Below are 46,155 nucleotides of genomic sequence, written 5' to 3'. Positions count from 1 at the left end.
CCTCGCGCAGCGGCGGCAGCGCGGCCTCGGTCTCGGTCCGCCGCAGGACGGCGGCATCGGCGGCGGCACCCGCCTGACCGGCGGCCTTCACCGCCTCGCTCAGGGCCTGCGCCGCGGCAAGGCGCGCAGCCTCGGCATCCGACCAGCGGCGATACAGCAGCAGCCCTTCGGCCAGCCGCAGCGCGGCGCCGATCTCGCGGTACTTCGCCGCCGCACGCGCCTGCCGGGCCAGGGTCGCGGCCTGGGACGACAGTTGGTCCAGCGTGTCGTCGACGCGCGTCAGGTTGCCTTCGGCCCCGTTCAGCTTCAGCTCCGCCTCGTGGCGGCGCGCGTAAAGCCCCGAGATCCCCGCCGCCTCCTCCAGGATGCGGCGACGCGACTTGGGCTTGGCGCTGATCAGCTCGCTGATCTGGCCCTGACGCACCAGTGCCGGGCTGTGCGCCCCGGTCGAGGCATCCGCGAACAGCATCTGCACATCGCGCGCCCGCACGTCCTTGCCGGCGATCTTGTAGGCGCTGCCCGCGTCGCGGGTGATGCGACGGGTGATGTCGAACTGGTCGTCCTCGTTGAAGCCCGCAGGCGCCAGACGATCGCGGTTGTCGACGCTCAGCGAAACTTCGGCATGGGCACGGGCATTGCGACGCGTGGTGCCCGCAAAGATCACGTCCTCCATCCCCTCGCCGCGCATCGCGGTAGGGCGGTTTTCGCCCATGACCCAACGCAGGGCCTCCAGCAGGTTGGACTTGCCGCAGCCGTTCGGCCCGACCACGCCCGTCAGCCCCTCGCGGATGACCAGATCGGTCGGGTCCACGAAGCTCTTGAAGCCGTTCAGTCGCAGGCGGTCAAAGCGCAAGGGGTCGGGTCCAGATTCGAAAAGGCTGGCGGATTGTCCATCCGCAGGGGGGACAAGTCAACCGGACCGCAAGATGTCGCCCCGCCGGGATACTTATCCACAAGATGCGCGGCGTCGCCACTGGCGCGACCGGGGGCCGCACGCTACTCTGGCGGCATGATCCGCAGCCTTGCCATCATCCTGACGTTCCAGCTGATCGGAGAGATCACCTCGCGCGGCTTGGGCCTGCCCCTGCCCGGCCCGGTGGTCGGACTGATCGCGATGGTCGCGGCCTTCATCCTGCGCCCCGACCTGGCGCAGGCGATCCGCCCCACGGCGACGGGACTCTTGTCGCATCTGTCGCTGTTCTTCGTGCCTGCGGGCGTTGGCATCGTGGCCCACTGGGATCTGCTGCGCGAACAGGGGCTGGGGCTGGCCGCCGCCCTGACGGGATCGACGGTGCTGGCCATCGCCGCAGGGGCTTGGGCCTTCACCGCGGTGGCCCGCCTGGCCGGATCCGAGGAACGCGCCGCCCTGAGGGACCAGGGGCGTGAGTGATCCGGTCCTGATCTGGTCCTATCTGGCGCAGGGGCCGCTGTTGTGGCTGACCGCCACGCTGGTCGCTTACCTGGCGGGCGATGCGGTGTCGCGCAGGCTGGGCCGCGCCAGCTGGGCCAACCCCGTGCTGATCGCGGTGATCCTGCTGGCGGTGCTGCTGGGGATGACGGGGACCGACTACGCCACCTATTTCGACGGCGCGCAGTTCGTGCATTTCATGCTGGGACCGGCCACCGTGGCGCTGGCGCTGCCGCTTTATGACAACCTGCCCCGCGTGCGGCGCGCGGCGTGGCCGATGCTGGCAGGGTTGCTGGCCGGATCGGGCGTCGCAGTCGTCTCGGCCCTGCTGATCGCCCGCGCCTTCGGGATCGAGGGATCGGTCCTGGCCTCGCTTGCACCGAAATCCACCACCGCGCCGGTGGCCATCGGCATCGCCGAACAGCTGGGCGGTCAGCCTACGCTGACCGCGGCGCTGGTTCTGCTGACGGGCATCTTCGGCGCGATCATGGTCACGCCTCTGCTGAACGCGATGAAGATCCGCGACTGGCGCGCGCGCGGATTTGCGGTGGGCGTCGCCGCGCATGGCATCGGCACGGCTCGGGCGTTCCAGGTGAACGCCACGGCAGGCGCGTTTTCGGGCATCGGCATGGGCCTGAATGCGGTGCTGACGGCGATCATCGCCCCGCTGGCCCTGCGTTTGTTCGGCGGCTAGGCGCTTTCGGGTATTTGGACAAAGAAGAAGTCAGTCTCCTTTGTCCAAATACCCCCTTTGCCAGCACATGCGGGCGGTCAGGCCGATTTGGGACGAAAGGCCTGGATTCGTGCAGGATCGGTCTCGATGCGCGCCGCACCCATCAGGTCCAGGCAGTAGGGGACAGCGGCAAAGACCGCATCCAGGCAGGTGGCGATGGCCGAAGGCTTGCCGGGGATGGTGATGATCAGGCTGCGCCCGCGGATCGCCGCGGTCTGGCGCGACAGGATGGCGGTCGGCACCTCGCGCAGCGAGGCGCGGCGCATCTCCTCTCCGAAGCCGGGCAGTTCCTTGTCCATAACGTCGGCCACGGCCTCGGGTGTCAGGTCGCGCGGTGCGGGGCCGGTGCCGCCGGTGACCAGGATCAGGTCCGCGCCGCCGTCGGCCAGGTCGCGCAGGGTGCTGGCCACGCTGTCGCGGCCATCGGGGATGATGTGGCGGTCGATGGTCATGGGCGAGGKGACGACACCCCGCAGCCAGGCCTCGGCGCCGGGGCCGCCCTTGTCCTCGTACTCGCCTCGCGACGCGCGGTCGCTGACGGTCACGATGGCGATGCGTGCGGCCCCGGCGGTCATTTCGCCACGCGGGCGTTGCGGTTCGCGATCAGCTTCAGGCGCAGCGCGTTCAGGCGGATGAAGCCCGCCGCGTCCTTCTGGTCATAGGCGCCGGCGTCGTCCTCGAAGGTCACATGCGCCTCGCTGTACAGCGAGTGATCCGACCAGCGGCCCACGCAGGTCGCCAGACCCTTGTAGAGCTTCAGCCGCACCGTGCCGGTCACATGCTCCTGGCTCTTGTCAATCAGGGCCTGCAGCATCTCGCGCTCGGGGGAGAACCAGAAGCCGTTGTAGATCAGCTCCGCATAGCGCGGCATGATCGAATCCTTTAGGTGGCCCGCGCCACTGTCGAGCGTGATCTGCTCGATCCCGCGATGGGCTTCCAGTAGGACCGTGCCGCCCGGCGTCTCGTAGATGCCGCGCGACTTCATGCCGACGAAGCGGTTCTCGACGAAATCCAGACGGCCGATGCCGTGACGGCCGCCCAGCTCGTTCAGCTTGGTCAGGATCGTGGCGGGCGACATGGCCTCGCCGTTGATCGCCACCGCGTCGCCCTTCTCGAAGGTGATCTCGATGAATTCCGGCTGATCCGGCGCGTCCTCGGGGTTCACCGTGCGCTGATAGACGTAGTCGGGCGCGGCCTCGGCCGGGTTCTCCAGCGCCTTGCCCTCGCTGGACGTATGCAGCAGGTTCGCGTCCACGCTGAAGGGCGCCTCGCCGCGCTTGTCCTTGGCGATGGGGATCTGGTTCTTCTCGGCGAACTCGATCAGCTTGGTGCGGCTGGTCAGGTCCCATTCCCGCCAAGGCGCGATCACCTTGATCGACGGGTCCAGCGCATAGGCGCTGAGCTCGAACCGGACCTGGTCGTTGCCCTTGCCGGTCGCGCCATGCGCCACCGCATCCGCGCCCGATTCCTGCGCGATCCGCACCAGATGCTGCGAGATCAGCGGCCGCGCGATCGACGTGCCCAGCAGATACAGCCCCTCATAGAGCGCATTGGCCCGGAACATCGGGAAGACGAAATCGCGCACGAATTCCTCGCGCACGTCGACGATGTGGATGTTCTCGGGCGCGATGCCCAGCATCTCGGCCTTCTGGCGCGCGGGTTGCAGCTCCTCGCCCTGGCCCAGATCGGCGGTGAAGGTCACCACCTCGCAGCCATATTCGGTCTGCAGCCATTTCAGGATGATCGAGGTATCAAGCCCCCCCGAATAGGCGAGGACGACTTTTTTCGGCGCGTCGGACATGCGGTTAACCCTTCGTCGAAGTTTCAGCGGGAATACGGCGATTTGCGCGTTGTCACAAGGGTTCGGGGGCGATTAGGGTCTGGGCGATTTCAAACGAGTGATTTGATGCTAGCCTTTCGCCTTCTCCGCCATTCCATTCTGCAGCTGACCGGCAATCTGGGCGCGGCGCTGACGCTGTCGTTTCTGCCGCTGTTGCTGGCCGTCCTCGGCATCGGCATCGGGATGGCCGCGCGCCAGGCCCTAGCGGTCGGCGATCCGCCCGGGATCATTGTCGCAGTGGTGGCAGTGGCGATCGTCGCGACCTTCGTGCTGGCCTTCGTCAGCCTGGCTGCATCCTGGCATCGTCACGTCCTCCTGGGGGAACGCCCGCAGGTCTTTCGCAGCATCGGAGGTTCCGAGGCGCGCTATTTCTGGGCGGCGGTCAGGATGAGCCTTGTCATCATGCTGATCGTCTTCATGCCCATGATCCTCATCGTGGCGCTGACCTCGGCTTTGAACGGCAGCATCTACGTCACCATGCTGGCCAGCCTGATCATCGGGATCGCGGTGGCCATCATCGGCCTGCGCCTTGGAACAGGGCTGGCCGGGGCGGCCATCGGCGCCGCAAAGCCGCTGACGACCGGCTGGAAGGGGACGGAATCCTGTCTGGGCACCCTGCTCCTTCTGGCCGTGTTCAGCCAGATCCTGCAGACCATTCTGAACCTTGCGTCGCAGATCCCCGGTCTGGTGGGGCTGGTGGCCACGCTTCTGGCTGCCTGGCTGGGCACCCTGCTGTCGCTGTCGATCATCACCACGCTCTAGGGGCATTTCGTCGAGGGTCGCGCGCTGCGCTGACCCTTGCCAACAGGCCCGTTTCGCGGCATGGGCGGGGCATGGAAAACTTTGTCGCCGCCGTCCGTCTGGCCGAGGCCGCGCTTCGCGACCTGTTCGAGCCTACACCCCTGCAACGCAACGACCATCTGTCGGCGAAATACGGCGCCGACATCTGGCTCAAGCGCGAGGACCTGACCCCCGTACGCAGCTACAAGCTGCGCGGGGCGTTCAACGCAATGCGCAAGCAGGTCACGCCCGGCGCGCCCGGGCATTTCGTCTGCGCCAGTGCGGGGAACCATGCCCAGGGCGTGGCCTATGCCTGCCGCCATTTCGGCGCGCGTGGCACGATCTTCATGCCGATCACCACGCCGGGACAGAAGATCGACAAGACCCGCATGTTCGGCGGAGACGCGATCGAGATCGTGCTGAAGGGCGACTATTTCGACCAGACCCTGGCCGCGGCCCAGGCCTTCTGCGCCGAACAGGGCGCGCAGTTCCTGTCGCCCTTCGACGCCCCCGACGTGATCGAGGGGCAGGCGACCGTCGGTATGGAGATGCTGGCGCAGCTTGGCCGCGCGCCCGACCTGGTCGTGCTGCCCGTGGGCGGGGGCGGCCTGTCTGCCGGCGTCACCAAGCTGCTGGCGACCCAGGCGCCGGACACCCGCTTTGCCTTTGCCGAACCCCTGGGCGGCGCCAGCCTCAAGGCCGCATTGCAGGAGGGGGCGCCCGTGGCCCTGCCGGCGGTGGACAGCTTCGTCGACGGTGCCGCGGTCGCGCGCATCGGGGCCCTGCCCTTCGAGGCGCTGCAGCGCTTTACCCCCGCCGACGTCTATCTGGCCCCCGAGGACCGCATCTGCCGCACCATGCTGGAGATGCTGAACACCGAAGGCGTGGTGCTGGAACCCGCGGGCGCGCTGGCGTTGGACGTGCTGGGCGATCTGGGCGACTTGTCCGGCAAGACCGTCGTCGCGGTCTGTTCGGGCGGCAATTTCGACTTCGAGCGCCTGCCCGAGGTCAAGGAGCGGGCCCAGCGGTTCCAGGGCGTGAAGAAGTATTTCGTGCTGCGCATGCCGCAGCGCCCCGGCGCGCTGCGCGATTTCCTGGACCTGCTGGGACCGAACGACGACATCGCGCGGTTCGAATACCTCAAGAAATCCGCCCGCAACTTCGGTTCGGTTCTGATCGGGATCGAGACGTCGGACCCGGCCAACTTGATCACGCTGATGACGCGACTGGACCGGTCGGGCTTTGCCTATCGCGACATCACGAACGACGGCATCCTGTCGGAACTGCTGGTCTGATCACGACGCGCGGGCGGCGACTTGACCGCCCTGGTCGCCGTCCATCACATGCGGCAGGTCGCGCAGGAACAGCTGCTTTGTATGGCCGAAGCTGGCGCGCAGCGCCGCGGGGGCCAGGGCCGTCTGGTCGCCGCGGGCCAGCTGCTGTTCGGCGCGCAGGCACTGGGCGCAGAACTCGGTGAAGCCGATGTTCAGCGCCAGGCCGCGCAGCAGGTGCAGGTCCTCGGCCAGGTGCAGGGTGCGGCTGTCCAACGCGAACAGATGCGCCTCGATCTCGACCAGGATCATGTCGATGATGGGCAAAAGCTCCTCGGGGCCAAGCTCGTCGCGCAGCTCGATCACGCGGTTCCAATCGATCATTCCCCAAACCCTTCGAATCGCTGACATGCCCCTGTCTAGCGCGGTCGCCTTGCGAAAAGTTTAACCGCGGGAAACGGGGCGGTTTACCCGAAATTTACGACCGGCACGCTATGCATGGTCCCATGACAGCCGCGAATCGCCCCTCTCCCCTCTCCGACACGGCACCGCCCAAGCAGAAGCGGCTGGTGCTGCTGGTCGATGACAGCGCCGCGCAACGCCGGCTGCTGGCGCGGCTGCTGAAACGCGGCGGCTATGACGTGGTCGAGGCCGCCAACGGGGCCGAGGCGCTGCAGCTGTGCGAAAGGCTGGCCCCGGACCTCGTGCTGTCGGACTGGGTGATGCCCGAGATGACCGGCCTGCAGTTCTGCGCCGCGTTCCGCCAGTTGTCGCGCCCGAACTATGGCTATTTCGTGCTGCTGACGTCGAATGCCGACGCCCATGCCATCACCGAGGGGTTGCAGGCCGGCGCCGACGATTTCCTGACCAAGCCCGTGGCGCCCCAGGAACTGCTGGCGCGCCTTGCCGCCGGCGAGCGCATCCTGCGCATCGAGGAGGAGCTGCGCGCCAGCAACACCCAGCTGCGCCAGGCCCTGTCGCAGCTGTCCGAGACCCAGGCCGCGATGGAACGCGACCTGCGCGAGGCGCGCAAGCTGCAGCAGGGGCTGGTGCGCGAACGCTCCGGGCGGTTCGGCCAGATCGAGATCAGCCTGCTGTTGCGCCCAGCGGGCCATATCGGCGGCGACCTGGTGGGGTTCTTTCCCATCGGCGACGACAGGCTTGGCCTCTATGCGCTGGACGTATCAGGGCATGGCGTGACCGCGGCACTGCTGACGGCGCAGCTGTCGGTGCACCTGTCGGGGTCGTCCGACCAGAACATCGCGCTGCGCGGCGCGCTTGGCGGGGCGGATGCGGGGGGGCCGGCGGCGCTGGCACATTTCTTCAACACGATGATGCTGGAGGAGATGAACACCGACACCTACTTCACCATGATCTATGCCGAGCTGAACCACATGACAGGGCACCTGCGCATGGTCCAGGCGGGGCACCCCCACCCCTCGCTGCAACGGGCCGACGGCACGGTGACGCATCTGGGCGCGGGCGGCATGCCGATCGGCGTCTTCGAAAGCCCGCTCTTCGACGAGATCGACATCACCCTTGGTCCCGGCGACCGTCTGCTGATCGCATCCGACGGCATCACCGAGGCCACGACCCCCAACGGCCGCCAACTGGGCAATGACGGGCTTGAGGCGGTGATGCGCACCAACGCTTTCCTGAACGGCCATTCCTTTCTGGAATCGATGGCCTGGTCGGTGTCGGAATATTGCCGCGGCGAACGGCAGGACGACATGTCCGCGGTGCTGGTCGAGTTTCGTGGCTCCGGCAAGGTCATCCGCCTGGACGACGGCTAGCGTCCCGCCAGCCACCCCGACAGCGCCGCACGCGACCCCGAATCAGCCAGCGCGTCCATCGCCTGCGCGGGCGTCATCCAATGCGCACTGTGTCCCGGTTCGGTCGGCGGCGACAGGCGGCTGATCGGCCGTGCCACCCAGATCTGACAGCGCTTTTCGGCGTGCATGTCGTAATCGGGCATGAAGCAGAACCGCCGATAGCTGCCCAGATAGCGCGGCGCGCCGATGGTCCAGCCGGTCTCCTCGGCCACCTCGCGGTGCAGGGCCGCCAAGGCGTGCTCTCCGGGGTCGATGCCGCCGCCGGGCAGCTGGAATTCAGGTTCGGGCGCCTGCTGATGCGTCAGCAGGATGCGCCCGTCGCGCCACAGGATCGCATAGGCGCCGGGCCTGCGGCGATAGCGGGGTCCGGTCAGCGGCGGTTGTCCGAAACGCGGGATCATGGGGCACCTGCCTGATTGCCCGCCCGTGATAGCCCGGCCGGGGCGCGGTGGAAAGCGGCGTGCCCGGGCCCCCTTGGGATCGGCGGAAAATGCCTTATATTGGGCGCAACCGGGCGCGCAATGTCGGCGCCGACACCACCTCAAGGATCAATCATGAGCAAGATCAACCAGATCGCCTGGGACGACACCGTACTGCCCTTTCAACTTGACCGCAGCTCCATCCGGGGCCGCGTGGTGCGTCTGGACGGGGTCTTGGACCATATCCTGTCGCGTCACGACTATCCGCCCGCCGTCAGCGCCATGGTCGCCGAGATCGCGCTGCTGACCGCGCTGATCGGCCCGACCGTCAAGCTGCGCTGGAAGCTGAGCCTGCAGGTGCGCGGCAACGGCGCGATCCGCACGCTGGCCGCCGACTACTTCGCCCCCGAGGGCGTGGGCAAGCCCGCCCGCATCCGGGCCTGGGCCAGCTTCGACCCCGATCGCCTGGATGCCCGCGCCCCCTTCGAGCAGATCGGAGAGGGCTATTTCGCCATCCTGATCGACCAGGGACCGGGCAGCACCCCCTATCAGGGCATCACGCCGCTGACGGGCGGGTCGCTGTCGGCCTGCGCGCAGACCTATTTCGCGCAATCCGAACAGCTGCCGACGCGGTTCCAGCTGGCATCGGGTCAGTCGCGCCTGTCCGGTCAGGACGCGCAGTGGCGCGCCGGCGGCATGATGCTGCAGACTTTGCCCGGCAATCCGGCGCAGCCGACCGAGGGCGGCAGCGGCGAGGGCGGGCTGATCGAGGCGGCCGACATCCTGCAGGGCGCGGAATCCGAGGATTGGAGCCGGGCCAACATCCTGCTGGACACGGTCGAGACGCTGGAGCTGATCGGCCCCACCGTCGGCCCGACCGACCTGCTGCTGCGCCTGTTCCACGAGGAGACGCCGCGGGTCTTCGACGCGCATCGGGTGGAGTTCGGCTGTTCCTGCGACGCCGACCGGGTGCGGGGCACGCTTTCGATCTATTCGGCCAAGGACATCGCACACATGACCACCCCGGAGGGGACCGTGACCGCCGATTGCCAGTTCTGCGGCGCGCATTACGTCTTCGACCCGCAAAGCCTGGGCTTCGAGGCGACGGTGGATGCCGACGGCAACCCCCTGCCCGACAGCGACAGCGACAAGGCGGCCGAGTGACGGAGTGGTCCGAATCCCGCCTGCGCGACGCCCTGCGTCGCGCGGCGGATCCCAGCTCTGACTATGACCTGAACCCCGAAGCCGCGCCGCCGGACGCGCCCCTGCGCCCGGCGGGGGTGCTGGCGGCGTTTCGCGCCGATGACGGGCGCCTGGTCCTGACCAAGCGCGCGTCGGGGCTGCGCCACCACCCCGGCCAGATCGCCCTGCCCGGCGGCAAGGTCGATCCGGGCGACGCCGATGCCGTCGCCGCCGCCCTGCGCGAGGCGCGCGAGGAGATCGGCCTGGACCCCGCCCAGGTGCGCGTGCTGGGCTGCCTGCCGCCGCACCGGACCGTCACAGGCTTTTCCGTGACCCCGGTCCTGGCCGTGATCGACGGCCCCTTCGCCCCCGTCCCCGAGGCCGGAGAGGTGCAGGAGGCGTTCGACCTGCCCTTTGCGCATGTCGCCGACCCCGCCCGGTATCGTGTCGAACGCCGGCGCTGGCGCGGCGGCTGGCGCAGCTATCACGCGGCGCCGTTCGGGCCCTATTACCTGTGGGGCGCGACCGCGCGCATCCTGCTGGGACTGGCGCGGCGCCTATGACCCGGTTGCCCGCGCATGTGCTGGAGGATGCCGCCCTGATCCGGGTGCTGGACGCGCTGCAGGCAGAGGGCGATCACGCCTATCTGGTGGGCGGCGCGGTGCGCAACGCGCTGTTGGACCAACCCATCGACGACATCGACATCGCGACCGACGCCCTGCCCGACAGGGTGACCCGGCTGGCGCAGGCTGCGGGCCTGCGCGCGGTGCCCACGGGCATCGACCACGGCACCGTGACGCTGATCGCCGGCGGGCGCGGGTTCGAGGTCACGACCTTTCGCCGGGACGTCGACACCGACGGTCGCCATGCCGTGGTCGCGTTCTCGACCGACCTGGCCCAGGACGCGGCGCGGCGCGATTTCACGATCAACGCGCTTTACGCGGGCCGCGACGGGGTGGTGATCGATCCGATGGGCGGCCTGCCCGATCTGGCCGCGCGTCGCCTGCGCTTTGTCGGAGACGCCCACGCGCGGATCACCGAGGATTACCTGCGCATCCTGCGCTTCTTCCGTTTCCTGGCCCGCTACGGGCAGGATGCCGACCCGGCCGCCGTCGCCGCCTGCGGCGCGCATCGCGACGGCCTGTCGCGCATCGCCCGCGAACGCATCGGGGCGGAACTGAAGAAACTGCTGGACGCGCCCGACCCCGGCCCGGCGGTCGCGCTGATGGACCGGACGGGGGTGCTGCATCAGTTGCTGCCCGGTGCCGATGCCGCGCGCCTGCAGGCGCTGCTGGACGCCGAACCCGCGCCCGGCGGCTGGCTGCGCCGTCTGGCGGCGCTTGGTCCGGTCCAGCCCGACCTGCGCCTGTCGCGCGCCGATCAGCGCGCGTTGGCGGCGCTTGACCGGGCACGCGGCTGGTCGCTGGACCGCGCCGCATGGCACCTGGGCGCGGATGCCGCGACCGACCATGCCGCCCTGATGGCCGCCGACGGCCACCCGCTGCCCCCCGACTGGCAGGCCCGCATCGCGCGGGCGACCCGGTCCCCCCTGCCCGTGGCCGCAGCCGACCTGGCCCCGCTGCAGGGGCCTGCCTTGGGACGGGCCCTGAAGGCCGCGGAGGAGGCGTGGATCGCGTCGGCCTTCACCCTGCCCGCCCCTGCCCTGATCGACGCGGCCCGCCTGGCCGGGAAGGACGACGAATGAGCCTGCACACCCGCTTCGGCCGCATGGTCGACGCCTTTCGCCCGGCCGAGGGCGCGCCGCCCGCCACGCTGATGGCCTTCTTCCGTTGGTGTCTGTCGGGCGCTTGGCCGGGGCTTGGGTTTGCCGCCATCGCCTCCGCCTTGGGCGGGGTGGCGGATGTCGTCTCGGCGCTGCTGCTGGGGATGGTCGTCGATGCGGTCACGACCAGCGCGCCCGACGTCTTCTGGGACCAGAACTGGGGCCTGGTCGCGCTGTTCACGGGGTTCTTCCTGGTGGTGCGCCCGGCGATCTATGGCCTGTCCACGGCCAGCTCGAACGTGATCATCGGGCCGAACATCCTGCCGCTGGTGCTGTCGCGCCTGCACCGATGGACGATGGGACATGCGGTCACCTTCTTTGACAACGACTTTGCCGGGCGGCTGGCGCAAAAGCAGATGCAGACCGCGCGCGCGGTGACCGATGTCGCATCCGAGATGGTGAACGTGGTGGCATTCGCCCTGGCATCCGTACTGGGATCGGCGGCATTCCTGCTGGCCGTCGATGGCTGGGGCGCGGTGGCGCTGCTGGTCTGGCTGGCGGCCTATTTCGCGCTGATCCGGTTCTTCCTGCCGCGCATCCGCGCGAAATCGGGCGCGCGCGCATCGGCGCGGGCCAATGTCACCGGACAGGTCGTCGACACCATCACCAACATCAAGACGGTCAAGCTGTTCGCCCATGCCCAGCATGAGGATCAGGCCGCATTGGGCGCGATGGCGGGGTTTCGCGAACGCGCGCTGGATTTCGGCGTCGTCTCGACCTGGTTCCGGCTGTCTCTGATGGTCGTGGCGGGGATCCTGCCGGTGATCCTGGTGGGCGGCGCGATCCTGCTGTGGCGCGACGGCACCGCGACCGTGGGCGATGTCGCCGCCAGCGGTGCGATCGCCATGCGCCTGTCGCAGATGACCGGGTGGGTCAGCATGGCCCTGATGGGCATGTGGGGCAGCATCGGAGAGGTCGAGGACGGGATGAAGACCCTGTCCCCGCCCCATGCCCTGACCGACCGCCCCGGCGCCCGGACGCTGTCGCGCGTGCAGGGCCGGATCGAGTTCGACCATGTCGAATTCGCCTATGGCCGCGACGCGGGCGGCATCCGCGACCTGACCCTGACCATCCCGGCCGGAGAGAAGATCGGCATCGTCGGCGCGTCCGGCGCGGGCAAGACCACGCTGGTCGGCCTGCTGCTGCGGCTCTACGACGTTGAACAGGGCACCATCCGCATCGACGGCCACGACCTGCGCGATGTGACCCAGGAAAGCCTGCGCCGCCAGGTGGCGATGGTCACCCAGGACACTGCCATGTTCAACCGATCCGCCCGCGACAACATCCTGTACGGTCGCCACGACGCGACGCAGGACGAGGTCGTGGCCGCCGCCAAGGCGGCCGAGGCGCATGACTTCATCCTGACGCTGGAGGATTACGCGGGCCGCACCGGGTATGACGCCTATCTGGGCGAACGGGGCGTCAAGCTGTCGGGCGGCCAGCGCCAGCGCATCGCCCTGGCCCGCGCCTTCCTCAAGGACGCGCCGATCCTGGTCCTGGACGAGGCGACCAGTGCGCTGGACAGCGAGGTCGAGGCCCAGGTCCAGGATGCCCTGACCCGCGCCATGCGCGGCAAGACCGTGCTGGCCATCGCGCACCGCCTGTCCACCATCGCCGAACTGGACCGCATTCTGGTGATCGAGGACGGGCGCATCGTCGAACAGGGCGGTCATGACGACCTGCTGGCCCGCGACGGCCGCTATGCCCGCTACTGGAACCGCCAGTCGGGCGGTTTCCTGGGCACCGAAGAGGCTGCCGAATGACCCAATGGACGATCGAGCGGCTTGGCCGCAAGGGCGACGGCGTGGCCCTGTCGGGCGACGCCCGCGCGCTGGCCCCCCTGGTCCTGCCCGGAGAGGTCGTCGAGGGCGAGGTCCTGGACGGCCGCATCGCCGCCCCGCGCATCGTCACCCCGTCCCCGGACCGCATCCGCCCCGTCTGCGGCCATTACCGCGCCTGCGGGGGCTGTTCGCTGATGCACGCGACCGACGCCTTCACCACCGCCTGGAAGACCCAGGTCGTGCAGACCGCGCTGGCGGCCCAGGGGATCGCGGCGCCCCTGCCGCAGGTCCACGTGTCGGCGCCGAACAGCCGCCGCAGGGCCGTGCTGTCGGGGCGGCGCACGAAGAAGGGTGCGACCGTGGGGTTTCATGGCCGCGCATCCGACGTGATCGTCGATCTGACCGAATGCCACGTGCTGCGCCCGCAGATCCTGTCCGCGCTGCCGCTGCTGCGCCGCATCGTCATCGCCGGGGCGTCGCGCGCGGCGGAACTGTCGCTGGTCGTCATCCATGGTCCGGCCGGGCTGGACGTCGCCGTGCGTGGCGGCAAGCCGATGGACCCTGCGCTGTTCCAGGCTCTGGCCGCCCTCGCGGACGAGGGCGATCTGGCGCGGCTGGACTGGGATGGCCAGGCCATCACCCGCCGCGTGCCCGCCCTGCCGATGGGGCGCGCGCATGTCGTCCCCCCGCCCGGTGCCTTCCTGCAGGCCACCGCCCAGGGCGAGGCCGCACTGCTGGCTGCGGTGCGCGACACCGTGGCGGGCGCGTCAAAGGTCGCCGATCTTTTCGCGGGCTGCGGGACCTTCACGCTGCCTTTGGCGGAACGGGCCTCCGTCCATGCGGTCGAGGGGCTGGCCGCACCCTTGTCCGCCCTTGATTCGGCGTGGCGGGCCACGTCCGGCCTGAACCATGTCACGACCGAGGTCCGCGATCTGGCCCGCAGGCCGCTGATGCCCGATGAACTGTCCCGGTTTGACGCGATCGTGATCGACCCGCCCCGCGCCGGGGCCGAGGCGCAGATGCGTCAGATCGCCGCTGCTCGCGTCCCGGTGGTGGCGGCCGTGTCCTGTGACCCGGTCAGTTTTGCCAAGGATGCGCGGATTCTGGCCGATGCCGGCTATGGCATCGATCGACTGTGGGTGGTCGACCAGTTCCGGTTTTCCCCGCATGTCGAACTGGTGGCGGCGTTAACGCACCGCTAGGCAGGCATGGTGTATCCGTGATATTCCGGGCCCATAAAAAATCAAAAACGCTTCAGAGGCAGTGATGATCAGAACCACCCGTCGGACGTTCACGATTTCGATGCTGGCCCTGCTGGCTGCCTGTGGAAAACCGCAGCAACCTAGCAAGTTTCAGCGCTATTCCGGGCCGCCGATCACCCAGGTGCAGGTGAACAAGGGTCAGCGTCGCATGCACCTGTTCAGCGGCAGCACGCCGGTCCGGTCCTATGACATCAGCCTGGGCAACCAGCCGGTGGGACACAAGCAGTTCTCGGGTGACGGCAAGACCCCCGAAGGCGTCTATTACATCGACCGCTTCAACCCGCGCAGCGCGTTCCACCTGTCGGTGGGCATCTCGTATCCGAACCCCAACGACCGCGCCTTCGCCGAGCAGTACGGCATGGATCCGGGCGGTGACATCTTCATCCACGGCCGCGGACCCCAGGGCAACAACCTGTTCCCCCGCCAGCGCGACTGGACGGCCGGCTGCATCGCCGTCACCGACGAGGAAATCCAGGAAATCTATGCGATGCTGATGCCCGGCACGCCGGTCGTCATCTATCCCTGACCCCCGTGACCGATGCGGCCCCGCATGGGGGCCGCCCGAGGCCTAGCGTCCGGTCAGCAGCGTCCACCAGACCTTGCCCGACGGCTCTTTGAACCAGGCAAAGCCCAGCTGCGTCGCGGTCGGGTCCATGATCACGTCGCGGGTGTCGCGCGTGGACATCCATGCGGCCAGCGTCTCGATCTCGTTCTCGTAGGTCTCCGAGATGTTCTCGCCGATGATCTCTCCGCCGAACCCCTGACGCTGCGCCCGGTCCAGGGGCGACGATCCGTCCGACCCCCAGTGCCAGGCCCGGTTCTGGGCCGACATGTCGCGCGAATGGACCAGCGACGCCGCCTCCAGCGCGGGGCTGGGCTGCAGCGGGGACAGGCCGATATTGCCGCGCAGCGTGTTGATCTGCTGCAGCACCCGCCCCGCGATGGCCGCGTTGTCGTCGACCACCGGGGCCGCCACCGCGGCCGGGTCCATGGGCATGGCCATCGGCGCAGGCGCCAGGTTGCGTGGGCCGCACGCACCCAGCACGATCAGGCCCAGAATCGCAAGCGCGTTGATTTTCTTCATGTTCCGGCCACTCTCCTCGCGCACATGGCCTAGTCCTATCCAATGCCTCGCACCGGATCAAACCCAACTTGGCGTGAACGCGCCGACGCTCAGCGCGGCTGCACCCAGCCGCCGATGTTCTCGCGCACCACCTCCAGCATGACGCGGATATGGGCGGGGTCGTCGTTCAGGCAGGGGATGTACTGGAATTCGTGCCCCCCGGCCTCCTCGAAGGCTTCCTTGATCTCGCCGTTGATCTCCTCCAGCGTCTCGATGCAGTCCGACGAGAACGCCGGAGAGATCACCGCGATGTCGGTATGGCCCTGCTTGGCCAGTTCGGCCACATGCTCGACCGTATAGGGCTTCAACCACTCCTCGCGGCCAAAGACCGACTGGAAGGTCGTGTCGATGATCCCCTCGGGCCAGCCCAGCTCCTCGCGCAGCAGGCGCGACGTCTTCTGGCACTGGCAGTGGTAGGGATCGCCCTGCATCAGGTACCGCTTGGGCATGCCGTGATAGCTGGCGACCAGCTTCTTGGGCACCTTGCCGTCCAGCGCGCGGCGCACGCTGTCGGCCAGCGCCTTGATGTAGTCGGGGCGGTTCACATAGGGCTCGACCGTGCGCACGGCGGGCTGCCACGTCTCCTTCATCAGGACGCGGAACAGCTGGTCGTTCGCCGTGGCCGAGGTCGGCCCCGCATATTGCGGATAAAGCGGCAGGAACACGATCCGCCGACAGCCCGCATCGACCATCCGTCGCACCACGTCCTCGGTCGATGGATTGCCATAGCGCATGCAGAAATCGACGATCACCTGATCGCCCCATTCGTCATGCGCCATCTGCGCCAGCGCGCGGGTCTGGGCCTTGGTGATGGTCAGCAGCGGGCTTTCGTTCGCCTCGTGGTTCCAGATCAGCTTGTAGTTCTTGCCGGAACTGAACGGCCGCTTGGTCAGGATCACCCCCTGCAGCAGCGGCTGCCAGATCAGGCGGTTCACGTCGACGACGCGGCGGTCGGACAGGAACTCGTTCAGATAGCGGCGCATCGACCAGTAGTCATAGCCGTCCGGCGTGCCCAGATTGGCGATCAGGATGCCGGTCTTGGCAGGCTTGACCGCGGGATGGTCGGCAGGCGCGTGGGTGGGTCTCATCATGACTTCCTGAGTTTTGTCAGCGCATCGGCCAGCGAGGTGGTGGCCGATCCGGGGCGCAGGGGCTTTGGCTGGCTGTCCGAGGGCGCCCAGCCCGTCAGAAAGACCAGATCGAAGGTGACGGCGACACGGGACGGATCGTCGCGGTCGGGACTGTGGGCGGCCAGCAGATCGGCGGCACGGGCCAGCACGGCGCGCGGGGTGGGCCGGCGCAGGCGCGCGGCCATGGCGTTGCCCTCGCCCATCGCACGCAGGTCGCGGCCCAGATGGAACAGGTCGCGATAGCTGGCGCGCTGTGGCAGCAGGTCGGCCACCGGCAACGCCAGTCCCGCACGGGCCAGCAGGCCGCCCAGGTCGCGGATCTCTCCCATCGGCAGGATCCGGGGCGACAGGCCGCCGGTGATCTCGGCTTCGGCCTGGGCCAGGGCGGCGCGGGGTTCGGACAGGGTCTGGCCGCCGAACAGGACGCCGATGAACAGCCCGTCCTCGCGCAGGGCGCGGCGGCACTGCACCATCTGCCCGACCGGATCGTCCGCCCAATGCAGCGACAGAGCGTGGATCACCAGGTCATGCGCGCCTGGTTCCAGGTCCAGCACCGGGTCATCCGCCACCACCCGCGCATCGGGAAAGCGCGGGCCCCAGATGTCGGGAAAACCGGTCACCAGGGCAGGGGCCGTAAAGGTTCTGTTAACCTCGGCCAGCCTATCGTGGATCTCGTCGGCGGCGATCTGGTGGAACAGGTCGACCATGCCGTCCCGTTGGGCGCGGCGGCGCTGGCGGGTCAGGGCGATGCGGTCGGTCAGGGCGGGTCTGGGGTCACTCATGGGACGGGAACATAAGGTGCTTTCGGGGGCGATGAAAGCCGCGCTGCGGCTGTTCTATCCGCCCCAATGCCTGTCCTGCGGCGCGGGGGTGGCCGACGGGGGCGCGGGCGCCGTGCATCTGTGCGCCGACTGCTGGCCCGAGGCTGCCTTCATCACCGGCGCCTGCTGCGATTGCTGCGGGGCGCCGCTGCCCGATGACGGGTCGGGCACTGACATGGTGCTGGTCTGCGACGACTGCCTAGGCGCGGTGCGGCCCTGGACGCGGGGGCGCGCGGCGATGGTCTATGGCGGCACCGCGCGCAGGCTGATCCTGGCGCTGAAGCATGGCGATCGGCTGGACCTAGCCCCGCCCATGGCCGCGTGGCTGGCGCGGGCGGCGGCACCATTGGCGATGCCCGGCATGATCGTGGCCCCGGTGCCCCTGCACCTGCGCCGCCTGGCGAAGCGCAAGTACAACCAATCCGCGCAGGTGTCGGGCCGGGTGGCGCGCGCCCTGGGGCTGGATCACCAGGCCGACCTGCTGGTGCGGGTGCGCCACACGCAGGCGCAGGACCATCGCGGCGTGGCCGACCGCTATGCCAACCAGCAGGACGCCCTGGCCGTGCATCCGCGTCGCGCGGCAGGCGTGGCGGGGCGGCCGGTGATGCTGGTCGACGACGTGATGGCGTCGGGGGCCACGATCCACGCGGCGGCGCTGGCGCTGCTGGCGGCGGGATCGGGACCGGTTTCGGTGGCGGTGCTGGCACGCGCGGTCAAGGATCACTAGATAGGGGGCAGCCACCAAAAAGGACCGCCATGAGCATCGAGATCTATACCACCCGCACCTGCCCCTTCTGCATCCGCGCCAAGCAGCTTCTGGACCAGAAGGGTGCGTCCTATACGGAAATCGACGTCGGCGCCGACCCGGCGCTTCGCGACAAGATGACGAAACGCGCGGGCAAGCGCAGCGTGCCGCAGATCTTCGTGGGCACCACGCATGTCGGCGGTTGCGACGACCTCTATGCGCTGGAGCGGTCGGGCAAGCTGGACCCGCTGCTCAAGGGCGCCGCCTGATGGGCGCGCTGACCGTCGGGCTGATCCAGCTGACGGTCGGCGATGACCCGGCCGCGAATCTTGGCCCTACGATCGCCCTGATCCGCAAGGCCGCGGGCCGGGGCGCGCGGCTGGTCCTGACGCCCGAGGCGACGAACCTGCTATCCCCCGACCGCACGCGTCAGGCCGCCCTGCTGCGCCCCGAGGATCAGGACGCGACCCTGGCCGCCCTGCGGGCCGAGGCGCGGGCGTTGGACATTTGGCTGCTGGTCGGATCGCTGGCCCTGGCCAGCGGCGACGCGGACGGGCGCTTCGCGAACCGCAGCCTGCTGATCGCCCCCGACGGGACGGTCGCGGCGCGCTATGACAAGCTGCACATGTTCGACGTGACCATCAGCGACACCGAATCCTATCGCGAAAGCGCCGCCTATCGCCCCGGCGACCGGGCGGTCACGGCCCCCGCGGCCGGGACGGTGCTGGGCATGACGGTCTGCTATGACCTGCGCTTTCCGCACCTGTACCGGTCGCTGGCGCAGGCGGGCGCGCGCATCCTGACCGTGCCGTCGGCCTTCAACCCGGTCACGGGGGCCGCCCATTGGGAGACGCTGCTGCGCGCCCGCGCGATCGAGACCGGGTGCTTTGTGCTGGCGCCCGCGCAATGCGGCACCCACCCCGCGCCCCACAGCCCGGACCGCCCCGCCCGGCGCAGCCACGGCCATTCGCTGGTCGTCGACCCCTGGGGCCGGGTGCTGGCCGATGGCGGGGACGATCCCGGCATCACCATTGTATCCCTTGACCTTTCGGCGGTGGATGAGGCACGGTCTCGCATTCCCTCGCTGTATCACGACAGGCCCTTTGCGGCCCCGGAAGGCCATGACGACACCTGCGTCCAACCCTGACAAAGCCGCCGAGGCCCGGTCCACCGACCGGTTGGCCGCAAGCCTGTTCGCCGAGGTGCTGATCGCCGACCAGCTGTCGCGCAACCTGATCGGCAAGGCGCTGCCCAAGGGGATGCAGATTTCGCACTTTTCGGTGCTGAACCTTCTGGCCCATGTGAACGAGGAACGCACCCCCGCCCAGCTGGCGGCGGCGTTCCACATCACGCGGGGCGCGATGACCAACACGCTGGCGCGGCTGGAATGGGCGGGCCATGTCCACATCCGCCCCGATTGGGACGATGCGCGGCGCAAGTTCGTGTCGATCAGCACGGCGGGCCGGGCGGCGCGCGATCAGGCCATCGCGGGCTTCATGCCGCTGATCGCCGGCGTGGTGCGCGACATCGGCGCGGACCGGGTGCGCGGCGCCCTGCCCGTCCTGCGCGAGCTGCGCCTGCGGCTGGAGGCCGACCCGCCCAAGCCCTGAGGCCTCAGGCCCGACGCGCCGTCATGATGTAGTTCACCGCCAGGTCGCGCTCCGACATCGACCAGCCGAAGGTGATCGGGTTGAACACCATCCCCTTGCGGTCCGCGACCATCAGCCCCGCCGCCTGCGCATGGGCGGCCAATTCGTCCGGGGTGATGAAGCGCGCCCAGTCATGCGTGCCGCGCGGCAGCCAGCGCATGATCCATTCCGCCCCGATGATCGCCGCGCCGAAGCTGCGCGCGGTGCGGTTCAGCGTCGACAGGATCAGCAGCCCGCCGGGGCGCAGCAGGTCGTGGCAGGTCGCGACGAAGGCTGCGGGGTCGGCGACATGTTCGACGATCTCCAGCGCCAGGACCGCGTCAAAGCGTTCGCCCGCCGCGACCAGCGCCTCGGCCGTGGCGGCGCGGTAATCGATCGCCAGCCCGTGCTGATCGGCATGGGTCTGGGCCACGGCGATGTTCACCTGGGTCGCATCCGCGCCCACCACATCCGCGCCCAAGCGCGCCATCGGTTCGCTGGCCAGCCCGCCGCCGCAGCCGATGTCCAGCACCCGCAGCCCCGCGAAGGGCCGCAGGCTGCGCCGGTCGCGCCCGTATTCGGCCGCGATCTGGTCGCGGATATAGTCCAGCCGCAGCGGATTCATCAGGTGCAGGGGCCGGAACTTGCCGTTGGGGTCCCACCATTCGGCGGCCATCGCCTCGAATTTCGCGATCTCGGCCTGGTCGATGCTGCTGGACGTGGTCATTGGGGGGCGGTCCTTCTGGCGGGCGGCGTTGTCTGTGCTTATAGTGGCAGGATGGACCGATTGGCAGGACAAATCTCCGCGTCACATGGCCGCCTTCACCCGGCGGTCGAACCCTTTGCCCGCCACGAGATCGACGTGGGCGAGGGCCACATCCTGTACGCCGAGGAATGCGGCAACCCGCAGGGCCGGCCCGTTCTGGTGCTGCATGGCGGGCCAGGCGGTGGGTGCAGCCCCTATATGCGGCGCTTTTTCGACCCGGCGCATTACCGCGTGGTGCTGTTCGATCAGCGCGGTTGCGGGCGGTCGCGGCCCACCGCGTCGGTGCGGGCCAACACCACCGCGCATCTGATCGACGACATCGCCCTGATCCGCGCGCGCCTTGGCATCGACCGCTGGCTGCTGTTCGGCGGCAGCTGGGGGGCGACGCTGGCCTTGGCCTATGCGCAGGCGCATCCGGACCATGTCACCGGGCTGGTGCTGCGCGGGGTGTTCCTGGGGATGCGGTCCGAACTGGACTGGTTCTATGGCGGGGGCGCCGCGCGGTTCTTTCCCGACCTGTGGGAGCGCTTCCAGGAGCCGATCCCCGAATCCGAACGCCAAGACATGATCGGCGCCTATCACCGGCGGCTGTTCGACGACGATCTGGGCCGTCAGGCGCGATTCGCGCAGCCCTGGCTGATGTGGGAAAACGCGCTGGCGGGGCTGCAGTCGCAGGCCGCGGGCCATGCCCCCGCCGATTACGCCCGCGCCTTTGCCCGGCTGGAGAATCACTATTTCAGCAACAGCTGCTTCCTGGACGAGGGGCAGCTGCTGCGCGACCGCGGGCGGATCGAACACCTGCCCGCGATCATCGTCCAGGGCCGCTATGACATGGTCTGCCCGCCCGTCAGCGCGCACCGGCTGGCCCAGGGGTGGGACCGGGCCGAACTGCGTCTGGTCCCGGCATCGGGCCACGCCCTCTCCGAACCCCGCATCACCGCAGAGCTGGCCGCCATCATGGACGGCATCCGCGACGAGGACCGCAGCCGGAGGGCGCCCCGTTGATCCTGTTCCCGGTCTTCCTGCTGGCCAGCGTCGCCGCCGCCGCGACCGGCGTCATCTTCAAGCCCGGTGCGTGGCATGACGGGCTGCGCAAGCCCGGCTTCACCCCGCCGAAATGGGCCTTTCCCGTGGCCTGGACGATCATCTACCTGCTGTCGGCCGCGGCCGCGACGCGGGTGGCGGGCCTGCCCGGCGCGGGGGCCGCGCTGGCCCTGTGGGCGGCGCAGATCGCACTGAACACGCTGTGGACGCCGGTCTTCTTCGGGGCGCGGCGGATGGCCCTGGGCATGGCGATCATCGCCACGTTGCTGGTGACGGTCGCGGCCATGACGGTGACCTTCTGGTCGCTGGACCGGATCGCGGGGGCGATGCTGCTGCCCTATCTGGCCTGGCTTGGCGTCGCGTCGGGACTGAACTGGCGCATCTGGCGCGACAACCCTGCCGTGCCGGGACCCGCCGCCTAAGATCGCTTGCATTCGGGCCCGTCTCCGGCTATAGGACCGATCAACAGCGGTGCAGGCGTCCAAACCCTGCCCACCGGAACTTCCGCATGGGGCCCGCTGACGGCCCCTTTTTCCTGTCCAAGAGGATCTGATGTCCGACGATCTGCCCGTCACGAACGACCTGATCGCCAAGACCGCGATCGACCGCCGCCTGGCCGAGATCATCACCCCGGTGATCGAGGATCTGGGATACGAGCTGGTGCGCGTCCGCCTGCAGGGCGGCAAGACCGCCACGCTGCAGATCATGGCCGACCGCCCCGAGGGCGGCATCAACGTGGACGACTGCGCCCAGATCTCGACCGCGGTCAGCGCCACGCTGGATGTCGAGGACCCGATCGAGGACAACTATCACCTCGAGGTGTCCAGCCCCGGCATCGACCGTCCCCTGACCCGCCTGAAGGACTTTGGGACATTCGAGGGCTATGAGGCGCGGCTGGACCTGAACCAGGCGATCGACGGGCGCAAGAAGTTCAAGGGTGTCCTGGCGGGCGTCGAGGGCACCGAGGTGCTGATCAACATCGAGGACAAGGGCCAGACCCACACGATCGGGCTGGACTTCGACCTGCTGTCGGATGCCAAGCTGGTCCTGACGGACGAGCTGATCAAGGAAATGCTGCGTCAGAAGAAGGAAGCCGGGGTCGAGATCGACAACCTGGACGAAACCGCCTTCGACGAGATCGAAACCGATGATGACGGCGCGACCGCCGTGCAACCCAAGGAGTGAGTGATGGCCATCACCTCTGCCAACCAGCTTGAACTGCTGCAGACGGCCGAAGCCGTCGCCCGCGAGAAGATGATCGAGCCCGAGCTGGTCATCGAAGCGATGGAAGACAGCCTGGCCCGCGCCGCCAAGTCCCGCTACGGCGCGGAGATGGACATCCGCGTCAAGATCGACCGCCGCACCGGCAACGCGACCTTCACGCGCGTGCGCACGGTCGTGGCCGACGATGCCGTCGAGAACTATCAGGCCGAACTGACGGTCGAGCAGGCCAAGCCCTATCTGGATAACCCCCAGATCGGCGACGAGATCATCGACCAGGTCCCCCCGGTCGAACTGGGCCGCATCGCCGCGCAATCCGCCAAGCAGGTGATCCTGCAGCGCGTCCGCGAGGCCGAGCGCGACCGCCAGTACGAGGAATTCAAGGACCGCGCCGGCAGCATCATCAACGGTGTCGTCAAGCGCGAGGAATACGGCAACATCATCGTCGACGTCGGCCGCGGAGAAGCGATCCTGCGCCGCAACGAGAAGATCGGCCGCGAAAGCTATCGTCCGAACGACCGCATCCGCGCCTATATCAAGGACGTGCGCCGCGAGACGCGCGGGCCGCAGATCTTCCTGTCGCGCACCGACCCGCAGTTCATGGCCGAACTGTTCAAGATGGAAGTCCCCGAGATCTATGACGGCGTGATCGAGATCAAGGCCGTCGCCCGCGACCCCGGTTCGCGCGCCAAGATCGCCGTGATCAGCCATGACGGCAGCATCGACCCGGTCGGCGCCTGCGTCGGCATGCGCGGCAGCCGCGTGCAGGCCGTCGTCGGCGAACTGCAGGGCGAGAAGATCGACATCATCCCTTGGAACGAGGACCAGGCGACCTTCCTGGTCAACGCGCTGCAGCCCGCCGAGGTCAGCAAGGTCGTCTTCGACGAGGAGGCCAACAAGATCGAGGTCGTCGTCCCCGACGAGCAGCTGTCGCTGGCCATCGGCCGTCGCGGCCAGAACGTGCGCCTGGCCAGCCAGCTGACCGGCCTGGATATCGACATCCTGACCGACGAGGAGGAATCCAAGCGTCGTCAGGCAGAGTTCAACACCCGCACCGCGCTGTTCATGGAGCAGCTGGACCTGGACGAGTTCTTCGCCCAACTGCTGGTGGCCGAAGGGTTCACCAACCTGGAGGAGGTCGCCTATGTCGACCAGGACGAGCTGCTGACGATCGACGGGGTCGACGAAGGCACCGCAGCCGAGCTGCAGGCCCGCGCCCGCGACGTGCTGGAGGCCAAGAACAAGGCCGCCCTGGACGCCGCGCGTGCCCTGGGCGCCGAGGACAGCCTCATTGAATTCGAGGGTCTGACACCCCAGATGGTAGAGGCGCTGGCCAAGGACGACGTCAAGACGCTGGAAGATTTCGCGACCTGCGCCGACTGGGAGCTGGCCGGTGGCTGGACCACCGTCAACGGTGCCCGCGTCAAGGACGAAGGCCTGCTGGAACCCTATGGCGTGACGCTGGAAGATGCGCAGACCATGGTCATGACCGCGCGCGTGATGCTGGGCTGGGTCGATCCGACCGAGCTGGACGACACGGATGCGGAAGACGACCTGCAGGACGATGACGACAACGAGGAGGCCGGGGCCTGATCGCCCCGGATCGGAGCACAGATTGAGCCGTGGTGGACATGACAAGGACCGGGACGACGACCCGGAACGCCGGTGCATCGCCACCGGCGAGGTGCAACCCAAGCGGGGCCTGATCCGTTTCGTGATCGGCCCTGACGGGCAGGTCGTGCCCGACCTGGCGGAAAAGCTGCCCGGTCGCGGCATCTGGGTCGCCGCCGACAAGGCGGCCCTGAACAAGGCGGTGACCAAGGGATTGTTCTCTCGTGCCGCCAAGGCTCCGGTTCAGGCGGCCCCAGACCTGGCCGATCTGGTCGAGGCGGGCATCGCCCGCCGGCTGGTCGAACTGGTGTCGCTGACGCGGAAATCGGGCCGCGCGGTGGCGGGGTTCGAAAAGGTCAAGGGCTGGCTGGCCGAAGGTCGCGCCAAGGTGCTGCTTCAGGCCAGCGACGGGTCGGACCGCGGCAAGGGCAAGCTGTGGACGCCCACCGGCGGACGCTGGTTCGGCTGCCTGACCGCATCAGAATTGGGTTTGTCCTTTGGGCGCAGTCATGTCATACACGGCGCGCTTGCGAAGGGTGGCCTGACGGACAAGGTGATCTTGGAAGCCGGCAGACTAACGGGTCTGCGCGGGCATGACGACGGCAATACGGCTGTCGGGAAGGAATGAAGACGCAGATGAGCGACAAAGACGGAAAAACCCCCTTGGGCCTTGGTGGCGGTAATCGCCCCGGCGCAGTCAAGCAAAGCTTCAGCCACGGTCGCACCAAAAGCGTCGTCGTCGAAACCAAGCGCAAGCGCGTCGTGGTGCCCAAGGCAGCCGCGCCGATGACGGATGCGCAGAAAGAAAAGAACCCGCTGACCGCCCGCGTGGCCGGCGACAGCTCCAAGCGCCCCGCAGGCATCTCCGATGCCGAGATGGAACGCCGCCTGAAGGCCCTTGCCGCCGCCAAGGCACGCGAGGCCGATGACGCCGCCAAGCGCCTGGCCGACGAGAAGGCCCGGGAGGAGGAGCGCGAGCGCCGCCGCGCCGAGATCGAGGCCAAGGCCCGCGAGGAGCGCGAGCGCGAGGAGGCCCTCAAGGCCAAAGCCCTGGCCGAGGCCCAAGCCGCGCAGGATGCCGCCGACGAGGCCCGCCGCAAGGCAGAGCCGCGCCAAGAGCGTCCCAAGCCTTCGGCCGGTGCGACCAAGCCCGCCGCCCCCGATCAGGCCGCGATCGAGGCTGCCGCCTCGCGCGCCGAGACCAAGGGCGTCACGACCGGCGTGGCCCGCAAGACCGACCGCGTCGAGCGCACGGACCGCGACAAGACCGCCAAGGCCAAGACCACCGACGACAACCGTCGCGGCGGCAAGCTGTCGCTGAACCAGGCGCTGAACGGCGAAGGCGGCCGCCAGCGCAGCATGGCCGCGATGAAGCGCAAGCAGGAACGCACGCGCCAGAAGGCGATGGGCCAGTCCGCCCGTCCCGAAAAGCAGTTCCGCGAAGTCCGCCTGCCCGAGACCATCGTGGTCCAGGAGCTGGCCAACCGCATGACCGAACGCGCCGCCGATGTGGTCAAGGCGCTGATGAAGATGGGCATGATGGTCACCGCCAACCAGCCCATCGACGCCGATACAGCCGAGCTGGTGATCGAGGAATTCGGCCACAAGGTCCTGCGCGTCAGCGACAGCGATGTGGAGCAGGTCATCGCCCCGACGGTCGATCGTGACGAGGACATGCAGCCTCGCCCGCCGATCATCACGATCATGGGCCATGTCGACCACGGCAAGACCTCGCTGCTGGACGCGATCCGCAAGGCCTCCGTCGTTTCGGGCGAAGCCGGCGGCATCACGCAGCATATCGGCGCCTATCAGGTGACGACCGACAGTGGCGCCGTCCTGTCCTTCCTGGACACGCCGGGCCACGCGGCCTTTACCTCGATGCGTGCCCGGGGCGCGAACGTCACGGATATCGTGGTGCTGGTGGTCGCGGCGGATGATGCCGTGATGCCCCAGACCGTCGAGGCCATCAACCACGCCAAGGCCGCCAACGTGCCGATGATCGTGGCGATCAACAAGATCGACAAGCACGAGGCCGACCCGCAGAAGGTCCGCACCGACCTGCTGCAGCACGAGGTGGTCGTCGAGGCCATGTCGGGCGACGTGCAGGATGTCGAGGTCTCGGCCAAGACCGGCCTGGGCCTGGACAACCTGCTGGAGGCCATCGCGCTTCAGGCCGAACTGCTGGAGCTGCGCGCCAACCCGAACCGTGCCGCACAGGGCGCGGTCATCGAGGCGCAGCTGGATGTCGGACGCGGCCCCGTGGCCACCGTCCTGGTCCAGCACGGCACCCTGCGCCGCGGCGACATCTTCGTCGTGGGCGAGCAGTGGGGCAAGGTCCGCGCCCTGATCAACGACAAGGGCGACCGCGTCGAGGAAGCCGGCCCGTCCGTCCCGGTCGAAGTCCTAGGCCTGAACGGCACCCCCGAAGCCGGAGACGTGCTGAACGTGGTCGAGACCGAGGCCCAGGCCCGCGAGATCGCCGAGTTCCGCGCCCAGCAGACCAAGGACAAGCGCGCCGCAGCCGGTGCCGCGACCACGCTGGAGCAGATGATGGCCAAGGCCAAGGCGGACGTGAACGTGTCCGAACTGGCGGTCGTCCTCAAGGCCGACGTGCAGGGTTCGGCCGAGGCCATCGTGCAGGCCCTGGAAAAGGTCGGCAACGACGAGGTCCGCGTCCGCGTGCTGCATTACGGCGTGGGTGCGATCACCGAATCCGACATCGGCCTGGCCGAGGCGTCGGGCGCTCCGGTCATCGGCTTCAACGTCCGGGCCAACGCTCCGGCACGCAACGCCGCGAACCAGAAGGGTGTCGAGATCCGCTACTACTCGATCATCTACAACCTGCTGGACGACATCAAGGCCGCCGCTTCGGGCATGCTGTCCAACGAGATTCGCGAGAACTTCATCGGTTACGCGACCATCAAGGAAGTGTTCCGAGTCACGGGTGTCGGCAACGTCGCCGGCTGTCTGGTGACCGAGGGCGTGGCCCGTCGTTCGGCCGGCGTGCGCCTGCTGCGCGACAACGTGGTGATCCACGAAGGCACGCTGAAGACGCTCAAGCGCTTCAAGGACGAGGTCAAGGAAGTGCAGTCCGGTCAGGAATGCGGCATGGCCTTCGAGAACTATGACGACATCCGCCCCGGCGATGTCATCGAGATCTTCGAACGCGAAGAGGTCGAACGCTCGCTGTAAGCGACTGTCTGCGACATGCGAAAGCCGGGCGATCCGATCGCCCGGCTTTTTGCGTTCCGGGTTCCGGCAGGATGGAACGGAAAAGGGAGTGACCCTTTCGGATCACCCCCTTGGTGTTCATGCGGTTCCCTTGGCGCCACGCTCCCCCATGCGCCGGAACGGTCAGTGGCCGACCGGCTTGCCCTCGAAGGTGCGGTCGCCGACGCGGACCAGGATGTTCCCATCCGCGGTCGAGCCCTCGAAAAGACCCTGGATCGAGATGTAGCTGCCGACGGAAATAGTGCGAATCATGTCAAGCCTCCTCTGTGCCCTAAACAAAGTTAGTCATGAAATGGTTAAAAAATCGTTCGCAACTTGATCATCTACGACTTTTTTCAGCAACAATGCAATCGGATCACTCAAATTTGCGACACTATAGCCACATCTGCAGGGCCGGGATGAGGGGAATGTCTGCCGCAGGCATGGGGTAATCGCGCAAATCGCGTGCCCGGACCCAAGCCAGCTGCTGCCCTTCGCGCGGCTGGACGATTCCCTGCCAGCGGCGGCAGGCGAACAGCGGCATCAGCAGGTGGAACGTGTCATAGGCGTGGCTGGCAAAGGTCAGCGGCGCCAGGCAGCTGTTCCAGGTCTGGATGCCCAGCTCCTCCTCCAGCTCGCGGATCAGGGCGGCCTCGGGGGTCTCTCCGGGTTCGACCTTACCGCCGGGGAATTCCCACAGGCCCGCCATGGACTTGCCCGGCGGGCGCTGTGCCAGAAGCACCCGCCCGTCGGGATCGATCAGTGCCACCGCAGACACCAGGACGGTCTTCACGACCGGTAATCCGCGTTGATGTCGATATAGCCGTGCGTCAGATCGCAGGTCCAGACCGTCCGCGCCGCGTCACCCAATCCCAGATCGACGGCGATCCGCAGGTCCTGGTTGCGCATGTAGGCGCTGGCGGCGGCTTCGTCATAGTCGGGATCGCGCCAGCCGTCGCGGGCCACGACCATGTCCCCGAACGCGATGCGCAGGCGGTCACGGTCGGCGCGCGCGCCCGACTTGCCCACCGCGGCCACGATGCGGCCCCAGTTGGCGTCCTGTCCGGCGATGGCGGTCTTGACCAGCGGCGAATTGGCGATGGCCATGGCCACGCAATGCGCGTCGGCCGCATCCGCGGCGCCCGTCACGGCGATCTCGACGAACTTGGTGGCGCCCTCGCCGTCGCGGACGACCTGATGGGCCAGATCGCGCATGACGCCGTGCAGCGCGGTTACGAAGTCGCGCCCCGCATCGCTGTCCAGATCGGTGATGGGTGCGCCCGCCCCCTGCCCTGTCGCGGCCAGGATCAGCGCGTCGGACGTGGACGTGTCACTGTCCACGGTGATCGCGTTGAAGGTCGCGTCCAGCCCGGAGGACAGCGCCTGCTGCAGCACGGCTGCAGGCACCGTGGCATCGGTGAACAGATAAACCAGCATCGTCGCCATGTCGGGCGCGATCATCCCAGAACCCTTGGCGATGCCCGCGATGCGGGTGCCGTCCGCCAGGGTAGCGGACGCGCCCTTGGGGAAGGTGTCGGTGGTCATGATCGCACGCGCCGCATCCGCGACCCCGCCCGCATCCAGATCACGTGCCAGATCGCCCACGATGGCCACGATCCGCTCGTGCGGCAGCGGCTCTCCGATCACGCCGGTCGACGAGGTGAAGACCCGCCCCTGCGGCAGGTCAAGGGCACCCGCCACGGCCGCGCAGACGGCGTCGACCGACTGCTGGCCGCGCGCGCCGGTGAAGGCATTGGCGTTGCCGGAATTGATCAGGATCGCCGCGCCGTCGGGCGCATCGCCCCCCTGCGCCAGCTTGGCCTGGTTGTCCAGGATGCAGGCGGCGCGCGTGGACGACCGGGTGAAGGCCCCGGCCACCGTGCTGCCCGGCGCGATGCGGATCAGCGTGACGTCGCTGCGGCCCTGGTACTTGATCCCGGCGGCGGCGCTGGCGAAATCGACGCCCGCGATCACCGGCAGGTCAGGAAACCGCGCAGGTGCCAGAGGAGAGACGGGCAGACCCGCCTTTCCCATCACTCGGCCTCCAGCAGGTCGGTGGCGTTCAGCTGGGCGGGGTCCAGACCTTCGGTCTTCTTGACGTCGGCGGCGGTCACCAGGCTCTGGATCTGGGCCTCGACCTTCTCGCGCAGGACCATCTGGCTGATCTGGTCACGGACCTCGGCCAGCGGGGGCGCCTCGCGCAGGCGGGTCTCGTTCAGCTTGATGACGTGCCAGCCGAATTCGGTCTCGACCGGGTCGCTGACCTGGCCCGGCTCCAGCGCGGCGACGGCCTCGGCAAAGGGCGGCACCATCTGGTCAGCGGCGAACCAGCCCAGATCACCCTTGTTGGGACCGGACGGCCCGGTCGAGTTCGCCTCGGCCACGGTGCCGAAATCGGCGCCGCCATCGACCTCGGCCTTCAGTTCGGCGGCCTTCTCCTGGCTGTCGACCAGGATATGGGCGGCGTTGTATTCCGTCACGCTGCCCGCATCGGCGAACAGGCGGTCATAGCTGGCCTGCAGCTCTTCCTCGGTGGGCTCGGCCTGGGCGATCTGGCTGACCGCGGCCGAGGCCAGGGTGTTGCGGCGCTGCAGCTCCAGCTGGGCGCGCACGCCGGCGGTGTCCTCGGCGGATTCGGCCACGGCGGTCTGGCGGATCAGCTGGTCCAGCATCACGTCCCACAGCGCCTGGTCGGGCATCTCGGCCATGGCAGGGTCTTGGATCGACTGCTTCATGACGATCATCTGGCCCAGGGTGATCTCCTGGCCGTTCACGGTGGCGACCACTTGGTCGGCATCGGCGTCCTGCGCCACGGCGGGGGCGGAAAGGGCGGCAAGCACGGCTGCGGCCAGCAAAGTCGATCGGGTCATGAGGATGGGTCCTTTCACGGCGCGCACCCCGCGGGGGCCGGGCCAACATTGACAGTCAGGTGGGCTGCGCCTACATCCAAACCAACTCCGTGGAAGGCGCCGCCGCCGCGTTCGTTCAACGCCCCTGATACGGCAATGCGACCGGCGCGGGCAAGTGGGCCGCAGGTGACGTCCCTTCCCGACAACGTGATGGCGAAGGTAACATGATCGGTAATCTGGCGAAGATGGTCTTTGGCACGCCCAATGACCGCAAGGTCAAGGGCACGCGCGCGCTGGTCGCCCGCATCAACGCCCTTGAGGACAGCTTCAAGGCATTGTCCGATCACGGGCTGATCGACAAGACCGCCGAATTCAAGGCCCGCGTGGCGGGCGGCGAATCGCTGGACGACATCCTGCCCGAGGCGTTCGCCAACTGCCGCGAGGGTGCGCGCCGCGCGCTTGGCCTGCGGGCCTTCGACGTGCAGCTGATGGGCGGGATCTTCCTGCATCAGGGCAACATCGCCGAGATGAAGACCGGCGAGGGCAAGACCCTGGTCGCCACCTTTCCTGCCTATCTGAACGCGCTGTCGGGCAAGGGCGTCCATGTCGTCACCGTCAACGACTATCTGGCGAAACGCGATGCCGAATGGATGTCCAAGGTCTATGCCCAGCTGGGCATGTCCTGCGGCGTGGTCGTGCCGTTCCAGCCCGAGGGCGAAAAGCGCGACGCCTATGCCTGCGACGTGACCTATGCCACCAACAACGAGCTGGGCTTCGACTATCTGCGCGACAACATGAAGGGCAGCGTGGCCGAGATGGTCCAGCGCGGTCACAACTTCGCCATCGTCGACGAGGTCGACAGCATCCTGATCGACGAGGCGCGCACGCCGCTGATCATCAGCGGCCCCAGCCAGGACCGGTCCGAGCTGTACCGCATCCTGGATGCCTATGTGCCCCTGCTGACCGACGAGCATTACAAGCTGGACGAGAAGTCCCGCAATGCGACCTTCACCGAGGACGGCAACGAGTTCCTGGAGACGCGTCTGCAGGCCGACGGCGTCCTGCCCGAGGGGCAGACCCTCTATGATCCGGAATCGACCACCATCGTCCACCATGCCAGCCAGGCCCTGCGCGCGCACAAGCTGTTCCTGAGGGACCAGCACTACATGGTGCGCGACGGCGAGGTGATGCTGATCGACGAGTTCACCGGTCGGATGATGAAGGGCCGCCGCCTGTCGGACGGCCTGCACCAAGCGATCGAGGCCAAGGAAGGCGTCGAGATCCAGCCCGAGAATGTGACCCTCGCCTCGGTCACCTTCCAGAACTATTTCCGCCTGTACCAGCGCCTGGCGGGCATGACCGGCACGGCATCGACCGAGGCCGAGGAATTCGCCGAGATCTACAAGCTGGGCGTGGTCGAGGTTCCGACCAATCGCGGCATCGCGCGGATCGACGACCATGACCGCGTGTATCGCACCGCGACCGAGAAGAACGCCGCCGTCGTCGAGGCGATCAAGGAGGCCCATGCCAAGGGCCAGCCGATCCTGGTCGGCACCACCAGCATCGAGAAGTCCGAGCTGCTGTCCGAGATGCTGAAGAAGGACGGCGTGCCCCACAACGTCCTGAACGCCCGCCAGCACGAGGCCGAGGCGCAGATCGTGGCCGATGCCGGCAAGCTGGGCGCGGTGACGATCGCCACCAACATGGCCGGTCGCGGCACCGACATCCAGCTGGGCGGCAATGTCGAGATGAAGGTGATGGAGGCCCTGAAGGCCGATCCGGACGCCCATCCCGACGAGCTGCGCGCCCGGATCGAGGCCGAGCATGCCGGAGAGAAGGACAAGGTGCTGGCGGCGGGCGGGCTGTTCGTGCTGGGCACCGAACGCCACGAAAGCCGGCGGATCGACAACCAGCTGCGCGGCCGTTCGGGCCGCCAGGGTGATCCCGGACGGTCGCTGTTCTTCCTGTCGCTGGACGACGACCTGATGCGGATCTTCGGCTCCGAGCGTCTGGACAAGGTCCTGTCGACGCTTGGCATGAAGGAGGGAGAGGCGATCATCCACCCTTGGGTGAACAAGTCGCTGGAACGCGCACAGGCCAAGGTCGAGGGTCGCAACTTCGACATCCGCAAGCAGCTGCTGAAGTTCGACGACGTGATGAACGACCAGCGCAAGGCGATCTTCGGCCAGCGCCGCGAGATCATGGACAGCGAGGAGGTCGGAGAGATCACCGCCGACATGCGGCACCAGGTGATCGAGGACCTGATCGACGAGCACATGCCGCCCCGCAGCTATCCCGAGCAATGGGACACCGAGGGGCTGAAGAAATCGGTCCGCGAGCGGCTGAACCTGAACCTGCCGGTCGCGGATTGGGCGGCCGAGGACGGCGTGGACCATGACGTGATGCGCAAACGCATCACCGAGGCCAGCGACGCCTATATGGCGGACAAGGCTGCGGCCTTCGGCCCCGAGACCATGGTGCAGATCGAGAAGCAGGTCCTGTTGCAGCAGATCGACCAGAAATGGCGCGAGCACCTGATGACGCTGGATCACCTGCGTTCGGTCGTGGGCTTCCGCGGCTATGCGCAGCGCGATCCGTTGGCGGAATACAAGACCGAGGGTTTCCAGCTGTTCGAGACGCTGCTGGACGGCCTGCGCTTTGACGTGACGCAGCGGCTGGCGCAGATTCGTCCCCTGACGCAGGCCGAGCGCGACGAGATGGCGGCCCAGATGGCCCGCCAGCAGCAGCAGGTCCAGGAGGAGGCATCGGCAGAACCGGAGGCGGCAGCGCCCGCGCCCACCGCGCCCGAGGCTCCTTCCGCGCCGCGCCCGGGCTTTGACGAGGCCGATCCGTCGACCTGGGGGATGCCTGCGCGCAACGATCCGTGCCCTTGCGGATCGGGCAAGAAGTTCAAGCACTGTCACGGCGCGATCTGAGCATCACGCGGGGCGCCGTTTGCGTCCCGCGATGGCGGTCGCGTCCGCCGGGTGGGGGCAAGCCCCCACCGCGTCCGGGCGCGACGGGCCGCTGATGCGGCCCTAGCCCAACCGGGGGGGCAGCGCCCAACCGCGCAGCAGGTCGGCAGGGGTCATCGGCCGCTTGCCCGCACGTTGTGCCAGTGTGATGCGCACCGCCCCGGAGCCGCAGACGATGGTGAAATCGGGCAGGACCGTTCCGGGGTCGCCCTGTCCCGGGACGACGGTGCTGGCCAGCAGCTTCACGCGTTCGTCCCCGATCATGCACCACGCCCCCGGAAAGGGCGACAGACCGCGGATCTGGCGGTCCACCTGTTCGGCAGGCAGGGTCCAGTCGATACGCGCCTCGGTCTTGTCGATCTTGGCGGCGTAGGTCACGCCATCCTGCGCCTGAGGCACGGCGGGCAGCGGCAGGCGGTCCAGCACGTCGCAGATCAGGTCCGCCCCCATCGCCGACAGCCGGTCGTGCAGGCTGGCCGTGGTGTCATCCGCGGCGATGAGCGTGCGGGTCAGGGCCAGCACCGGGCCGGTGTCCAGCCCGGCCTCCATCTGCATGATCGCGACGCCGGTTTCCGCATCCCCCGCCAGGATCGCGCGGTGGATGGGCGCCGCCCCCCGCCAGCGAGGCAGGATCGAGGCATGGATGTTCAGGCAGCCAAGGCGCGGCGCATCCAGCACCGGCTGCGGCAGGATCAGGCCATAGGCCACGACCACCGCCACATCCGCGTCCAGCGCGGCGAAGTCAGCCTGGTCCTGGGGTTCGCGCAGGCGGGCCGGGGTGCGGACCGGGACCCCCAGGTCCTGCGCCGCCAAGGCCACCGGAGAGGGGCGCGGCTTTTGCCCCCGCCCGGCCGCGCGGGGCGGTTGGGAATAGACCGCCACCACGTCGTGGCGCACGGCGATGGCCCGCAGGGCGGGGACCGAGAAGTCGGGCGTTCCCATGAAGATCACGCGCATCGGGCAGGCCTCCGGTTGGTGCCTGCCCTCAATGCCCGCGTGGCGGACGGGCTTCAAGCCCCGGAGGCAAGCCCCCAATCGGTGACGGCGTCCTGCATCCGGCGCAGCCGGAGGAGCGTCGAGCCTTCGTCCAGTGCCACGTCGCCACACAGGATCGGTTGCCCTGCCGCCACGTCGCGGCGCAGCGTCCGCCCGGTAATAGGGCACCGGCGTATCGTCCGCGACCGCCCGCTGTCGTCATGCGGCCCGAAACATGGGCAATGCTGTGATGATGCCCCTCGGCCCGCAGTCTTTCGTTGAGTGCGTCGTGATAAAGCACGCTTGCCTGAGCGTAAAAACTCAGAGGCGTGATGACGCCCAGTCGGCCAAGCCGATTCCGAGACCGACATAGATCACAAACACCGTATACTGGCCCGACCTGCCACCCACGTCTGAAGACCACCTTGCCTTGAGCATGCGCATGAGCGTTGCATGGCGCCGAGCGGGACTAGAACGACGCTGGCGGCAAGTATGGTGCAGTACTCTACCAGCGCGGCCGTAGCAGAATTCTCTGAGCGACCCGTGATGTTGGTCATCGCCTGGTCTTTTTTAGCTAGGATGCGCCGGATTTAGCCGCGGTTCTCTGCGCAGAGTTTACAGGGCTCTGCCGCCGCAGTACTCGATCAGGAAGGGGCCGGAATTGCCCAGGCCCCGCGCGGTATTGATCGCCGTTAGTCAGTTTATCGCCCCCTATCATAGCGACAGGATGGGACCGGGTGCCATTCGACGGGTCGAGCGGCCATACGGTAGTCGTTCTCAATGTGCTACTAGCCCGCGCAAGGCACGCAAGGCGCGCTTATGTTGTCCCAAGCCTCCACAGTCCGCTGCAAATAGATCAAACTGTCGATTTTCAGCCGCGCCGAAGGGTGATCCACGTCGGTGAAGAAGGCTATCGCACCGGGGGCAGTAACAAAAGAGGCGGCAAGCAAACGCAGCTGAAGCGCGTTCGCTTCATCGGGCACGAAGGAGCGGAAAAATGGGCTAGCGCGGTCGCCGAGCACGAACGGATGATCGCGGCGCTGGAGGCGCGGGATGCGGACGGACTGTCGGACATCCTGGGCCGCCACCTGACCCTGGCGTGGGAGCGGGTGCGCGACGACCTGCCTGCGCAGACATGAAAAAACCCCGCGCAGGGCGAACCTGCGCGGGGGGACCGTCAAAAGATCTTACCAAGAAAAGTCGTCGCTGCTCATCTGGTTCAGACGGAAATCCTCGATGACCAGCTGGTTGGGGCCGAAATTCAGCACGACGTCGGACCCGCTCTGCACGGCGGCGCCGCGGATCTGGGCATAGCTGTCGACATTGGCCAGAGCGCGCAGGTCGATGTCGTCGTCGCCGTTCTCGAAGTCGGTGATCCGGTCGCGCCCGCCGTTGAAGACGAACACGTCCGCCCCCTCGCCGCCGGTCATCGTGTCGTTGCCCAGCCCGCCGTTCAGCGTGTCGTTGCCCTCTCCGGCGATCAGGCGGTCGGCGCCGAAGCCCGCGATCATCCGGTCGTCGCCCTCGCCCGCGGTCAGGATGTCGTTGCCCGCCCCCGACGCCATGCGGTCGTTCCCATCACCGCCGTCCAGCGTGTCGCGCCCGGCGCCGGCGTACAGGACGTCGTCGCCATCGCCGCCCCAGACGCGGTTGTTGCCGTGGCCGGCGGCGACGATGTCATTGCCCTCGCCCGCGGCGATCACGTCGCTGCCCGCGCCCGCCCAGATGCGATCGTTCCCCGAGCCGCCGGACACGCGGTTCGCGCCCTCGCTGGCCCAGATGCGGTCGTTGCCCTCGCCTCCGTCGATCGTGTCGTTGCCACGAAAGCCGTAGAGCGCGTCGTCGCCCGACCGTCCATAGATCAGGTCGGCCACGTTGGTGCCGGTCAGGCGGTTGTCGTCGTCATTCCCGAACAGTCGTGCCATGGGGTGCATCCTTCTGAAAATCCCGGCGCCGCGGCGATCTTGCAACGGGGCGCGACGCCGGTCCCCGCTGCACGGACGGCCTTTCGGGCCGTTCGACAGCAGAACGACACGACGGGTCGTTCTATTCCATAACGACGAAAAAAATCAGCGGCGGTGCAGCTTGGCCGACCGCGCGACCAGCATCTTGCGGCGCAGGGGGGTCAGGTGATCGACATACATCCGCCCGGCCAGGTGGTCGATCTGGTGCTGGACGCTGGTGGCCCACAGGCCGACGAAATCGCGGTCCTCCTCGACGCCGTCCTGGTTGAGGAACCGCACCGTGACCGCCCGGGGGCGGCTGATCGGGGCCGAGACGCCGGGCAGGTTGGGGCTGGCCTCCTCGTGCTCGCGCAGCTTGACGCTGGCATGCAGGATCCGGGGGTTGGCCATGCGGACCGCCTGTCCGCGCGGCCCCGAGGCATCGACGACGGCCAGCGCCATCATGATGCCGATCTGGGGCGCGGCCAGGCCCACGCCGGGCATCGCCTCCATGGTGTCGACCATGTCGTCCCAGATCATGCGGACGGATTCGGTGATCTCTGCCACCGGCGCGGCGGCGCGGTGCAGGCGGGGGTCGGCATAGGGCAGGAACGCGCGCGCGGCCATGGTCAGTCCTTCACGATCAACAGGCCGTCCAGGTGATCGACCTCGTGCTGGGCGATGCGGGCGGCGGGACCCTGCATGTCGCGCACCTGATAGCGGCCGTCCAGATCATACCAGCCGATTCCGATGGCGGCAGGCCGCGTGACGTCGACGGGGCGGCCGGGGATGGACAGGCACCCTTCGGTCGCGGTCTCGGTCTGCGGCGACCGGACCAGGATCTCGGGGTCGATCAGGACCAGGGGGGCGGGCGCGCCGTCCTTCCAGCCGGCATCCATGACGAAGATCCGGCGCAGCACGCCGATCTGCGGGGCGGCCAGGCCGCGGCCCTGGGCGTGATACATGGTGGCCAGCATGTCGGCGGCCAGCACGCGCAGTTCGGGGCCGGTCATGTAGCCGGCGGGTTCCGCGCGCAGGCGCAGGCGCGGGTCCGGCCACAGGACGATGTCGCGCAGGGTGCCGCGGCCAAGATCCCCCGGCAGGTCGGGGCGCATCCAGTCGCTGGCACCCGTGCGATCAGGCACGGGCCAGGTCCCGCTTCAGCTTGACCATCTTGCGGGTGATCATCTGCCGCTTGATGGCGGAGAGGTGATCGATGAACAGCACGCCGTCCAGGTGATCCAGCTCGTGCTGGGCGCAGGTGGCCCACAACTCGTCGAACTCGCGTTCGTGGGTCTTGCCGTCCAGCCCCAGCCAGCGCATGCGGATCTGCGCGGGCCGCGTGACCTCTCCGTACTGGTCGGGGATGGACAGGCAGCCCTCCTCATAGGTGTTGGGCGTGTCCGACGCCCAGGTCACCTCGGGGTTGACCAGCACCAGGGGCGCGCGCGGCGCCTCGGGGTCGCGGTTGGCATCCATGGTGAAGACGCGCAGGCCCACGCCGATCTGCGGCGCGGCCAGGCCGATGCCGGGCGCCTCGTACATGGTGGCCAGCATGTCCGCGGCCAATGTCTCGATCTCGGGCGTGATGCGGGCCACGGGTTGGGCCACCTTCTTCAGGCGCGGATCGGGATGGATCAGGATGGGTCTCACACTCATGGCAAGGGATTTAGGGCAAGCCTTCACCATAAGCAACAACCCCGCTAGGCTAGGGTGACGCAGCCCGCAGGAGCCCCCATGACCCAACCCGATTTCGACCGCATCATCGACCGCCGCGGCACGCATTGCAGCAAGTGGGACGACATGCAGGCCGCATACGGCGTGGGCGCCGATGACGGCCTGGCCATGTGGGTGGCCGACATGGATTTCGCGCCCCCCGCGGCGGTCCAGGCGGCGGTCGACCGCGCCGCGGCGCATGGCGTCTATGGCTATCCCGGCGCGAACCCGCCCTATCTGGCGGCGATCGGCTGGTGGATGGCGCATCGCCACGGCTGGCAGATCCGGCCCGAATGGGTGCTGACCTGCGCGGGACTGGTCAACGCGGTCGCGATGGCGCTGAACGCCTATACGCGGCCCGGCGACGGGGTGGTCGTGATGGCGCCGGTCTATCACGCTTTCGGCCGGGTGATCCGCGCCGCCGGCCGCGACTTGGTCGAGTTGCCCCTGGCGATGACCGACGGCCAGTATGCCCTGGACTGGGACGCGTGGGAAAAGATGCTGACCGGGCGCGAACGGATGATGATCCTGTGTTCGCCGCACAATCCCGGCGGCCGCGTCTGGTCCGAAGCCGAACTGCGCCAGGTCGCCGATTTCTGCGACCGCCACGACCTGATCCTGATCTCGGACGACATCCATGCCGACCTGGTCCTGCCGGGCGGCCCACGTCACCGGATGATGGCGACCGTGGCACCCGACATCCTGCCGCGCTTGGTGACGCTGACCGCCGCCACCAAGACCTTCAACATCGCGGGCGCTCATATCGGCAACGCGATCATCCCCGACCCCGACCTGCGGGCGCGGTTCCAGGGCGCGCTGGCCGCCGCGGGGATCTCTCCGGCGATGCTGGGCCAGGACATGGTTGCGGCCGCCTATTCGCCCGAGGGCGCGGCCTGGGTCGATGCGCTGGTCGATTACCTGGACGGCAACCGGCGGATCTTTGATCAGGCGGTGAACGCGATTCCCGGTCTGCGGTCGATGCCCCTGCAGGCGACCTATCTGTCCTGGGTCGATTTCCGCGACACCGGCATGACCGACGCGGAAATCACCCGTCGCATCCAGGACGACGCCCGGATCGCGGCCAATCACGGCGCGACCTTCGGGCTGGGCGGCGACGGGTTCATGCGCTTCAACATCGCGACGCCGCGGGCGCGGATGATCGAGGCGGCGGACCGGCTGCGCGCGGCCTTCGCCGACCTGCAGTGACGCGGGCGCGGCGCCCGGCCCCGCGGGTGCCGGCCGCCGCGCCCGCGTTGCAACCCGTCCCGCACCGACCTATATAGCGCCAAACCCGAACCCCAAAGGCATGCCGCATGGTCTATCTGGATTTCGAAAAACCGCTCGCCGACATCGAGGGCAAGGCCGAGGAACTTCGCGCCATGGCCCGCAAGGGCGACGGCACCCTCGACGTCGAGAAGGAGGCCGCGGCGCTGGACCGCAAGTCGTCGGATTTGCTGCGCGACCTCTATAAGACCCTGGACCCCTGGCGGAAGACGCAGGTCGCCCGCCATCCCGACCGCCCGCATTGCAGCGACTATATCCAGGCGCTGTTCACCGAATACACGCCTCTGGCGGGCGACCGCGCCTTTGGCGACGACCATGCGGTGATGGGCGGCCTGGCGCGTTTCAACGACGCGCCCTGCGTGGTGATCGGCCATGAGAAGGGCAACGACACCAAGTCGCGCATCCACCACAATTTCGGCATGGCCCGCCCCGAGGGATACCGCAAGGCGATCCGCCTGATGGATATGGCGCACCGTTTCGGCCTGCCCGTGATCACGCTGGTGGACACGCCGGGCGCCTATCCCGGCAAGGGCGCCGAAGAACGGGGACAAAGCGAGGCGATCGCCCGCTGCACCATGAAATGCCTTGAGATCGGCGTGCCGCTGGTCAGCGTCATCATCGGCGAAGGCGGGTCAGGCGGAGCCGTGGCCTTTGCCACCGCGAACCGCATCGCCATGCTGGAGCATTCGATCTACTCGGTCATCTCTCCGGAAGGCTGCGCGTCGATCCTGTGGAAGGACGCCGAAAAGATGCGCGACGCGGCCGAGGCGCTGCGCCTGACCGCGCAGGACCTGAAGAAGCTGGCCGTGATCGACCGCATCATCGCCGAACCCCTGGGCGGGGCGCAGCGCGCACCCGATGAGGCCATCGCCGCCGTAGGTGCCGAGATCACCGCGATGCTGGCCGAGATGTCGGACATGAAACCCGACCAGCTGATCAAGGACCGCCGCGCCAAGTTCCTGGCGATGGGCTCCAAGGGGCTTGCGGCCTGACGCACACGATACTGTGACCGACCTGCAACAGCCGTCCCGTCTTGGGGCGGCTGTCGCGTTTTGCCGTCTTGCGCGAAATGCAAGGCTGGGCCAGCCTGCACTCCTGCCCGCAACGCATGCGCGAAAGGAGGGGCTCATGACATCATATGCCAATGCCCCCGCCCTGACCCGCACCGGTTCGATGCGTCCCTTGTCGTCGCGACAAGGCGCCTGACCGCCGCAAGGCAGACCCCGCTGACATCATGACCTGACACGACCGCGATCCGCGGGCCTGTCCGCATGGCGTCATCCCTTCCCTGAACCCCATCGACCGCACAAGGCACCGCCCTGTCCGGTCCCCCTATCCGGAGACTGACGATGATTGCCGATCTTCATCCGCAAAGCGCCCGCCTGCGTCCCGCGATGCACCGCCTGATCGCCCGACACGGCGCGACTGCGGTCTTATGGGCCGCGATCCGCGCGGCGCTGCTGCCACGGCGCAGGCGGCCGCGGCCGCCCGATCCGTACCTGATGTCCCCGCACATGCGGCGCGACATCGGGCTGCCGCCACAGGGGCCACATGTCCCGCGCTACTACGACCTGAGGTGAGAGCGGTTCCGGGCGGCGTCATCGGCGTCGCCCGGTTCCGGCAGGACTAGCCCGGCCTCGGCCATCAGGCGGTCGGAATGGGTCTCGATCTCGGCCCGCAGGCGGGGCAGGAAACCCTCCGCCGGGATGGCGGGATCGATGGGCGGCAGGAACTCGACCACCGCGCGTCCGGGGCGGATGCCCCACCCGCTGCGCGGCCAGAACATGCCCGTGTTCACCGCGACGGGCACGACCGGCAGGCCGGTCCCCTCACGGATCGTGACCACGCCCTGCTTGTAGGGCTTGCGCTGGCCCGGCAGGGTGCGCGTGCCCTCGGGATAGATGATCAGCTGCCCCAGCCCTTCAGCCGACAGGCGCTGGTTGATGGTGCTGCTGATCGCGGCCATTGCGTCGCGCCCGCGCGACCGGTCGATGGGGATGCAGCCGGTCTTCCACGCGTACCAGCCCATGACCGGGACGCGCATCACCTCGCGCTTCATGATGAAGGCGCGGCGGGGAACGGCATGGGCGATGACCATGATGTCCCAGAACGACTGGTGCTTGGCCGCGACGATGCAGTCGTGGGTCGGCGGCGTGCCGCGGATCTCGCAGGTCAGGCGCAGGTGGATGCGCGCGGCCCAGACCATGTAGGCGATCCAGCGCGTGGCGATGCGGTTAGCGCCTGCCCGCCCGTGGCGCAGCGCAGGCAGGCCGAACAGGCCGATGATCAACGTGGCGCAGGCGACATGGACATAGAACAGCACGTTCTGGACGTACTGCCAGGGGGTCAGCGCGCCGGGACGCGCCCTGTCGGTCATCGCACGGCCTCCAGCATCTTCAGCGCCGCCCACCGCGTGGCGACGAAGCCCACCCCCGCCGCGATCAGCGGGATGGTCAGCGGCATCAGCCAGTCCGCGCCCTGAAAGCCCAGCCCGGTCAGGAACCCGCCCGCGGCGCTGGCATCGGGCAGGATGGCGATCGCGCCCATGCCCAGCACGGTGCCGACGGCGGACCCCATCGCGGCGCGCCGGGTGAACCGGCGCACGAAGGCCGTGGCGATGGTCAGGTCGCGCGCGCCGATCAGGCGCAGGACGCGGATCACCTGGACGTTCGCGGCCAGCGCGGCCTTGGCCGCCAGCGTGATCATCGCGGCCGAGGCGGCCCCGATCAGCATCAGCGACACGATGCCCAGCATCCGCAGCCGGTTCGCGGCCGAGACCAGCGGCCGGCGCCATTCGGTGTGATCGTCCAGCACCGCGCCCGGCACCTCGGCCTCAAGGCGCAGGCGCAGGCCCTCGGCATCGAACTCGCCCTCGACGGGCAGGTCGATCAGGGCGGGCACGGGCAGCGCGTCCACCGGCATGTCCGGCCCGAACCACGGCTCCAGCAGCTGGGCCAGTTCGTCCTCGGGCAACAGCCGCGGGGTGCCCGCGCCCGGCGTGGTCTGCAGGATCGACAGCGCCGATTGCACCAGCGCGTCCTGTTCCGCCACCGGCGCGCTGACGCGGACCGTCACGCTGCCGGCAAGTTCGGAGGACCAGCGGTCGGCCAGCCGCCCCGTCGCCAGCGCCAGCGCCAGCGCGAACACCGCCAGGAACGCCATGGCGCCTGCGGAAAACAGCGTCAGCTGCGCCGTGAACCCGGTCGGCGGCACGATGCGGTCGCCGGCGCCGTCCTTGTCACCCGTCAGGCCCTGCCACAGGCTTCCGATATTCAGCCGTCCCATCAGAGATCCGCCCCCGCCAGATGCAGGCTGCCGCCGGTGATCCGCAGGACGCGCGCCGTCACCTGCGCCTTGGTGGCGCGGATCAGGTTCAGGTCATGGGTCGCCACCAGGACGGTCTTGCCCGACTTGTTCAGCTCGATCAGCAATTGCATCAGACGCATGGACATGTCCCAGTCCAGGTTGCCCGTGGGTTCATCCGCCAGCACCAGGTCCGGCGACAGGATCACCGCGCGGGCCAGCGCGGCCCGCTGGCGTTCGCCGCCCGACAGCGACGGCGGCAGGGCGCGGGCGTGCTGGGACAGCTGGACCCAGCCCAGCAGATCGCGCAGCGCGTCCATGTCCACCTCCTCTCCAGCGATGGAGAGGGGCAGCGCGATGTTTTCTGCCAGGGGCAGATGGTCCAGGAACTGCGGGTCCTGGTGGACCACGCCCACGCGGCGGCGCAGATCGGCGATGCCGTCGCGCGACAGCCCGCGCATGTCCTGGCCAAAGGCCGTCATCTGGCCCGAACTGGACAGAAGATCCGCAAAGCACAGCCGCAGCAGCGTGGTCTTGCCCGATCCGGACGGTCCGGTCAGGAAATGGAACATGCCCGGCTGCAGGGTCAGCGTCATGCCCGACAACAGCTCGTCCTGGCCCTGATAGCCGAAGCCGACATCCCGCATCTCGATCAAGCGCCACCTCTTTTCCGCTGCGACCCGTCTGGTGCGGGCCCTTGGCGCCCGGCGCGACTTGGAAGCCGGACCTGCGCTTGATAGAACAGCCGCACGATGAATGCGAGGGTGGCATGGCTGAATTCAAGTTGATCTGTCCGGGTTGCCGCGCCGAATATGCGCTGCCCCCCGACGCCATTCCCCAGGGCGGCCGCGAGGTCGAATGCCCCGCCTGCGGCCATGTCTGGCAGGCCCATCCCCCGGCCGCCGGGGGACGGCTGGATCTGGGCCGCTTCTTCAGCAGGCGCCCCGACCAGGACGAGACGCCCCGACCCCTGCCGCCGGCCCGCGCGCGCCTGTCCCCGGACGTGCTGGACATGCTGAAAAGCGAGGTCGATCACGAACGCCGCCTGCGCGACGCCGAACAGCAGGACGACCCGCGCCCCGGCGCCGAGGAGATCGACTGGCCGTGGCCCTGACGCCCGTGACGCCCGTGACGCCCGTGACGCCCGTGACGCCCGTGACGCCCGTGACGCCCGTGACGCCCGTGACGCCCGTGACGCCCGTGAACCGGAACGGCGCCAGCCGGACCTGCGCCAGCCCGAATTGCGCCAGCAGGCCGAAACCACGGTGCATCGCCGTGCGACGGCCACGCCCATCCGGGTGATGCGACAGGGCCGCGGCTTCGGCGCGGGCATGACGATGGGCCTGCTGGCGGCTGCAGCGGTGCTGGCGGTCTATCTGCTGGCCCCGGTGGCCGAGACGCGCGGCTGGCCGTTGTCGGGGACGCTGGCTGCGGCGCGCGACGGGCTGGACGCACTGCGGCTATGGCTGGCGACCCGCGTCGGCGGCTGAGCCGTCAGAACCGGTCCAGCAACCGGTCCAGGTAATCGCGTTCGTCCTGCGGGCGGTCCGGCTGCCCGCTGCGGCGGCGGATCTCGTCCAGCAGGTCGCGGGCACGGCGTGCGGGGTCCAACCCCTCGGCCAGCGGATCGCCGTTGGTGATGACATTGCCGCCACCCATGCTCTCGCGGCCCAGGGGGTCCAACTGCCGCCGACCCTGATAAGGCTGCCCCTGGCTGCCCTGCGCCGACTGGCCGGGTTGCTGGCCGGGCTGCTGCCCCTCGCCGCCCTGCTGGCCCTCCTGCCCCTCCTGGGCCATCATGTCGCCCAGGGCGCGCATCCCCTCGCGCATGGATTGGATCGCATCGGCCTGGCGCTGCATCGCGCCGGCCATGTCGCCGTCTCGCAGGGCCTGTTCGGCTTCCTCCATCGCGCGCCCGGCCTCGTCCAGCTGGCGCCGCGCGGCGTCGCCCTCGGGTGACCCCTGCCCGGGCATCAACCCCTGCTGCTGGCCCAACTCCTCGCGCAGCGCGCGTTGGCGGTCGGCCATGCTGCCGCCGTCCTGGCCCTCGTCACCGGGCTGCTGGCCTTGGCCGAACTGGCGCTGCATGTCGCGGAACGCCTCGTCCGACAGCTCCTGCTGCTCGCGCAGCGTGTCGGCAAGGCGGTTCATCGGCTGGCTACCCTGCCGGCCCTCACCCTCGCCCTGCCCCTGGCTCTGCTGAACCTGCAGGTTCTCCATCATCCGGTTGAATTGGTCCAGCAGGGCCTCCGCCTCGGCCATGCGGCCCTCGTTCATCAGGCGCTGGATCTCGTCCATCATCTCCTGGATCTGGTCTGCGGTGATGGTCTGGCCCTGCTGGCCGCCCCGGTCGGGGCTGTCGGCCTGATCCTGCGGCTGGCTTTCCTGCGCCAGCATGTCGGTATAGGCGTCGGTCGCCTCGCGCAGCTCGTCCATCAGCCGCTGGACCTCGTCGGGGCTGGCCCCATTGCGGATCGCCTCTGACAGGCGCTCCTGCGCGGCGCGCATCCGTTCCAGCGCATCCGACAGACCGCCATCCTCCAACAGGATCGCGGCCTCCCATAGGGCCTCGGCCAGACGGTCGCGGGCTTCCGGGGTCAGGTCGTCCCCGTCCAGCAGCCGCACCGCCGCGCGCAGCTCGGCATACAGATCGTCCTCGACGAACCCCTCGGGCTGCCAGGTGACGGCGCGCAGGATCTCGGCGCTGCGCCCGGCATTCTGGCGCGACCACAGCAGGTCGCGGCGCAGCTCGATCAGGGTGGCCGCGAACGGATCGAAGAACCGCCGCCCCGGCAGGGGCAGCGCCATCGGGTCGGACTGGCCGGCCTGGTCGATCCCGTCCACCGCGCGCAGCGTGACGGTCACGGGCAGGTTGGCCCAAGGGTGGCGCGACAGGTCCTCGGCCAGCTGTCCCTGCACCGCGCGGCGGTCGCCCCGTGGCAGGGGCAGGTTCAGCGCCACCGGGTCGCGCGGCTCGGGCGCTACGGTCAGGCCAAAGCGGCGATCGACCGCGTCCAGGTCCAGCGCGATGACCGCCTGAGCCGAGATGACGCCGTGATCGTCCCCGGCCTGGTAATCCTGGATCATCCGCCCGTCGGCGCGGCGGGTGGGCGCGGCGCCCGCGCGGATCACCGGGACGGCATCGGGCTCTACGGTCACGGCGAAACGACGTCCCTGGACGTCGATGCTGCCAGAGCGGTCGGCCCGGAATGCCGGCGCCGTCGGATCGTCCGACGTGACGGGCCCGATGTCCTGGGTCACCTCTGCCCCCTGGGCATAGAGGCGAAAGCTGATCGTGCTGCCCTGGGGCAGGTCCAACACCTGCCCCTCGTCCAGCGCGTTCAGGTACAGGGTCGGGCGGCGGGTATAGGCGGGCGGTTCGGCCCAGCCCTCCCAGACTGGCCCCTGCGGCGGCGCGGCGCCCGGCTGCGGCGTGGCCATCGTGGCGGCCAGGGCGCGCAGCCCCAGGCCCATCTGGCCCGCCCCCCCGAAGATCAGCGCCATCACCAGCGCCACCAGC

50 protein-coding genes are annotated in these 46,155 nt (G+C 68.6%); 28 read left to right on the top strand and 22 right to left on the bottom strand.

The genetic code is table 11. The features are described 5' to 3' along the window. The coding region (locus GBO37_RS08810) for an AAA family ATPase (protein WP_252928464.1) at nucleotides 1–853 on the bottom strand (853 nt) is incomplete at its 3' end. 156 nt (nucleotides 854–1,009) lie between these two features. On the opposite strand from GBO37_RS08810, the gene GBO37_RS08805 reads away from it, so the two are divergent. Then, on the top strand, nucleotides 1,010–1,390 hold the full coding sequence (locus GBO37_RS08805; RefSeq protein WP_252928462.1) for a CidA/LrgA family protein: 381 nt from the start codon (nucleotides 1,010–1,012) through the stop codon (nucleotides 1,388–1,390). Further along, nucleotides 1,383–2,102: an LrgB family protein gene (locus tag GBO37_RS08800; protein WP_252928460.1), complete on the top strand. Its 720-nt coding sequence runs from the start codon at nucleotides 1,383–1,385 to the stop codon at nucleotides 2,100–2,102. Before GBO37_RS08805 ends, GBO37_RS08800 begins: the two co-directional genes overlap by 8 nt. 77 nt (nucleotides 2,103–2,179) lie before the next feature. Here the strand turns inward: GBO37_RS08800 and mog are convergent, their stop codons facing one another. Beyond that, the gene (gene mog / locus GBO37_RS08795; protein WP_252928458.1) at nucleotides 2,180–2,716 is read right to left on the bottom strand and encodes a molybdopterin adenylyltransferase; all 537 of its coding nucleotides are present in this window, start codon (nucleotides 2,714–2,716) and stop codon (nucleotides 2,180–2,182) included. Continuing rightward, a complete protein-coding gene (locus GBO37_RS08790) occupies nucleotides 2,713–3,969 on the bottom strand; it encodes an argininosuccinate synthase (RefSeq protein WP_371927527.1) in 1,257 nt (418 codons plus the stop codon). The genes mog and GBO37_RS08790 overlap by 4 nt, the downstream gene beginning before the upstream one ends. A 78-nt stretch (nucleotides 3,970–4,047) precedes the next feature. Between GBO37_RS08790 and GBO37_RS08785 the strand changes: the two genes are divergently transcribed. After that, nucleotides 4,048–4,743 carry a hypothetical protein gene (locus tag GBO37_RS08785; RefSeq protein ID WP_252928452.1) on the top strand — a complete coding sequence of 232 codons (696 nt, stop codon included), beginning with the start codon at nucleotides 4,048–4,050 and terminating at the stop codon, nucleotides 4,741–4,743. Between the two features lie 71 nt (nucleotides 4,744–4,814). Continuing rightward, nucleotides 4,815–6,056, top strand: a complete 1,242-nt coding sequence (gene ilvA, locus GBO37_RS08780) for a threonine ammonia-lyase IlvA (protein WP_252928450.1) — start codon at nucleotides 4,815–4,817, stop codon at nucleotides 6,054–6,056. Here ilvA and GBO37_RS08775 read toward each other — a convergent pair whose 3' ends face one another. After that, nucleotides 6,057–6,416, bottom strand: coding sequence for an Hpt domain-containing protein (locus tag GBO37_RS08775; RefSeq protein WP_252928448.1), 360 nt, complete (start codon nucleotides 6,414–6,416; stop codon nucleotides 6,057–6,059). A gap of 122 nt (nucleotides 6,417–6,538) precedes the next feature. Here GBO37_RS08775 and GBO37_RS08770 point away from each other — a divergent pair, with 122 nt between their 5' ends. Then, complete coding sequence (locus GBO37_RS08770; protein ID WP_252928446.1) at nucleotides 6,539–7,825, top strand: PP2C family protein-serine/threonine phosphatase; 1,287 nt, start codon at nucleotides 6,539–6,541, stop codon at nucleotides 7,823–7,825. On the opposite strand, the gene GBO37_RS08765 is transcribed toward GBO37_RS08770, so the two are convergent. Then, a complete protein-coding gene (locus GBO37_RS08765; protein WP_252928444.1) occupies nucleotides 7,822–8,265 on the bottom strand; it encodes an NUDIX domain-containing protein in 444 nt (147 codons plus the stop codon). The two genes, GBO37_RS08770 and GBO37_RS08765, sit on opposite strands and share 4 nt — an antisense overlap. A gap of 153 nt (nucleotides 8,266–8,418) precedes the next feature. Here GBO37_RS08765 and GBO37_RS08760 point away from each other — a divergent pair, with 153 nt between their 5' ends. The 6 genes from GBO37_RS08760 (at nucleotide 8,419) to GBO37_RS08735 (ending at nucleotide 14,817) form a co-directional block, all read left to right on the top strand. Continuing rightward, nucleotides 8,419–9,447 carry an Hsp33 family molecular chaperone HslO gene (locus GBO37_RS08760; RefSeq protein WP_252928441.1) on the top strand — a complete coding sequence of 343 codons (1,029 nt, stop codon included), beginning with the start codon at nucleotides 8,419–8,421 and terminating at the stop codon, nucleotides 9,445–9,447. Beyond that, a complete protein-coding gene (locus GBO37_RS08755) occupies nucleotides 9,444–10,028 on the top strand; it encodes a CoA pyrophosphatase (RefSeq protein ID WP_245008374.1) in 585 nt (194 codons plus the stop codon). Before GBO37_RS08760 ends, GBO37_RS08755 begins: the two co-directional genes overlap by 4 nt. Further along, nucleotides 10,025–11,170 (top strand): CCA tRNA nucleotidyltransferase, encoded by a 1,146-nt coding sequence (locus tag GBO37_RS08750; protein ID WP_252928439.1) that lies wholly within the window; start codon nucleotides 10,025–10,027, stop codon nucleotides 11,168–11,170. The genes GBO37_RS08755 and GBO37_RS08750 overlap by 4 nt, the downstream gene beginning before the upstream one ends. Then, entirely contained in the window at nucleotides 11,167–13,011 is a 1,845-nt protein-coding gene (locus GBO37_RS08745) for an ABC transporter ATP-binding protein (protein WP_252928436.1), read from the top strand. Before GBO37_RS08750 ends, GBO37_RS08745 begins: the two co-directional genes overlap by 4 nt. Continuing rightward, nucleotides 13,008–14,231 carry a class I SAM-dependent RNA methyltransferase gene (locus tag GBO37_RS08740; protein WP_252928434.1) on the top strand — a complete coding sequence of 408 codons (1,224 nt, stop codon included), beginning with the start codon at nucleotides 13,008–13,010 and terminating at the stop codon, nucleotides 14,229–14,231. The genes GBO37_RS08745 and GBO37_RS08740 overlap by 4 nt, the downstream gene beginning before the upstream one ends. Nucleotides 14,232–14,295: 64 nt before the next feature. Further along, a complete protein-coding gene (locus tag GBO37_RS08735; RefSeq protein WP_045981359.1) occupies nucleotides 14,296–14,817 on the top strand; it encodes a murein L,D-transpeptidase family protein in 522 nt (173 codons plus the stop codon). A gap of 42 nt (nucleotides 14,818–14,859) precedes the next feature. Here the strand turns inward: GBO37_RS08735 and GBO37_RS08730 are convergent, their stop codons facing one another. The 3 genes from GBO37_RS08730 to GBO37_RS08720 all read right to left on the bottom strand — a co-directional run bounded on the left by GBO37_RS08730 (nucleotide 14,860) and on the right by GBO37_RS08720 (nucleotide 17,326). Beyond that, the gene (locus GBO37_RS08730) at nucleotides 14,860–15,375 is read right to left on the bottom strand and encodes a CAP domain-containing protein (RefSeq protein WP_045981360.1); all 516 of its coding nucleotides are present in this window, start codon (nucleotides 15,373–15,375) and stop codon (nucleotides 14,860–14,862) included. 89 nt (nucleotides 15,376–15,464) lie between these two features. Continuing rightward, nucleotides 15,465–16,505 (bottom strand): ferrochelatase, encoded by a 1,041-nt coding sequence (hemH, locus tag GBO37_RS08725; protein ID WP_252928432.1) that lies wholly within the window; start codon nucleotides 16,503–16,505, stop codon nucleotides 15,465–15,467. Next, on the bottom strand, nucleotides 16,502–17,326 hold the full coding sequence (locus tag GBO37_RS08720; protein WP_127897820.1) for an SAM-dependent methyltransferase: 825 nt from the start codon (nucleotides 17,324–17,326) through the stop codon (nucleotides 16,502–16,504). The genes hemH and GBO37_RS08720 overlap by 4 nt, the downstream gene beginning before the upstream one ends. Before the next feature lie 31 nt (nucleotides 17,327–17,357). Between GBO37_RS08720 and GBO37_RS08715 the strand changes: the two genes are divergently transcribed. From GBO37_RS08715 to GBO37_RS08700, 4 genes are read left to right on the top strand one after another with little or no spacing between them, the layout of a single operon-like run. Further along, nucleotides 17,358–18,092, top strand: coding sequence for a ComF family protein (locus GBO37_RS08715; protein WP_252928430.1), 735 nt, complete (start codon nucleotides 17,358–17,360; stop codon nucleotides 18,090–18,092). A gap of 29 nt (nucleotides 18,093–18,121) precedes the next feature. Next, nucleotides 18,122–18,379 carry a glutaredoxin 3 gene (gene grxC / locus GBO37_RS08710; protein ID WP_045981364.1) on the top strand — a complete coding sequence of 86 codons (258 nt, stop codon included), beginning with the start codon at nucleotides 18,122–18,124 and terminating at the stop codon, nucleotides 18,377–18,379. Between the two features lie 8 nt (nucleotides 18,380–18,387). Next, nucleotides 18,388–19,257, top strand: a complete 870-nt coding sequence (locus GBO37_RS08705; protein ID WP_252928468.1) for a carbon-nitrogen hydrolase family protein — start codon at nucleotides 18,388–18,390, stop codon at nucleotides 19,255–19,257. Beyond that, on the top strand, nucleotides 19,232–19,720 hold the full coding sequence (locus GBO37_RS08700; protein ID WP_252928428.1) for a MarR family winged helix-turn-helix transcriptional regulator: 489 nt from the start codon (nucleotides 19,232–19,234) through the stop codon (nucleotides 19,718–19,720). The genes GBO37_RS08705 and GBO37_RS08700 overlap by 26 nt, the downstream gene beginning before the upstream one ends. Nucleotides 19,721–19,724: 4 nt before the next feature. On the opposite strand, the gene ubiG is transcribed toward GBO37_RS08700, so the two are convergent. Next, complete coding sequence (gene ubiG, locus GBO37_RS08695; RefSeq protein ID WP_252928425.1) at nucleotides 19,725–20,465, bottom strand: bifunctional 2-polyprenyl-6-hydroxyphenol methylase/3-demethylubiquinol 3-O-methyltransferase UbiG; 741 nt, start codon at nucleotides 20,463–20,465, stop codon at nucleotides 19,725–19,727. Nucleotides 20,466–20,516: 51 nt separating this feature from the next. On the opposite strand from ubiG, the gene pip reads away from it, so the two are divergent. From pip to infB, 6 genes are all read left to right on the top strand, one after another. Then, nucleotides 20,517–21,509: a prolyl aminopeptidase gene (gene pip / locus GBO37_RS08690; RefSeq protein WP_252928423.1), complete on the top strand. Its 993-nt coding sequence runs from the start codon at nucleotides 20,517–20,519 to the stop codon at nucleotides 21,507–21,509. Continuing rightward, nucleotides 21,506–21,970, top strand: a complete 465-nt coding sequence (locus GBO37_RS08685) for a TspO/MBR family protein (RefSeq protein ID WP_256480375.1) — start codon at nucleotides 21,506–21,508, stop codon at nucleotides 21,968–21,970. The genes pip and GBO37_RS08685 overlap by 4 nt, the downstream gene beginning before the upstream one ends. A gap of 130 nt (nucleotides 21,971–22,100) precedes the next feature. Beyond that, complete coding sequence (rimP, locus tag GBO37_RS08680) at nucleotides 22,101–22,733, top strand: ribosome maturation factor RimP (RefSeq protein ID WP_045999958.1); 633 nt, start codon at nucleotides 22,101–22,103, stop codon at nucleotides 22,731–22,733. 3 nt (nucleotides 22,734–22,736) lie between these two features. Continuing rightward, nucleotides 22,737–24,362 carry a transcription termination factor NusA gene (gene nusA, locus GBO37_RS08675; protein ID WP_045981735.1) on the top strand — a complete coding sequence of 542 codons (1,626 nt, stop codon included), beginning with the start codon at nucleotides 22,737–22,739 and terminating at the stop codon, nucleotides 24,360–24,362. 22 nt (nucleotides 24,363–24,384) lie between these two features. Next, nucleotides 24,385–25,008, top strand: coding sequence for an RNA-binding protein (locus tag GBO37_RS08670; protein ID WP_045981736.1), 624 nt, complete (start codon nucleotides 24,385–24,387; stop codon nucleotides 25,006–25,008). An 8-nt stretch (nucleotides 25,009–25,016) separates the two neighbouring features. Then, the gene (infB, locus tag GBO37_RS08665) at nucleotides 25,017–27,572 is read left to right on the top strand and encodes a translation initiation factor IF-2 (protein ID WP_148911454.1); all 2,556 of its coding nucleotides are present in this window, start codon (nucleotides 25,017–25,019) and stop codon (nucleotides 27,570–27,572) included. 162 nt (nucleotides 27,573–27,734) lie between these two features. Here the strand turns inward: infB and GBO37_RS21450 are convergent, their stop codons facing one another. The 4 genes from GBO37_RS21450 to GBO37_RS08650 form a co-directional block, all read right to left on the bottom strand. After that, nucleotides 27,735–27,863, bottom strand: coding sequence for a hypothetical protein (locus tag GBO37_RS21450; RefSeq protein ID WP_256480371.1), 129 nt, complete (start codon nucleotides 27,861–27,863; stop codon nucleotides 27,735–27,737). Nucleotides 27,864–27,984: 121 nt separating this feature from the next. Next, complete coding sequence (locus tag GBO37_RS08660) at nucleotides 27,985–28,383, bottom strand: (deoxy)nucleoside triphosphate pyrophosphohydrolase (protein ID WP_127897813.1); 399 nt, start codon at nucleotides 28,381–28,383, stop codon at nucleotides 27,985–27,987. Next, nucleotides 28,380–29,624 (bottom strand): bifunctional glutamate N-acetyltransferase/amino-acid acetyltransferase ArgJ, encoded by a 1,245-nt coding sequence (gene argJ, locus GBO37_RS08655; RefSeq protein ID WP_252928421.1) that lies wholly within the window; start codon nucleotides 29,622–29,624, stop codon nucleotides 28,380–28,382. The genes GBO37_RS08660 and argJ overlap by 4 nt, the downstream gene beginning before the upstream one ends. Continuing rightward, on the bottom strand, nucleotides 29,624–30,460 hold the full coding sequence (locus GBO37_RS08650) for a peptidylprolyl isomerase (protein WP_252928419.1): 837 nt from the start codon (nucleotides 30,458–30,460) through the stop codon (nucleotides 29,624–29,626). Before GBO37_RS08650 ends, argJ begins: the two co-directional genes overlap by 1 nt. A gap of 203 nt (nucleotides 30,461–30,663) precedes the next feature. On the opposite strand from GBO37_RS08650, the gene secA reads away from it, so the two are divergent. Continuing rightward, a complete protein-coding gene (secA, locus tag GBO37_RS08645) occupies nucleotides 30,664–33,375 on the top strand; it encodes a preprotein translocase subunit SecA (RefSeq protein ID WP_252928417.1) in 2,712 nt (903 codons plus the stop codon). 102 nt (nucleotides 33,376–33,477) lie between these two features. On the opposite strand, the gene fmt is transcribed toward secA, so the two are convergent. Beyond that, on the bottom strand, nucleotides 33,478–34,371 hold the full coding sequence (fmt, locus tag GBO37_RS08640; RefSeq protein WP_252928415.1) for a methionyl-tRNA formyltransferase: 894 nt from the start codon (nucleotides 34,369–34,371) through the stop codon (nucleotides 33,478–33,480). Nucleotides 34,372–35,276: 905 nt separating this feature from the next. Between fmt and GBO37_RS08635 the strand changes: the two genes are divergently transcribed. After that, nucleotides 35,277–35,528 (top strand): FCD domain-containing protein, encoded by a 252-nt coding sequence (locus tag GBO37_RS08635; protein WP_252928413.1) that lies wholly within the window; start codon nucleotides 35,277–35,279, stop codon nucleotides 35,526–35,528. A gap of 48 nt (nucleotides 35,529–35,576) precedes the next feature. Here the strand turns inward: GBO37_RS08635 and GBO37_RS08630 are convergent, their stop codons facing one another. The 4 genes from GBO37_RS08630 to def (GBO37_RS08615) all read right to left on the bottom strand — a co-directional run bounded on the left by GBO37_RS08630 (nucleotide 35,577) and on the right by def (GBO37_RS08615) (nucleotide 37,991). Then, on the bottom strand, nucleotides 35,577–36,314 hold the full coding sequence (locus GBO37_RS08630; RefSeq protein WP_252928411.1) for a calcium-binding protein: 738 nt from the start codon (nucleotides 36,312–36,314) through the stop codon (nucleotides 35,577–35,579). 144 nt (nucleotides 36,315–36,458) lie between these two features. Then, complete coding sequence (gene def / locus GBO37_RS08625) at nucleotides 36,459–36,959, bottom strand: peptide deformylase (protein WP_139599542.1); 501 nt, start codon at nucleotides 36,957–36,959, stop codon at nucleotides 36,459–36,461. A 2-nt stretch (nucleotides 36,960–36,961) separates the two neighbouring features. Further along, nucleotides 36,962–37,477, bottom strand: a complete 516-nt coding sequence (gene def, locus GBO37_RS08620) for a peptide deformylase (protein WP_252928409.1) — start codon at nucleotides 37,475–37,477, stop codon at nucleotides 36,962–36,964. Beyond that, nucleotides 37,470–37,991, bottom strand: coding sequence for a peptide deformylase (gene def / locus GBO37_RS08615; protein WP_217844929.1), 522 nt, complete (start codon nucleotides 37,989–37,991; stop codon nucleotides 37,470–37,472). The genes def (GBO37_RS08620) and def (GBO37_RS08615) overlap by 8 nt, the downstream gene beginning before the upstream one ends. Nucleotides 37,992–38,069: 78 nt before the next feature. Between def (GBO37_RS08615) and GBO37_RS08610 the strand changes: the two genes are divergently transcribed. The 3 genes from GBO37_RS08610 to GBO37_RS08600 all read left to right on the top strand — a co-directional run bounded on the left by GBO37_RS08610 (nucleotide 38,070) and on the right by GBO37_RS08600 (nucleotide 40,912). Further along, complete coding sequence (locus tag GBO37_RS08610) at nucleotides 38,070–39,254, top strand: MalY/PatB family protein (protein ID WP_252928407.1); 1,185 nt, start codon at nucleotides 38,070–38,072, stop codon at nucleotides 39,252–39,254. A gap of 107 nt (nucleotides 39,255–39,361) precedes the next feature. Then, complete coding sequence (locus GBO37_RS08605) at nucleotides 39,362–40,324, top strand: acetyl-CoA carboxylase carboxyltransferase subunit alpha (RefSeq protein ID WP_045982486.1); 963 nt, start codon at nucleotides 39,362–39,364, stop codon at nucleotides 40,322–40,324. A gap of 357 nt (nucleotides 40,325–40,681) precedes the next feature. Beyond that, on the top strand, nucleotides 40,682–40,912 hold the full coding sequence (locus tag GBO37_RS08600; protein WP_045999942.1) for a hypothetical protein: 231 nt from the start codon (nucleotides 40,682–40,684) through the stop codon (nucleotides 40,910–40,912). Here the strand turns inward: GBO37_RS08600 and GBO37_RS08595 are convergent. The 3 genes from GBO37_RS08595 to GBO37_RS08585 are packed head-to-tail and all read right to left on the bottom strand — an operon-like array spanning nucleotide 40,897 to nucleotide 43,291. Further along, nucleotides 40,897–41,709, bottom strand: coding sequence for a 1-acyl-sn-glycerol-3-phosphate acyltransferase (locus GBO37_RS08595; RefSeq protein WP_252928405.1), 813 nt, complete (start codon nucleotides 41,707–41,709; stop codon nucleotides 40,897–40,899). The two genes, GBO37_RS08600 and GBO37_RS08595, sit on opposite strands and share 16 nt — an antisense overlap. Continuing rightward, nucleotides 41,706–42,617 (bottom strand): ABC transporter permease, encoded by a 912-nt coding sequence (locus tag GBO37_RS08590; protein WP_045982483.1) that lies wholly within the window; start codon nucleotides 42,615–42,617, stop codon nucleotides 41,706–41,708. Before GBO37_RS08590 ends, GBO37_RS08595 begins: the two co-directional genes overlap by 4 nt. Further along, nucleotides 42,617–43,291, bottom strand: coding sequence for a cell division ATP-binding protein FtsE (locus GBO37_RS08585; protein WP_252928404.1), 675 nt, complete (start codon nucleotides 43,289–43,291; stop codon nucleotides 42,617–42,619). Before GBO37_RS08585 ends, GBO37_RS08590 begins: the two co-directional genes overlap by 1 nt. 113 nt (nucleotides 43,292–43,404) lie before the next feature. Here GBO37_RS08585 and GBO37_RS08580 point away from each other — a divergent pair, with 113 nt between their 5' ends. Further along, nucleotides 43,405–43,749, top strand: coding sequence for a zinc-ribbon domain-containing protein (locus GBO37_RS08580; RefSeq protein WP_252928403.1), 345 nt, complete (start codon nucleotides 43,405–43,407; stop codon nucleotides 43,747–43,749). A 151-nt stretch (nucleotides 43,750–43,900) separates the two neighbouring features. Further along, nucleotides 43,901–44,125, top strand: a complete 225-nt coding sequence (locus tag GBO37_RS08575) for a hypothetical protein (protein WP_252928402.1) — start codon at nucleotides 43,901–43,903, stop codon at nucleotides 44,123–44,125. Between the two features lie 4 nt (nucleotides 44,126–44,129). Here the strand turns inward: GBO37_RS08575 and GBO37_RS08570 are convergent. Further along, on the bottom strand, nucleotides 44,130–46,155 hold a 2,026-nt coding region (locus tag GBO37_RS08570), incomplete at its 5' end, for a DUF4175 domain-containing protein (protein ID WP_252928401.1).

It is taken from the genome of Paracoccus sp. 08 (assembly GCF_024105395.1).
In the GTDB taxonomy this organism is placed as follows: Bacteria; Pseudomonadota; Alphaproteobacteria; order Rhodobacterales; family Rhodobacteraceae; genus Paracoccus; species Paracoccus marcusii.
Note: the sequence above shows the minus strand (reverse complement) of the source record. Positions and strands in the feature narration are given on the sequence as shown.

Bases quoted from the DNA above. Each gene is read 5' to 3' on its own strand.
- GBO37_RS08785 (WP_252928452.1), top strand. From the start codon at position 4,048: ATGCTAGCCTTTCGCCTTCTCCGCCATTCCATTCTGCAGCTGACCGGC.
- GBO37_RS08775 (WP_252928448.1), bottom strand. From the start codon at position 6,416: ATGATCGATTGGAACCGCGTGATCGAGCTGCGCGACGAGCTTGGCCCC.
- GBO37_RS08770 (WP_252928446.1), top strand. From the start codon at position 6,539: ATGACAGCCGCGAATCGCCCCTCTCCCCTCTCCGACACGGCACCGCCC.
- GBO37_RS08700 (WP_252928428.1), top strand. From the start codon at position 19,232: ATGACGACACCTGCGTCCAACCCTGACAAAGCCGCCGAGGCCCGGTCC.
- GBO37_RS08760 (WP_252928441.1), top strand. From the start codon at position 8,419: ATGAGCAAGATCAACCAGATCGCCTGGGACGACACCGTACTGCCCTTT.
- GBO37_RS08805 (WP_252928462.1), top strand. From the start codon at position 1,010: ATGATCCGCAGCCTTGCCATCATCCTGACGTTCCAGCTGATCGGAGAG.
- rimP (WP_045999958.1), top strand. From the start codon at position 22,101: ATGTCCGACGATCTGCCCGTCACGAACGACCTGATCGCCAAGACCGCG.
- GBO37_RS08595 (WP_252928405.1), bottom strand. From the start codon at position 41,709: ATGACCGACAGGGCGCGTCCCGGCGCGCTGACCCCCTGGCAGTACGTC.
- GBO37_RS08765 (WP_252928444.1), bottom strand. From the start codon at position 8,265: ATGATCCCGCGTTTCGGACAACCGCCGCTGACCGGACCCCGCTATCGC.
- GBO37_RS08580 (WP_252928403.1), top strand. From the start codon at position 43,405: ATGGCTGAATTCAAGTTGATCTGTCCGGGTTGCCGCGCCGAATATGCG.
- infB (WP_148911454.1), top strand. From the start codon at position 25,017: ATGAGCGACAAAGACGGAAAAACCCCCTTGGGCCTTGGTGGCGGTAAT.
- GBO37_RS08735 (WP_045981359.1), top strand. From the start codon at position 14,296: ATGATCAGAACCACCCGTCGGACGTTCACGATTTCGATGCTGGCCCTG.
- GBO37_RS08600 (WP_045999942.1), top strand. From the start codon at position 40,682: ATGATTGCCGATCTTCATCCGCAAAGCGCCCGCCTGCGTCCCGCGATG.
- GBO37_RS08720 (WP_127897820.1), bottom strand. From the start codon at position 17,326: ATGAGTGACCCCAGACCCGCCCTGACCGACCGCATCGCCCTGACCCGC.
- GBO37_RS08590 (WP_045982483.1), bottom strand. From the start codon at position 42,617: ATGGGACGGCTGAATATCGGAAGCCTGTGGCAGGGCCTGACGGGTGAC.
- GBO37_RS08610 (WP_252928407.1), top strand. From the start codon at position 38,070: ATGACCCAACCCGATTTCGACCGCATCATCGACCGCCGCGGCACGCAT.
- argJ (WP_252928421.1), bottom strand. From the start codon at position 29,624: ATGGGAAAGGCGGGTCTGCCCGTCTCTCCTCTGGCACCTGCGCGGTTT.
- GBO37_RS08715 (WP_252928430.1), top strand. From the start codon at position 17,358: ATGAAAGCCGCGCTGCGGCTGTTCTATCCGCCCCAATGCCTGTCCTGC.
- GBO37_RS08750 (WP_252928439.1), top strand. From the start codon at position 10,025: ATGACCCGGTTGCCCGCGCATGTGCTGGAGGATGCCGCCCTGATCCGG.
- GBO37_RS08740 (WP_252928434.1), top strand. From the start codon at position 13,008: ATGACCCAATGGACGATCGAGCGGCTTGGCCGCAAGGGCGACGGCGTG.
- GBO37_RS08730 (WP_045981360.1), bottom strand. From the start codon at position 15,375: ATGAAGAAAATCAACGCGCTTGCGATTCTGGGCCTGATCGTGCTGGGT.
- pip (WP_252928423.1), top strand. From the start codon at position 20,517: ATGGACCGATTGGCAGGACAAATCTCCGCGTCACATGGCCGCCTTCAC.
- nusA (WP_045981735.1), top strand. From the start codon at position 22,737: ATGGCCATCACCTCTGCCAACCAGCTTGAACTGCTGCAGACGGCCGAA.
- GBO37_RS21450 (WP_256480371.1), bottom strand. From the start codon at position 27,863: ATGATTCGCACTATTTCCGTCGGCAGCTACATCTCGATCCAGGGTCTT.
- GBO37_RS08630 (WP_252928411.1), bottom strand. From the start codon at position 36,314: ATGGCACGACTGTTCGGGAATGACGACGACAACCGCCTGACCGGCACC.
- grxC (WP_045981364.1), top strand. From the start codon at position 18,122: ATGAGCATCGAGATCTATACCACCCGCACCTGCCCCTTCTGCATCCGC.
- GBO37_RS08745 (WP_252928436.1), top strand. From the start codon at position 11,167: ATGAGCCTGCACACCCGCTTCGGCCGCATGGTCGACGCCTTTCGCCCG.
- fmt (WP_252928415.1), bottom strand. From the start codon at position 34,371: ATGCGCGTGATCTTCATGGGAACGCCCGACTTCTCGGTCCCCGCCCTG.
- hemH (WP_252928432.1), bottom strand. From the start codon at position 16,505: ATGATGAGACCCACCCACGCGCCTGCCGACCATCCCGCGGTCAAGCCT.
- GBO37_RS08605 (WP_045982486.1), top strand. From the start codon at position 39,362: ATGGTCTATCTGGATTTCGAAAAACCGCTCGCCGACATCGAGGGCAAG.
- secA (WP_252928417.1), top strand. From the start codon at position 30,664: ATGATCGGTAATCTGGCGAAGATGGTCTTTGGCACGCCCAATGACCGC.
- def (WP_217844929.1), bottom strand. From the start codon at position 37,991: ATGAGTGTGAGACCCATCCTGATCCATCCCGATCCGCGCCTGAAGAAG.
- ilvA (WP_252928450.1), top strand. From the start codon at position 4,815: ATGGAAAACTTTGTCGCCGCCGTCCGTCTGGCCGAGGCCGCGCTTCGC.
- GBO37_RS08650 (WP_252928419.1), bottom strand. From the start codon at position 30,460: ATGACCCGATCGACTTTGCTGGCCGCAGCCGTGCTTGCCGCCCTTTCC.
- ubiG (WP_252928425.1), bottom strand. From the start codon at position 20,465: ATGACCACGTCCAGCAGCATCGACCAGGCCGAGATCGCGAAATTCGAG.
- def (WP_139599542.1), bottom strand. From the start codon at position 36,959: ATGGCCGCGCGCGCGTTCCTGCCCTATGCCGACCCCCGCCTGCACCGC.